This window comes from Dactylosporangium sp. CS-047395 (assembly GCF_050942185.1).
Classification (GTDB): domain Bacteria; phylum Actinomycetota; class Actinomycetes; order Mycobacteriales; family Micromonosporaceae; genus Dactylosporangium.
Genome location: NZ_CP192015.1, coordinates 3842325 through 3897132, shown reverse-complemented (window position 1 = coordinate 3897132; position 54808 = coordinate 3842325). Strand labels below are relative to the sequence as shown.

Below are 54808 nucleotides of genomic sequence, written 5' to 3'. Positions count from 1 at the left end.
GTCCGGTCGGCCGCTGGCGGTCCTGGCCGCGCTCGCCGCGCTGCTGGTCCCCGGGGCGGCGGCGGCCGCGCCGGCGGCCCGCGCCCCTGGCGACTGCCGCAATCCCCCGGCGCCCGGCCAGCCGCTGCCGTCCAACGCGCCCCGCGACCCGACCATCGCCCGGCTGGGCCTCGAACGGGCCTGGGACCTGTCCACCGGGGCCGGGGTCACGGTGGCCGTGGTCGACTCGGGCGTCGACGGCGGCCAGGCCAAGCTGCAGGCGGCGATGGCGCCCGGCTTCGACTTCGTCCCGTCCGCGACCCCGCCGGGCTTCCAGCGGGTGGCGGGCGGGCTCGGCGACTGCGGCGACAACGGCGCCAGCCACGGCACCGCGATCGCCGGGCTCATCGCCGCCCGCCCCGGCGACGACGACCGGGTGATCGGGGTGGCCCCGGCGGCCCGGATCGCCCCGGTGCGCTTCCTGGACGGCATCGACAACTCCTCCCCCGAGATGATCGCCGCCGCCATCCGCACCGGCGCCGAGTCGGGCCAGGTGCTCAACCTGTCGTTCGCGGTGTCGGTGGACCGGGCGCCGATCCGCGACGCGATCCAGTACGCGCTGAGCCGCAACGTCGTGGTGGTCGCGGCGGCCGGCAACGAGGCGTCCAACGGCGACACGAAGTGGTACCCGGCGGCCTATCCGGGCGTGCTCGCGGTGGCCGCGCTCAAGCAGGACGGCACGCCCCTGGCCCAGTCCAACCGGGGCGACTGGGTCGGCATCGCCGCGCCCGGCGAAGGGCTCACCGCGCCCGCGTCCGGTGGCGGGTACGCCGGGGTGAGCGGCACGAGCTTCGCCACCGCGCTCGTCTCGGGGGTGGCCGCGCTGGTGCGCGCGCGCTTCCCGGGGATGTCGGCGGCGGAGGTGGTACACCGGCTGACCGCGACCGCCGTCCCGCTCGGCGCGGCCCGCGACGACCGGGTGGGCGCCGGGATGGTGGACCCGTTCGCGGCGCTGAGCGCGCAGGTCGGCGCCGGACCGGCGGCCTCGGCGAGCGCGTCCGGCCCGGTCCCCGCCGCCGGCTCGGTCCGGGTCCTGCCCCGGCCGGACGAGGGCGGCGGGATCGCCGAGCGCTGGGGCCGGCTGCTGGGGATCGTCGGGGTGCTCACCGTGGCCGCCGTCCTGGCCTACCTGGGCCGGCTGGCGCTGCGGGCGGCCCGGCAGCGGCGCAACCGGACGGGGCCGCGCACACCGGTGCAGGAGCCGGGCGCCGATCCCCCGGATGTCCGCCTGATCTGAGTGAGGCGCTTCCCCGGGGAGCCGCGGACCGTTAGGGCATGGCCTTCGCCGGGTTCAAGGCGTTCGACATCGCCACCACGGGCACGACGATCCACGGGTGCACGGCCGGCAGCGGGCCGCCGGTGCTGCTGCTGCACGGCATCCCGGAGACCCACCTCATGTGGCGGGACGTCGCCCCGCGCCTGGCCGAGCACCACACGGTCGTCGCCACGGACCTTCGCGGGTACGGCGACAGCGGCAAACCCCCCAGCACGCCCGACCACGAGCCGTACAGCATGCGCTCGATCGGCCGCGACCAGCTCGAGGTGATGCGGCACCTCGGCTACGACCGGTTCGCCGTGGTGGGCCACGATCGCGGTGCGCGCTGCGCGTACCGGCTGGCCCTGGATCACCCGGAGGCGGTGGAGCGCCTCGCGGTGCTGGACATCGTGCCGGTCGGCGCCGCCTACGCGCGGGCGGACCGGGCGTTCACCATGGCGTACTGGCAGTGGGCGTTCCTCGGCGCGCCCGAGCCGGTGCCGGAGCGCTATCTGGCCGCCGCGCCCGGGGTGCTGGTCGACTACATGACCACGGCCTGGACCGAGGTGAGCGACGCGATCCCGGCCGGCGTGCGGGCCGAGTACGCGGCGAAGCTCGCCGACCCGGCCACCGCCCACGCGATCTGCGAGGAGTTCCGGGCCGCGCAGACGATCGACGTCCGCCACGACGACGAGGACCGCGCGCGGGGCCGGACGATCCAGGCACCCGTGCTGTTCCTGTGGGGGGCGCGGGGGGCGGTGGCGCAGCTGTACCCCGACCCGCTCGCGATCTGGCGCGAGTTCGCCGGCGACGTGCGCGGCGAGCCGGTGCCGGTAGGCCATTTCATCCCCGAGGAAGCGCCCCAGGACACCGCCCACCGACTGCTGGAGTTCCTGCGATGAACCACATCCGGTACCGGACAAGGCAAGTCGACGGCCGCGAGCTCTTCTATCGCGAGGCCGGCCCGCCGGACGCCCCGGTGCTGCTGCTCCTGCACGGGTTCCCGTCGGCGAGCCACATGTTCCGCGACCTCATCCCGCTGCTGGCCGACCGGTTCCGGCTGGTCGCGCCGGACCTGCCGGGCTTCGGGCACTCCGACCAGCCGCGGGACAACACGTTCGAGAGCCTCACCGACGGCGTCGACGGGCTCATCGAGGCGCTCGGGCTGCAGCGGTACGCGCTGTACGTGTTCGACTACGGCGCGCCCGTCGGGTTCCGGCTCGCGGTGCGCCATCCCGAGCGGGTCACCGCGATCGTCACCCAGAACGGCAACGCCTACGAGGAGGGGCTCAGCGCCGACTGGGCGCCGATCCGGGAGTACTGGCGGGATCCGTCGGCGGCGAACCGGGACGCGGTGCGGGTGATGCTGGCGCCGGAGACGACGATCTGGCAGTACACGAAGGGCGCTGCTGATCCTTCGCTCGTCAGCCCGGACGGCTGGTCACTGGACAACTGCGCGCTCGCCCGGCCGGGCGCCGACGCGGTGCAGCTGGATCTGCTGCTGGACTACGCGAGCAACGTGGCCGCGTATCCGGTGTTCCACGAGTACTTCCGGACCGCGCGGCCGCCGCTGCTGGCGGTGTGGGGGCGCAACGACCCGTACTTCCTGCCGGCCGGGGCCGAGGCGTTCCGGCGCGACCTGCCCGACTCCGTGGTCCGGTTCGTCGATGCCGGGCACTTCGCGCTGGAGACGCACGCCTCAGCGATCGCCGACGCCGTCCGCGACTTTCTGACCCGCGTCGTTGCGCAGGAACGCGCCGGCGTCGGCCTCCGGTAGCGGCCTGGCGTAGAGGTAGCCCTGCCCGTACCGGCAGCCCAGGTCCCGCAGCAGCTCGTCGTCGGCCGGCGTCTCCACGCCCTCGGCGACCACGCTCATCTGCAGGGTCGCGGCGAGCTGGACGATCCCGCGGACCAGGGCGAGCTGCTTCTCCGAGACCGCGATGGTGTCGACGAAGGACTTGTCGAGCTTGAGCGTGTCGACCGGGACGCGGTGCAGGTAGGACAGCGAGGAGTAGCCGGTGCCGAAGTCGTCGATGGAGATGCGGATGCCGGCCGCGCGCAGCCGGGAGATGTCGGACGTGATCTCGTCGTGCTCGCCGAGCAGCAGGCTCTCGGTGATCTCCAGATAGAGCCGCTCCGGCGGCAGCCCGTGGCGGTGGAGGGTGGCCAGCACGACGTCGACGAAGCCGGTGGTGCGGAACTGCCGGACCGAGACGTTGACGCTGGCATACACCTCAGGCCAACCGGCCACCGTTTGTACCGCCTTGTCGAGCACCCACGCGCCCAGCCGTACGATCGCGCCGGTCTCCTCGGCCAGCTCGATGAACTGCACCGGCGGGATCATGCCGCGCTGCGGGTGGTGCCAGCGCACCAGGGCCTCGAACCCCGCGGTGCGGCCGGAGGCGAGCTCCACGATCGGCTGGAAGTGCAGCAGGAACTGGCCCGCCTCGATCGCACCCTCGAGCTGGCCGCGCAGCTGGCGGCGGGCGGCCACCTCGGCGTGCAGCTCGGCCTCGTAGCGCCGCCACCGGCCCTTGCCCTCCCGCTTGGCCGCGAGCATCGCGATCCGGGCCTCGTCGAGGTCGGCCCCGACGCCGATGCTGGCCGTCACGCGCAGGACGCTGCCGTCGATCACGAACGGGGCGGCGAGCGTGTCGAGCGTGCGGGCGGCGGTGGCGTCGTCGGGCACGGTCATCGCGAACTCGTCGGCGTTGAGCCGGGCCAGCGTCTCCTCGCCCGCCAGGGTGCGCAGCCGCTCGGCCACCGCCACCAGCAGCTGGTCGCCGACCTCCTCCCCCATGGCGTCGTTGAGCGGGCCGAAGTCGTCGAGGTTGAGCACCAGGACCGTCGCGGGCCGGCCGTGCAGCGCGTCGGTGAACCGCAGCCGGTTGCCAAGGCCGGTGAGCGGGTCGAGGTAGAGCCGCTCCAGGTGGTGGATCTCGCGGTTGAGCGCGATCCGGTCCAGCATGCTCGCGGCCTGCCCGGCCAGCACGGGAACCGCCTCCTGCAGGTCGAGCAGGACCGGTTCGGCGGCGGCGACGAAGAGCTCGCCGAGCTCCCGGTCGCCGACGCACAGCGGGCTGCACAGCGCCAGCTCGTGGTCGCGCAGGCCGGTGCGCAGCGGCGCGGGCAGGTCGCGCACGTAGACGAGGCTCTGCTGCCGCTCGACCCGGCCGAGGCTGAGCACGATCCGGTGCGGCGTGCCCTCCTCCAGCAGCCGCCCGACGGCCCGGTGCACCACCGCCCGCACCTGGCCCTCGTCGGCCGTGCCCAGCAGCTCCTCGCAGGCCCGGCGCAGCTCGGCCTCGCGGGCCATGCTGTGCCGCAGGCCGGTGACCACGGTCGACACCCGGCCCAGGGCGAGCAGGACCAGCGCCGCGGAGACCACCGCCACCACCGCCCCGTCGCGCACCGGCCCGGTCACGGCCTGGACGAACAGCACCGCCGGGGCGATGAGTGAGGCAAGACCCAGAACGCCGCGTCGGTACTGCACTGAGGCGCGCCGCGCCATCCGCGGCTCGGTCAGCCGGGTCATCGCGGGGTGCAGGGCGGCCGCCCCTCCGGCGAGGAAGAACACGACCCACAGCAGGTCGACGGTGGACCCGATGGTCCAGGTGGCGTCCAGGCGGCGCAGCGCGAAGATCACGTCCCCGGCGAGCAGCGCGCCGATCGAGACGAGCAGCATGGCCACGGACGGGCTGCGCGGCACCGTCAGCACCAGCCGGGCGAGCAGCGCGAGGGTGGCCAGGTCGGCGACGGGGTACGCGGTCGAGACGACCTTGGCCAGCACGCCGAGCTCGGCGTTGTGCAGGTTCGGGTCGACGAGGTACACCCAGAACAGGAACCCGGCCGCGATCGTGAGCATGGTGGCGTCCACGGCCCCGGCCCGGTCCCGGACCGCCGTGCCCTCGCGGCTGAGCCCCCACAGCGCCAGCACGAGCACCGGCATCGACACGGTGACGTTCCACCAGTCGCCGATCGACGCCAGGTCGCCGTAGAACAGCCCGAGGAACGAACCGGTCAGAAATGTGACGTAGTTGAGGGCGAGCAGCCGCCACGGCCAGCGGCGGCGCGGCCGGTGCCGGCGCACGCCCCGCAGGACGGCGGCGAAGGCGGTCACGGTGACGGCGACCCAGACCGCGCCGAGCGCGTCCTCGGGTACGGCGATGTAGAGGGCGAGCAGCACCAGTGACCACACGCCGTAACCGACCATCCGCGCCCCCCTCCGCCCCGGCTATTCGGTATCTGGACAGCGTTGTTTAGGGTGAACCGATGGATTCGTCTTCGGTCGAGCCGCTGTCGATCGGGCTGCAGATCGGGCTGCGCGTGCCCGTGATCCTCGTGGCGCTGGCGGGTGCGCTCATCGCGCTGCTCATGCTGCGGCGGCTGGGGGCGTTGTCGGGGATTCTCGCCGCGGGCGGGAGCCTGCTGATCGCGGCGGACCAGGCGGCGAACATCGCCTGGGTGCTGCACCTGCGGTCGATGACGTCGGGCGGGGATCTCGACATCGACTCGTACAACATGGTCGCGAACGCCTATCTGATCGCGGACGCCGTCCTGATCACCATCGGCGTGGTGCTGGTGGTGGCCTCGTTCGCGGTCCGGCGGCCGTCCTCCGGAGCTGCCTTCGGCGGCGCCGGGCCCGCGCCGGCTCCCGGCTTTGGTGGCGCCGGGCCTGCGCCTGCTCCTGGGCCTGGCTTTGGTGGGCCTCCGTTTCGGCCTTGATTTGCGGACAAATCGGGCATGAGTAGCCTCGGGGGCAGCTGGCAGCGGCCGATGCCGGACGCGCGGCGGCTGCGGATCGACGTCGCCATCGGGCTCGCGGTCGCCGTCGTGGCGCTGGGCAACCTCACCCTGACCCGCAGCGCCGGCGCCTTCATCGGCCACCCGCCCAGCCTGGCCGAGCAGATCACCTGGGCGCTGCTGTGCACCCTGCCGCTGTGCTTCCGCCGCCGCTGGCCCGACGCCGTCGCCGTGATCGTCTCGATCGCCTTCATCGCCGGGCAGACCCGCTACGCGCCCGAGCAGCAGCTCACCACCGGCTCCCTGTTCGCGGCCCTCTACACCCTCGGCGCCTGGGGCCGCGACCACCGCCGCTCCCGCTGGCTGCGGGCCGGCATCATCGTGGCGATGTTCGTCTGGCTGGGCATCTCGTACCTGATCGCCCTGCCCCACCTGTCCGCGGCCGAGTTCGTCAAGGCCGACGGCCCGGTGTCGCCGATCCTGGCCGCCCTCATCAACGGCGTCCTCGTCAACGTCCTGTACTTCGGCTTCGCCTACTACTTCGGCGAGCTCGCCTGGACCGCCGAGTGCCGCCGGCACCAGGTCGAGGCGCAGTCGGCCGAGCTGGTGGCCGCGCACGAGGAGGAGGCCGCCCGCACCGTCCTGCACGAGCGCCTCCGCATCGCCCGCGAGCTGCACGACGTCGTGGCCCACCACGTGTCGGTCATGGGCGTGCAGGCCTCGGCGGCGCGGCGGGTCTTCGACCGCAACCCGCCGAAGGCCAAGGAGGCCCTCGCCGCGGTGGAGCAGAGCGCCCGGACGGCCGTCGACGAGCTGCACCGGATGCTGGGGCTGCTCCGGCACACGGATGCGCCCGTCATCCCGGCCCAGGCCGCGCCCCCCTCCGCGGCCGTCGAGCCGCCCGGTGGGGCGCCGGACTCGTCGCCGGCCACGACGGCGGCCGCGATGGGGCTGCACCGGCTGCCGGAGCTGCTCGACTCGGTGCGGCACGCGGGGCTGGAGACCTCGCTGGGGGTGTTCGGCGACGAGGTCGAGCTGCCGGAGTCGCTGTCGCTGGCCGGGTACCGGATCGTGCAGGAGGCGGCCACGAACGCGCTGAAGCACGCGGAGGCGACGAAGCTGGACGTGCGCATCCGGTACCACGCGGACGAGCTCGAACTGGACGTGGCCGACAACGGCCGGGGCGGGCCGGTCCGCAAGGCCGCCGGTGGGCTGGGCCTGATCGGCATGCGCGAACGCGTCGCCGCGCATGCCGGGACCCTGGAGGCGGGGCCGCGTGTCGGCAGCCCCGGCTTCCGGGTGCGGGCCCGGTTCCCCCTGCACCGGCCCGCGCCGGCCGTCACACCCGCGTAACGGCCAATTCCGCGGATTCTTCCGCGGGCTTCTCGGCTTTTTCCGCAGGCTTCTCCGCGGTTTCGAGGGCTTTTGCCGGTTCTGGGGCTCGTGTCGGTTCCGCGGCTTCTGCGGCTTCGGGCGCGTTCGCGGGTTCGGGTCCGCTGACCCGCCCGACCGCGGGTGCCGCCGGGTAGAGCTCGCGCGCGAGGTGGATGGCCAGCACCAGCACGACGGCCAGCATGACCAGCGCCGGGATCTGCGGCGAGGCGGCCTTGGCCCCGAACAGGAACGGCGCATACGTGGTCGCCGAGGCGTACTGGGTCAGCAGCGGCACGAACCACAGCCGCCGCGGCGCCAGGAACGCGACCGCGACGCTCAGCACGTCACCGGCGTAGAAGTACCGCTCGTGCATGGCCGGCAGCAGGAACGGCACGGCGATCGCGAACAGCGCCGCCGCCATGACCAGCCGCTGCGGGGTGAGCCGCTGCCGGCTGGCCGCGATCGCGGTGACGAGCAGCAGGACGACCGCCCCGGCGAAGCAGATGCCGGCCGTGCGGATCTCGTCGACGGCGAGCTCGGCCGGCAGGAGCGCGTAGAGCGAGGGTGCGTTCAGGGCCAGCTGCTGGTACCCGCCGACCTGGCTCGTGTAGATGCTCAGCAGCTCCCCGAGCGGCCGCCCGATGATCAGCGCCGGCACGTCCAGCAGCAGGAACGCGGCCGGCGCGGCGATGAGCGTGCGCCACGGCAGTTCCCGGCGCAGCGCGAGCACGAGCAGGATCGGGAAGACGAACATCGCCTGCTGCTTGAACGCGTACGCGACGCCGAACAGCGCGCAGGCCAGCCACGGCCGCCGCTTGATCAGCGAATACAGCCCACCGAGCAGAAACGCCGTGTAGATCGCGTCGCACTGCGCCCACAGCGAACCATTCATGATCACCGTAGGCAGCAGCAGCACGGTCAACGCCGCCGCCCCCGCCAGCCGATATCCGGGCCGCCGGTATTTGACCAGCAGATACGTCATCGCGGCCAGCACCAGATCGAACCCAGCCGATACCACCTTGATCGCCGCAAGCGGATGGTGCGGCGCCACGGCGTGCAATCCCACCAGGATGTACAGGTAGGGCACGTTGTAGTCGGAGAACTTGTACTTCAGCGCGTGGTAGCCACCATGCTGGTCGATGAACGTCCACCAGGGCAGCAGAAACCCCCGGAAGTCGTACGTCTGATGGTGCACCAACTGCGCCCGCGCGACGACCGCCAGCAGCACGATCACGCCGGCCATGACCCCGACGAGCGAGATCGGCAACGGCCGCGGCGCCGGCCCTTCGTCATTTTCGGGCACACTTCGATCGGTGGCCATGTGCACTACTCCCCCGTACTGCGCCCGGCCCCGGGCACACGAGCACGGATATTAGGCCTTGGCCACCATTCCGGTCAGTGGCCCGTTCGACCCACGTGCATTACCGAAACGGCCGACCGCTTTCGAAACAGCCGCCACTTCACCTCCCGGTCCATCCACCGCCGCCACTCGGCCAACCGGAATGTGCCCGATAGATCGGTTGATGCGCTATTTGCATCCCCGCCTCAGCGCGTGGCGGCGGATCCTTCGAGATCACCCGCGGTCAGCACCGGCGCTTAAGAACTCACCCGCCCAATTGACGCTTGCGGCGGAGGAGGGCGGTGCGCCGTACCGACGCGCGCCACAGGTTGACGAGCGCCCCGGCCAGCAGCAGCCCGCCGACGGCGAACGCGAGCGGGGTCGCCGCGATCAGTGCCACCGGCACGGCCGTCGCCACCGTGGCCGCCAGTCCCAGCCAGGCCGCCACGACCCGATCGAGCGCGAACAGCGGCCGGCGGCGGGTAAGCACCCAGGTCGCGTACGCGACCCAGGCCAGCCCCATGGCCACGATCCCGGCGAAGGCCACCTGCGTGCGCACCGGCATGCCGGGTTCGGTGGCCCACAGCAGCCCGACCAGCAGCGACACGGCGCCGCCGGCCAGCAGTACCCCCACCACGGCGAGCCGGCGGGCCAGCGAGAGGCGGCCCGACAGGCGGGCCAGCATGTCATCGGGGGTCACTGGGGTATCCCTTCCGCACGAAAGCCTCCCGCAGGAGGCGGCGAGCACGATTCAGGCGCGACTTGACCGTCCCCACCGGCACGTCGCAGATCTCCGCGCACGTCTCCAGGGACAGGTCCTGCAGGTAGAAGAGGATCAGGATCTCCCGCTCCCGGACCGGCAGCGCGGCCAGCGCCGCCACGACCTCGGCCCGTTCGAGCACGGACGCGAAGCCGTCCTCCGCCGACGTGACGTCATCGCTCAGCGGTTCCGGCCGGGCGTACTCCTCCCGCAGCCGATTCGTCACGGTCCGTCGCGCGATCGTGAACAGCCAGGGCGTGAACCGGGCCGGATCGCGCAGGGTGGGCAGCCCGCGGATCACCGCCACCCAGACCTCCTGCGCGACGTCATCCGCGGCACCCAGGGGCAACATCCGCCGCACGTACGACCAGACGGGGTCGTGCCACGCCCGCACCAGTTCCGCGAACGCCTCGCGCTCGCCCAGTTGGCAGCGAACCACCAACAGCTCGTCCGTCATCACCACCTCCACACCCAGCACAGTCGCGAAACCACCGCGCCAGGTTCACGGGCCGTTATCGTCGGGGCTGGCGAGGCACCACGACAACGGCCGTGACGGTGCGCGACCGCGCCGCTGTAACGAAAGCGACTGCGATCGAGGAGTGCTCGGCGGGACAGTGAACGTCCGCATCGACCGTAGTCGATTGGAGTGTCCATGCTTCCACGTCCCCGCCAGGTCGTCGCTGTTGTCGTGGCCCTGCTGGCCGCGTTGCTGCTCGTCCCCGGTTCGCCGGCCGCGGCCGCCACCGCCGACCGGTTCGGGTTCGCCCTGGTCGACAATCCCACGGTGCCGCCATGGACCGCGCTGCCCGGCGCGTACCAGTTCGGCAGCTGGGCGCCCGGGCCGCTCGCCGCCGGTGGCAAGGTCGCGACCGGGCGGTTCCTCGTGCGCTTCCCCGGCATCGCGTTCGGCTCGCGCGGCAACGTGCACGTCACCGCCGTCGCGTCGGACGGGCGGTTCTGCGAGACCGTCCGCTGGTACGCCTCCGGCAGCGACGAGATCGTCGACGTCCAGTGCTTCAAGCCCGGCGGCTTCCCCGCCGACACCCCGTTCACGGTGCTGTGGACGGTCAGCTCGGGCACCCTCCCGCCCGGCGTCGGCGGCTACGCCTCGGTGCAGGTCACGAGCAACCTCATCGCGCAGTCGTACGACTCGGCCGGCGGCGCGGTGACCGTCACGCCGCTCGCCATCGGCGTGTACAGCGTCCGCTTCAACGCCGTCGGCGACCCCGCCGGCGCGCTGGCGGGCAACCTCCAGGTCACCGCCCTGCAGCCGAACGCCAACCCGCGCCGCTGCAAGATCCTCAAGTGGGGCGCCACGGGTGCGGACGTCGTGGCGTACGTCGCCTGCCACAACCCCGCCACCGGCGCGCCGATGAACAGCGACTTCACCGCGTCCTTCGCCCGGGAGCGCTCGGTCTACGCGTCGTTCGCCCCGCCGAAGTACTTCGGCTACCTGGCCACGCCCTTCGCCGGCCCGACGAACTGGTCGTACCCGCTGGGCGTGGGCGCGAACGGCTACGGCCCGTCGGGGCCCGGGACGTACACCGTGAAGTTCCCGCAGCTGCACCAGAGCGCGACGACCGCGCAGCTGACCGCGATCGGCGACGGGTCCGCGTACTGCACGATCCAGGCCAAGTGGCTGCAGTTCGGCCCGGACGCCGTGGTGCCGGTCGCGTGCTTCACCAACGCCGGCGCCCCGGAGAAGAGCGACTTCAGCGTGGCCTTCGCCTCCAGCGTGTGACGACGGCCCCGGCCCTCGCCGCACACCGCGGCGGGGGCCGGGCTATCGATGCTGGGAATCGTGTAGGACTCGAACGGAGTCGATGCTAGGACTGGTGCGGTGCAGGTACGACTCCTCGGGCCCGTCGACGTCGCGATCGACGGTGCGGCGCCGGCCCTTCCCGGACTGCGGCGCAAGGCCGTGCTCGCCGTGCTCGGGCTCCATCGCGGGGCCGTGGTCGGCGTCGACCGGATCGTCGGGCTGGCGTGGGAGGACGACGACGCCGCCGTGCAGCCGAACACGGTCCAGCGGCACGTGTCGGACCTGCGGACGGTACTGCGGGACCGGTCTTCCATCGAGGCCCGTCCGCCCGGCTATCTGCTGCACACCGGCACCGACCTCGCGGCCGTCGAGGACCTTGTGCGGGCCGGGCGCGCGGCCGAGCGGGCCGAGGTGGCGGTCGAGCATTTCCGGCGGGCGCTCGGGCTGTGGCGCGGGCCGGCGCTGGCCGATCTGCGCGAGCTCCCGTGGTTGCGGGCCCAGGGTGAGCGCCTCGATCAGCTGCGCCTCGACATCCAGCTCGATCTCGTCGACGCGCGACTGCGCCTCGCGGACCCGGGCGACCGCGAAGCGCTCCTGCGTGAACTGCACGAACGCGCAGCAGCGCGGCCGTTCGACGAGCGGGTGCACGGCCAGCTCATGCGCGCGCTGTCCGTGAACGGGCAGCAGCGGCAGGCCGAGGAGGTGTACCGGCGGCTGGAGGAGGCGCTCGACCGCGAGTTCGGGCTGCGCCCGGGTGCGGCCCTGCGCGCACAGCGGGAGGCCCTGCGCGCGCAGCGGGAGGCCCTGCGCGCGCAGCGGGAGGCCCTGCGCCCCGACCGGCCCGCGCAGCTGCCCGCCACCGTGCGCGGGTTCGCGGGCCGGGTGGCCGAGCTCGAGCGGCTGGACGCGCTCGCCGACGCGGGCGGCGGCGTCGTGGTCATCGAGGGCACGGCCGGCGTCGGCAAGACCGCGCTGACGCTGTTCTGGGCGCACCGCGCGGCCCACCGGTTCCCCGACGGCCAGCTGTACGTCAACCTGCGCGGCTTCGACCCCGGCAGCGCCGCGCTGCGGCCCGCGGACGCGCTCGCGGTGCTGCTGGACGGGCTCGGGCTGCCGGCGCCGACCGGGCCGGCCGAACGCGCGGCGCTGTTCACCACGACCATCCAGCGCCGCCGGCTGCTCGTGGTGCTCGACAACGCGCGCGACGGCGCGCAGGTGCGGGCGCTGCTGCCGAAGACCGGCACGTCCCTCGTCCTGGTCACCAGCCGGGCGCACATCGACACGCCGGCCACCATCGGGCTGGACGTGATGACCCCGGACGAGGCCCGGGAGCTGCTGCGGCACCGGCTCGGCGACGCGCGGCCGGCGGCCGAGCCCGCTGCCGTCGATGAGATCGTCGCGCGCTGCGCGCATCTGCCGCTGGCGATGGGGGTCGTGGCCGCACATGCGGCCGCTCGGCCCCATATCGCCCTCGCGCAACTGGCGGGCGAACTGCGCGACGCGGCCCGGCGCTGGCATGTGCTCGACGGTGGCGACGCGGTGTCCGATGTTCGCGCGGTGCTCTCCTGGTCGTACCTCGCGCTCCCGGCCGCCACCGCCCGGATGTTCCGGCTCCTCGGCGCGCATCCCGGGCCGGTGCTCGGCACCGCGGCGGCGGCCGGCCTGGCCGGGGTCGCGCCGGAGGTCGCCACGGAACTGCTCGCCGAACTCTGCCGCGCCAGCCTGCTCACCGAGCCCGAGCCGGGTCGCTTCACCCACCACGACCTGCTGCGCGGCTACGCGCTGGAGCTGGCCGCCGCGCAGGACGAACCCGAGGCCACCCGCCGCGTGCTCGACCATTACGTGAACACGGCGGTAATCGCGGCAGCGGTCATCAACCCGTCCTGGCCGCCGGTCAGCCCGCCCGAGCCGGCCCCCGGCGTGACCGTCGACGTGAAGGCCGAGCAGCGCTGGCTCACCGAGGAGCTGCCGACGCTGCTCGCCGCGGTCGAGGCCGCCGCCGTACGAAAGCTGGATGTGCACGCGTGGCAGCTCGCCTGGGCGCTCACCGACCTGCTGGAGCGGCAGGGGCGGTGGGACGACTGGGAGGCGGCGCACGGGACCGGGCTGCGTGCGGCCGAGCGGGCCGGCGACGCGCAGGCGGTCGCGCACCTGCACCGCGGGCTCGGGCGGCTGCGGATGTGGCAGTGGCGGTACCAGGAAGCGCTGGCGCATTTCGGGGAAGCGCTCGAACGCTTTCAGGCGCTCGGCGACCGGCACGGCGAGGCGCGCACCGAGCACAACCTCTGCCAGCTCGCCGACCGCGAGGGCCGCCTGCCCGACGCCGCCCGGCACGCCCAGCGCTCGCTCGACCTGTGCCGCGAACTCGGCGACCGCGCCGACGTGGCCAAGGAGCTCAACGCGCTCGCGTGGTGTCACCTGGAGGCCGGCGAGCTCGACCACGCCCGCGCCGCGTGCGAGGAGGCGGCCGCCATCTACCGCGAGGTCGACGACCCGGCCCAGGAGGGCGCGGCCCAGCACACCCTGGGCGGCATCCACCACCGGCGGGGCGACCTCGCGGCCGCGGCCGCCTGCTACGAGCGGGCCGTGGCCCTGTCCGGCGGCGTCGGCGACCGGTACGCGGAGGCCCTGGCCCTCGACGGCCTCGGCGACACCGGCACCGACCCGGACGAGGCCCGCCGGCGGTGGGAGCAGGCGCTGACGATCCTGACGGAACTGGGCCGTCCCGAAGCCGATGCCGTACGGGCGAAACTCAGTAGTCGGGCGGGCGGATGAGCTGCGCGTTGACCACCACGGCGGGGTCGACGCCGAGATTGGCCTGCGGCTGTGTGTCCTCCTGATGCCGGCGGGCCAGGATCGCCGCGCCGGGACCGTCGCCCTCCTCGATGGCGCGGATCAGCTCGGCGTGGCTCTCGATGCTGCGCCGGGTCGCCTCGGTGCCCGGCAGGTCGCCCTCCATCGCGGTGCGGGCGGCCCATTCCTCCTCGTGGGCGTACCACAACCCCTCGAGCATCCCGACGAGCAACTCGAACGTCTGGTTCCCGCAGTTGCGCACCAGCGCCTCGTGGAACTCCTTCATGCAGGCGACGAACTTGGCGAAGTCGCCCAGTGAGGCCTCGGTCCGGGCGTGGATCTCGCGCAGTGCCGGCACCACGGTGTCCATCCGGTCCTGGCGGGTCGCGCACATCTCCGCGCACATCGGGTCGAGGCGCCGCACGGCCAGGCCGAGGTCGTGCACGCTGACGGTGCGGGACTGCAGCACGAGCCCGAAGACGTACCCGGCCCGCTCGATCTGCGGCGGGTGCACCTCGGCGCCGCCCCGGTTGCCGCGGCGGATGGTGATGAGCCCCTCGGTCTCCAGGGTGCGCATGGCCTCGCGGACCGACGGCATGCTCACCTTGAACTGCTCGAACAGCTCGTCCTGTTTCAGCAGGCCGTGTTCGTTGGTGAGCTCGCCGCGCAGGATCTGGTCGCGCAGTTCGTCGGCGAGCCGCTCCCCGACGCGGCGGCGCGGCAGCAGCGGGCCCTTCGCGCGCTCCGCCATCGATTCCCCCTTGCTCACTTGGCCAGTACCGCCCGGAACGCGGCCACATTCGCGAGCTTGATGTTCTCATATCCACGGACGACATCCGGCGCCTGCGCCACGGTCAGGCACCGTCCATTGTCGCCGTCGCGCAACGCGGCGAGCACCGCGGCCGTGTACTCGGCGGGAAGTGCGCGCTCGACTTTGCGTACCGACGCGAAACCGAACGGATCGAAGCCCGTGCCGCGCACCGAACGCATCGCGCGCAGCACCGCGAACGCCGGGCGAATCCAACCGCCCAGCGCCAGTTTGCGGCGCAATCCGAGCGCCCGCAGAAAGGGCGGATGGATGTGGTACCGCACGCCGCCGCCATGTCCCGCCAGCAGATGCAACCGCGCGACCTCGTACTCGTCCTTGTACGCCATCAGCTTGTACAGGTACCGGGCGAATTCCACGGACACCGCGTCCGTCCCGAACCGCTCGGCCTCGGCCGCGGCGACCTGCCGGACCGTGTCCACATAGCGCTGCGCGAGGCGGGCATGCTGATAGTCCACGAGATCCCCGGCGCGCGGCAGCGCGACCGCGCGCACCGCGTCCGGCAGACCGGCGGCGTCGACCAGCCGCCCGGCCAGCTGCCGCGCGCGGGGCGACGGATCCAGCGCGACGGCGGCCTTCGCGGCGGCCACGTCGACCGGCGCGAGCACGTGGTTGCGACCGGCCCGGAACGCCGCGATGTTGTCCTCGACCGCGACCCCGTTGAGCCGGATCGCCTCCTCGATCGAGGCGGCCGTCAGCGGCACCGCCCCGGCCTGGTACGCCACCCCGAGCAGCAGTACGTTCGCGGTCGCCTCGTTGCCGAGCAGGGCCAGGCTGAGCCCGGCGGCATCGACCGCGGTGCTCCGCCGCACCGCGCCCCGAATCCGTTCCAGCAGCGTTTCCGCGGGCGGCAGGCTGGTCGCCGTGTTCGTCACCACCGCCGACGTCGGGGTGAGCGACGAGGCCACGACCGCGACGGTCCGCGCCGCGTCGGTGCGGGCCAGATGCTGCGGCGCCGCCCCGCTGAGCGCGTCGAAGACGAGGTACAGGTCGGCCTGCCCGTCGGAGACCGCGGCCGTGCGGGCGTCGACGGGCGCGGCCGCGATCTGCAGGTGCGACACCACCGCGCCGGCCTTCTGGCTCATGCCCGTCTGGTCCAGCCCGGCCGTGTGCAGCCCGTCGAGCAGCGCCGCGGTGGCCAGGAGCTGGTTCACCGTCACGACCCCGGTGCCGCCGATGCCGACGAGATAGATCCCGTACGTGCCGCCGCCCACCGACGCCTTGTGTTCCGGCTCCGCCGGCGCGCCCCCGGCGGGACGGCTCCGCCGCGAAGCCGATGCGGTCGTGCGGACCGTGACGAACGACGGGCAGTCGCCGTCGAGGCAGCTGAAGTCCGAGTTGCACGACGTCTGGTGGATGCGGGTCTTGCGGCCCAGTTCGGTGTCGACCGGCTGGACCGACAGGCAGTTGCTCTTGACGCCGCAGTCGCCGCAGCCCTCGCAGACCCGCTCGTTGATGACGACCCGCCGCTCGGGCTTGGGCAGCTTGCCGGTGCGGCGCAGGCGGCGGGCCTCGGCCGCGCACACCTGGTCGTAGACGAGCACCGTGACGCCCTCGATCGCGGCGAGTTCCTCCTGTACGGCCAGCACGTCGTCCCGGTGCCGCACGGTCACGCCGGGGGCCAGGTCGCGCACGCCGCGGTACCGCCCGGGGTCCTCGGCACACACCACGACCCGCTTGACGCCCTCCGCCTGCAGTTCGCGGGTCAGCGCCGGCACCGACAGCCCGCCCGCGATCTCCTGCCCGCCGGTCATCGCGACGTACCCGTTGAACAGGATCTTGAAGGTGATGTTCACCCCGGACGCGACGCAGGCGCGCACCGCGAGGAGCCCCGAGTGCGTGAACGTGCCGTCGCCGAGGTGCTGGAAGATGTGGCCGGTGCTCGCGAACGGGGACATGCCGATCCACGGCACGCCCTCCGAGCCCATCGGCACCACCGGCAGCTTCTCGTTGGAGGCGAGCCGCGGGTCGAAGTACGACATGCCGTGGCAGCCGACGCCGCCGCCGACGACCGCGCCGGTGGGCAGGACGGTCGAGCGGTTGTGGGGGCAGCCGCTGCAGTACGCCGACGTGCGGTTCAGCAGCGGCAGGGCGATCGGGCCGCGGCTCGGCGCCCGGGCCGGTGCGGGCAGGCCGAGCTCGCGGCGCAGGATGGGCTTGAGCCGGTCGACGCCGAGCTCGCCGTGGGCCGGCACGAGCAATCGGCCGTCCCGGTCCCGTTTGCCGACGATGGTGGGGCGGTGCGGGGTGGAGTACAGCGCCCCGCGCAGCGCCGACTCGATGAAGTCGCGCTTCTCCTCGACCACCACGACGTGCTCGAGCCCTGCCGCGAACCGCTCCACAATGGACGGATCGAGCGGGTAGATCATGCCGAGCTTCAGCAGCCGGATCCCGCGCTCGCGCAGGGCCGCGTCGTCCAGACCGGCGTCGGTCAGCACCTGGCGGACGTCGTAGTACGTCTTGCCGGCCGCCACGATCCCGATCCGCGCCCCGTCCGCGGCGCCCTCGATCCGGTTGAGCCCGTTGGCGGCGGCGAACGCGACGGCCGCGAGGTGCCGGCGCTCCAGCAGGTCCCGTTCCCGGTCGACGAGAATGGTGGGCACGAGCTCGATCCGCTGCCGGTGCTGCCACGGCTCGCCGTCGATCTCCAGCTCGGGATGGCGCAGCGAGAGCCTGGCCGGGTCCAGGTTCACCGACCCGACCGAGTCCGCGACGTTGGTGACGACTTTCAAACCGACCCAGCAGCCGCAGTACCGCGAGAGCTCAAGCCCCGTCACGCCGAAGTCCAGCAGCTCCTGGGTGGAGCCGGGCACCAGCACCGGCATCAGCGCGTCGTAGAACGCGGTCTCGCTCTGGTTCGGCAGCGACGAGGACTTCGCCGCCGGGTCGTCGCCGGCCACCGCCACGACGCCGCCGAACGGGCTGGTGCCGAACTGGTTGGCGTGCTTGAACGCGTCGCCGCAGCGGTCGACGCCGGGCGACTTGCCGTACCAGAGGCCGAAAACGCCCTGGAGACCGTCGCGAAAACCGCCGGGCGAGGGCTGCTGGGTGCCGAACACGACGGCCGCGGCGAGCTCCTCGTTGACGCCGGGGACGTGCCGGATGTCCTCCGCGGCGAGGGTCTCGGCCGCCCGATGCAGGGTGAGGTCCAGCCCGCCGAGCGGCGATCCCGGGTAGCCGGAGGCGAGGCCGCCGGTGCGCAGCCCGGCCGCCCGGTCCAGGCGGTGCCGGTCCAGCAGGATGCGCGTGATCGCCTGGGTGCCGGTCAGCACGACGGTGCCGTCGTCGGCGTCGTAGCGGTCCGCGAGCCGGTACGCCTTCGCGTTCACCACGTCGGTCATGGGGTGTGTGGCCCTTCGTCGCGGGGTTCGGGAGCTGAGTTTCGGCGTCCGGCGCCGGGGTCTCGCGGCCCTTCGTCGGGATCTCGCGGCCCTTCGTCGCGGGCTTCCGGGACGGGCACCCGGGCGGTGGCGGCCGGGTCGCGCGGGTTCTTGTACAGCAGGATCGTGCAGGCGCCGCCGTCCAGGCCGGACGGGCAGCGGTTGACCGGCCAGGGCGCGCCGAGCCGCTCCCGGGCCATCTCCACGTGCCAGATCGGGACGTGGGTGCGGTAGATCGTGGTGAGCCGCCCGCCCCAGGCGACCGGGTGCTCGTCGGCGACGACGGCGAGGCCGAGCCCGGCCCCGAACCGGCCGTCGAGGACCTGCCGGGAGCAGGTGCCGCACGGGTCCTGCACGATCGTGAACTTCTCGTCGTCCTCGTCGATCGCGAGGTCGGTGAAGTGCCCCTGCAGCAGGCGGACCAGGTTCACCAGCCGCTCGCCGGCGGGCCGGTCGATGTCGGCCATCAGCCCGCGCAGCGCGTCCTCGCCGCGCCGGCGGTGGAAGACCTCGAGCTCGTCGGGGCCCCAGGTGGAGTACACCGCGGACAGCAGCGTGGAGAGCCAGTCCCGCAGCACGTCGATGGCCGCGCGCCACTCGGCCTCCCGCCGGTCGAAGATCTCCAGCGCGCCGCCGGGGTCGCCCCACCCGGCCGCCGCGGCGATCTCGTCAGCCATCGGCGCCGGCAATTCCGCCCGCACGGGTTCGACGTCCGGGTAGGCGGCGAAGTAAACAAGCGTCCGATTGGTCATAACTCGCAGGCCAGCAGGCCCGTGGCGCTCGGCCGCGGTGGCGAGGATCGTCGAGACCCAGTCGAGGTACCGCTCGCGCTGCCCAAGGTGCTCCCGCTCGAGCGCCGCCAGCTCCTCGCGCAGGGCCGCCACTTCGGACCCGCCGAGCCGGCGGACCAGGCGGGCGCGCGGCGACATGGCCAGCTCCCGCAGCGCCTCATCGGTGAACTCCCGCAACTCGACCCCCTCCCTTGACGCTAAGGGTATAACCTTATAACCTTCGCGCTGTGATGCACAACACACCCGCAGCGAACGAAGACCCGGAGCTCGCGACGCTCCGGGTCACGGTCGACGGCGGGGTCGCGTGGGTCGAGCTGCACCGCCCCGAGGTGCTGAACTCCTTCAACGACACGATGCTGCGGGAGCTCGCGGGCGTCTGGGCGAGACTGCGCCTCGACGACGACGTACGCTGCGTCGTCCTCACCGGCGCGGGCGAGAAGGCCTTCTGCACCGGCTACGACCGCTCGGGCCTCGACGAGCGCACCCCCACCGCCCCCCGCGTTGACAACCGCGTTGACAGCCGCGTTGACAACGGCGCTGACAACGCCGACCGCCGCAGCGTTGACAACAGCGATGACAACGCCAAAGACCGCCACATTGACAACCGCGCTGACAACGCCGCTGACACCGCCGACGATCGCAGCGTTGACAACCGCGCTGACTACCGCGTTGACAACGACGCTGACACCGCCGACGACCGCAGCGTTGACAACGGCGCTGACTATCGCGCTGACACCGCCGACCGCCGCAGCGCCGACAACCGCGCTGACAACCGCGTTGACAACGCCGACCGCCGCAGCGTTGACAACGGCGTTGATCGGGACGCGGGCGCGCTGCTGAAGGCGGCCAGCCCGTTCCTGCGCGCGGACGTGGGCGACTTCCTCGGCCCCAAGTCGTGCGGCCTGTGGAAGCCGGTCGTCGCGGCGGTCAACGGCATCGCCTGCGGCGGCGCGTTCTACCTGCTCGGCGAGGCCGACATCATTATCGCCGCCGACACTGCCACGTTCTTCGACCCGCACACCACGTTCGGCATGCCGGCCGTCTTCGAGCCGCTGCATCTGCTGCGCCGGATGCCGCTCGGCGAGGTGCTGCGCCTGGCCCTGCTCGGCTCCGCGGAGCGGATGTCGGCCCGGCGCGCGCTGGAGATCGGCCTGGCCTCCGAGGTCGTGCCGGCCGGCGAGCTCCGGGCCGCGGCGGCGGCGGTGGCCGCGACCATCGCCGCCCTGCCGCCGCTCGCCGTGCAGGCCACCCTGCGCACCATCTGGCTCGGCGCGGACCTGGGCCCCGGCCCGGCCCTCGACGTGGCGCACGCCCTTGTCGCCGCGGGCACCGACCCGGCCGAGATCGCAGCCGGGCAGCAGACGTTCCGCGCCGGCAACCGGCCCCGCTGGCGGCTGCGATGATGGACTTCTCGCTCACCACCGACCAGCTCGACCTGCGAGCGGCCCTCACCGCGCTGCTCGCCGAGCACTCCCCCCGGCTCGGCGCGGACCTGGGCCCAGGCCCGGCCCTCGACGTGGCGCACGCCCTCGTCGCCGCGGGCACCGACCCGGCCGAGATCGCCGCCGCGGGCACCGACCCGGCCGAGATCGCCGCCGGGCAGCAGACGTTCCGCGCCGGCAACCGGCCCCGCTGGCGGCTGCGATGATGGACTTCTCGCTCACCACCGACCAGCTCGACCTGCGGGCGGCCCTCACCGCGCTGCTCGCCGAGCACTCCCCGCCGAGCCGGGTCCGGGCCGCCGAGCCGCTCGGCTTCGACCCCGCGCTGTGGGCCGTGCTGGGCGACTTCGGCTTTCCGCAGCTCGCGAGCGGCGGCGGCGAGGCCGGCCCGATCGAGCTCGCCGTCGCGGCCGGCCCGATCGAGCTCGCCGTCGCGGCCCGCGCCGCCGGGGTCGCCCTGGCCTCCGCCCCGCTGATCGAGTCCGTGGTCGCGACCCGCCTGCTCGACCGGCTCGGGCGGCCCGAGCTCGGCGGCCTGATCACGTTCGCACCTCGCCCGGCGGTGGCCGGGATCGCCCGTACGGTGCCGTGGGGCGCGGTCGCCGATCGGGTGCTCGCCTGGGACGGCAACGGGATCGTCGCCTCCCGGACCGGCGCCGCGGTGGACGCCCCGAAGCAGACCCTGTCCGGCCTCGCGCTCGGGCACGTGGACCTGGCCGGCGCGGCCGTGCTCGTGGTCGGGCCCGATGCGCGCCGGCACTTCGCCGAGGCTCTGGCCGACTGGCGGGTGCTGACCGCCGCCGCCCTGGCCGGGATCGGGGCGGAGGGGCTGCGGCTCGGCGTCGACTACGCGAAGAGCCGCCAGCAGTTCGGCCGCCCGATCGGCACGTTCCAGGCCCTCGCCCACCAGCTCGCCGACGCCGCCACCCTCGTCGACGGGGCCGAGCTCCTGGTGCTCGAAGCGGCCTGGGCGATCGACACCGGCAGCCCGCGCCGGCACGGGCTGGCCGCGATGGCCGCCGCGTTCGCCGGTCGGGCCGCCCGGCAGGCCACCGACCGCGGCCTACACGCGCACGGCGGCTACGGCTACACCCTCGAGTACGACATCCAGCTGTACTTCCGCCGGGCCAAGGCCCTCGACCTGCTCACCGGCGGCGAACGGGCCGCGGTCGACGCCACCGCCGAACTGGCCCTGGCCGACCACGACGAGGGCCGGCGAGCCAAGCCCTTCGACCTAATCACCAGCGGCGAGCAGGCCGCGGTCAACGCCACAGCCGAGCAGGCCGCGGCCGACGCCACCGCCGAGCAGGCCGCCGTCAACGCCACCACCGAACAGGCCGCGGCCGAACACGACGAGGGGCGGGCGGTCTGAAATGGACTTCGAGCTTTCCCCAGCGCAGCAGGAGTTCCGGGCCGAGGTACGCGAATTCCTCGCCGACCTCCCGCCCACGACCGACGCCGCCGTGCACGACTCCGGCACGCTGCACAGCTGGGACGTGCACCGGGCGATGACCGAGCGGGGCTGGCTCGCCGCCGCCTGGCCCGTCGAGCAGGGCGGGCAGGGGCGCGACCCGTTCGAGATGGCCACCCTGAACGAGGAGTTCGCCCGCGCCGGCATTCCGATCGAGGGCTGGCTCATCTCCGAGCTGGTCGCCAAGACCCTGCAGATCGTCGGTACCGCCCAGCAGCGCGCCGAGGTCATCCCGGCCATCCTCAGCGGCGCCGCCCTCATGAGTCTCGGCTACTCCGAACCGGACTCCGGCTCGGACGTGGCCGCCGCCCGCACCAGGGCGGTCCGCGACGGCGACGGCTGGGTCATCGACGGGCAGAAGATGTTCACCACGATGGCCCACGAGGCGAGCCACGTGTTCCTGCTCGCCCGGACCAACCCCGACGTGCCCAAGCACCGCGGCCTGACCATGTTCCTGGTGCCGCTGGACGCCGACGGCGTCGAGATCCGCCCGGTGCCGACCCTCGGCGGTGAGCGCACCAACGCCACCTTCTACGAGCGGGTCCGCGTCCCCGACAGCGCCCGCGTCGGGGAGGTCGACGGCGGCTGGGACGTCATGATGGTCGCCCTCGCCTTCGAGCGGCAGCCGGCCGCCGCCGGGCACCTGCTGCACCTCGTCGGCCGGGCGATCGAGTGGGCCCGCACGCCGGACGCCGACGGGCAGCGGCCCGTCGAGCGGCCCGAGGTGCGCGCCGCCCTGGCCCGGGCCGCCACCGATCTCGAGGTGAGCCGCCTCATGGGCCTGCGGATGACCTGGCTCACCGCCCGCGACGTCCTGCCGCACACGGAGGGCTCGCTCGCCAAACTGTTCAGCTCCGAGGCGCTCATGCGGGCCGCGGCCGAGTTCGCGGACGTGCTCGGGGCCGACGGGCTGCTCGCCGGGCACGGCACCGGGGCGCCCGCCGACGGGTGGATCGAGCACGAGTTCCGGCACTCGGTCGTGACCACGATCTACGCCGGCACCAGCGAGATCCAGCGCGGCATCATCGCCGAGCGCCACCTCGGCCTCCCCAGGAGTCGTTGATGACCGTCGAGGACGAAGTGACGTACACGGTCGAGGGCGGCGTGGCCCGGATCGTGTTCAACCGGCCCGAGAAGCTCAACGCGCTCGGCCCGCCGCAGCGGGAACGGGTCATCGCGCTGCTGGCCGAGGCCGGTGCCACCGTGGAGGTACGAGCAATCGTGCTCACCGCGACAGGCCGGGCCTTCTGTGCGGGTGGCGACCTGAGCGGGAAAACGGCCGTAAAAAAGGTCGTCGGCGGCACCGGACCCGGCGTCCGGAGCGCCCAGACGCTCATTGCCGCGGTCCTCGACTGCCCCAAGCCGGTCATCGCCGCCGTCAACGGGGTCGCCGCCGGGATGGGGGCCCAGCTCGCCCTCGCCGCCGACTTCATCGTGGCGTCCAGCAAGGCGCGCTTCGCCGAGCTGTTCGTCACCCGCGGGATCGTGCCGGACGCCGGGGCCGCCTACCTGCTCCCCCGGGTCCTCGGGCTGCACACGGCCAAGCGGCTGCTGCTGCTCGGCGGGGACCTGTCCGTCGCCGAGGCCGAGCGGCTCGGCATCGTGCACGAGGTGGTGGCCCCGGAGGAGCTCGACGCCGCCGCACAGAAGCTCGCGGCGCGGCTCGCGGCCGGCCCGACCGTCGCCCTCGGGCTGGCCAAACGCCTGCTGAACCAGTCGCTGGACTCGGACCGGGTCGCGGCGTTCGACCGGGAGGAGATGGCCGTGGCCATGAACGTGTGGACCGAGGACAGCGCCGAGGGGCTGCGCAGCTTCGCCGAGAAGCGCGACCCCGTCTTCCGGGGGTGGTGAGCGATGCCCCGACCGACCGGCATCGGCGTCGTCGACCTCATGATGGGCATCCCGAAGGGGCCCGGCGACGACAGCTGGCGGCGCTTCCTCGGCAGCCAGCTGCGCGACCCCGAAAGCAGGGAGACGTACCGCTTCCCGGCCGAGTACATGTACAAGAGCCTCCCGGGCGAGCGGTTCAGCGCCGACGGGGCCAAGGCCGTGCTGCTGGAGATGGACCGGTGGGGCGTCGAGCGCGGCATGATCACCGTGAGCTTCGACGACGAGCTCTCGGTCGCCGCGCTGCGGGATCATCCGGACCGTTTCCTGGGCGCGTTCCCGGTCGACCCCAACGCCGGGATGGAGGGCGTCTGCGCGCTGCGGCGGGCGGTCGAGGAGCTGGGCGTGGTGGCCGCCAGCGCCATGCCCAGCGGCTGCAACCCGCCGGTGCCGATCAACGACAAACGGTTCTACCCGCTCTACGCCGCCTGCATCGACCTGGACATCCCGATCTTCGTCTGCGCCGGGGTGCCCGGGCCGCGGGTGCCGTTCGCGGCCCAGGACGTGGCGCTCATCGACGAGGTCTGCTGGTTCTTCCCGGAGCTGCGCTTCGTCACCCGGCACGGCTGCGAGCCCTGGGTCGACCTGGCCGTCAAGCTGCTGCTGAAGTGGCCCAACCTGTACTACTCGACGAGCGCCTTCGCACCGCGCTACTACCCGAAGGCGATCGTCGACTTCGCGAACACCCGCGGCGCGGACAAGGTGCTCTACGCCGGGTACTTCCCGATGGGCCTGTCCCTGGAGCGCATCTTCACCGAGCTCGACGACCTGCCGCTGCACGAGCACGTGTGGGAGAAGTTCCTGCGCACCAACGCCCTGCGGGTCCTGGGGATCGGGGGCTGACATGGGCAGAAGAGCCATCGTCTGCGGTACCGGCTTCGGCCTGCGCGTCCACGTGCCGGCCCTGCGCGCCGCCGGGTTCGAGGTGGCCGCGCTGGTGGGCCGCGACGCCGACCGCACGGCCCGGCGGGCGGCCCGGCTCGGGATCCCCGCCGGGTTCGACTCGCTCGTCGCCGCCCTGAACGCCACCGCGGCCGACGTCGTCACCATCGCCACCCCGCCCGACACCCACGCCGAGCTCGCCGCCCTCGCCATCGCGGCCGGCCGGCACGTGATCTGCGAGAAGCCCCTGGCGCTCACCGTCGCGCAGGCCGAGGCGCTGACCGAGGCGGCCGCCGCGGCCGGGCTGGTGGCCCTGGTCGGCACCGAGTTCCGCTGGGACCCGGCCGTCGAGGCGGTCCGGGCCGCGATCGCGACCGGCCTGATCGGGCGGCCGCACACCGCCACGGTCCTCCGCTCGTACCCGATCCTGGCCGCCGCCGACGCACCCACCCCGGCCTGGTGGTTCGACCGGTCCCGGGGCGGCGGCTGGCTGCGCGCCAACGGCACCCACCTGATCGACCAGCTGCAGCTGTGGCTCGGCCCGATCGTGGACGTCGCGGCCGTCCTGGGCCAGTCGGTCCCGCGCCCGGCGGGCGACGCCGACGACGGCTACGCCGTGTTGCTGCGCACCGCGGGCGGCGCCATCGCCGTGCTGCAGGAGTCGGCGGCGACGTGGGGCGAGCCGGCCGAGGTGACCCGGATCGCGGGCACCGACGGCACCGTGTCCATCGTGGACGGTCACGCGTTCCTCGCCACCGCCGGCGGCACCCGGCGGCTGACCCCGGAGCCGTCCCCGCCGCCACCGACGGACGCCGCCGACGCCCGGCCCTGGACCGCGGCGGAGATCGCCGCCTACACGGGCCTCGCGCAGTGGCTGTACCGCCGCCTGGACGACCCGCACCTGACCGAGGTCCCGGCGCCGGCGACCTTCGCCGACGGCCTGTCGGTCCTGCGGGTGGTCGAGGCGATCGAGGCCGCCGCCGTCGCGTTCCCGGGAGGAGCCCGATGAGACTCGACCGGGACCTCGTCCGTCCCGTAAATACGGCCGTCGTCACGATGGAGCTGCAGCGCGGCATCGTCGGCCCGGAGAGCCTTGTGCCCGACCTCGGCGAGCAGCTGCGCGCGACCGGTGGCTTCGACGCCGTCGAGCGGCTCCTCAAAGGCGCCCGCGAGGCCGGGGTCGCGGTCGTGCACGCCACCGTCGCCCACCGGCCCGGCGGGCGCCCCGCCGGCGCCAACGCCCCGATTCTCAAGCGCGCCGAGGCGATGCCGGACAACCTGCTCATCGGCTCGACGTCCGCCCGGCCCGTCGCGGAGGCGCCCGGCGACGTGACGGTCGAGCGGCACCACGGCGTCACCCCGTTCACCGGCACCGAGCTCGACGCCACCCTGCGCGGCCTCGGCACAAGCACCATCGTGCTCGTCGGGGTGTCGCTGAACATGGGCATCCCGGGCGCCTGCGTCGAGGCGATCGGGCTCGGCTACCGCGTCGTCGTCCCCACCGACGCGGTGGCCGGCAGCCCGCCCGAGTACGCCGCGGACGTCGTGCGCTACAGCCTGCGCCACCTGGCCTGGCTGTCCACCGTGGACGAGGTGGTGGCCGCATGGACCTGAGTGGACGGTGCGCGGTCGTCGCCGGGGTCGGGCCGGGCCTGGGCCGCGAGCTCGCCCTGACCTTCGCCGCCGCCGGGGCCGACCTCGCGCTGCTGGCCCGCCGCACCGGCTCGCTGGACGAGCTGGCCGCCCTCGAACCGAAAGCGCTCTGCCTGCCGACCGACCTCACCGACCGCGACCAGTGTGCCACCGCGGCCCGCCGCATCGGCGAGCGCTTCAAGACCGTCGACGTGCTGGTGCACAACGCGTTCAGCCGCCCGCCGCTCGGGTCGCTGGGCGAGCGCACGGCCGCGGACTGGCACGCCGCGGTCGACGGCAATCTGGTGTCGGCGACGAACCTGCTGTACGAGCTGCGGCCGTTCATGCGACCCGGCGCGTCGGTGGTGCTGATCAGCTCCATCTCGGCCCGGATGCCGCACCCCGGCTCGGGCATCTACGCGGCGATGAAGGCCGCGCTGCTCACCCTGGTCCCGGTGCTGGCCCGCGAGCTCGGCCCGGACGGCATCCGGGTCAACGCCGTCGTGCCCGGCTACATCGAGTCCGACAACCTCGAGGCGTTCTTCGGCGGCCCGCGGGCCCGGCGCGACGCCGAGGCCGGCACCTGCCTGGGCCGGTTCGTGACGGCCAGCGAGGTGGCCCAGGTGGTCGCGTTCTTCGGCTCCCCGCTCTCCGCCGGAGTGACCGGCCAGACGCTCGACGTGAACGCCGGCCAGTGGTTCGCCTAGACACCCCGAAGGAGCACCCCTATGGACACAGCGGCGCCACCGAGAACCAAGCTGCGAGCGAGCGGCGTCGAGCGGCAGTTCATCGCCGGGAAGCGCAAGGTGCACGCCCTCGGCCCGCTCGACCTGACCGTCGCCGACGGCGAGTTCGTCTGCCTCGTCGGCCCGTCCGGCTGCGGCAAGTCGACGTTCCTGCGCGTCGTGAACGGGCTGCTGCCGCCGACCTCCGGGACCCTCGACCTCTGGATGGACGACGGCCGGGCGGCCACGTCGATGGTCTTCCAGGACTACGGCGTGCTGCCGTGGAAGACGGTGCTGGCGAACGTGCGGTTCGGGCTGGACATGGCCAAGGTGCCGCGCAAGGAGGCCACCGCGCAGGCGATGGAGTGGATCCGCCGGCTCGGGCTGAACGGCTTCGAGAAGGCGTACCCGGCCACCCTCTCCGGCGGCATGCGCCAGCGGGTGTCGATCGCGCGGGCCCTGGCCGTACAACCGCAGATCCTGCTCATGGATGAGCCGTTCGCGGCCGTGGACGCCCAGATGCGGGTGGTGCTGCAGGAGGTGCTGCTCAAGGTCTGGGAGGAGGACCGCCGCACCGTCATCTTCGTGACCCACAGCCTGGAGGAGGCGCTGGTGCTCGGCGACCGGGTGGTCGTCGTGTCGGCGCGGCCCGGGCGGGTGGTCAGCGACATCACCGTGCCGTTCGGCCGGCCCCGCCCGAGCGACCTGCGCGGCACGCCGGAGTTCGCGGCCCTGCACCAGAACGTCTGGGACGTGCTGCGCGACGAGGTCCAGGCCTCGCTGGCGGCGGGAAAGGAGGAGTCATGACCCAGGTGACCGAAGTGGCACCCACGTCCTCGGCGCGGCTCGTGCGGCGCGAGCCCTCGGCCTCGCCCGAGCGGGCCGCCGTCCACCGGCGCCGCCGCCGCGTGGCCGAGATCCTGCTGGGCTTCAGCGCCCCGATCGCGCTGTTCGTGGTGTGGCAGGTGGCCGCCACGAGCGGCGCGGTGAACCCGCTGTTCTTCCCGGCCCCGACCACGGTCTGGGACGCCGCGCTCGATCTCGTCGAGAGCGGCGAGCTGTTCAAGCACCTGTGGGTCAGCCTGACCCGGGTCCTCATCGGCGGCGGTATGGGCGTCGTGACGGGCGTGGCGGCCGGCGTCGCGCTCGGGGCGTCGCGGTGGGCCCGGGCCACGTTCGAGCCGCTGTTGTCGGCGCTGTACACGGTACCGAAGCTGGCCGTCTTTCCGTTGTTGCTCCTCATCTTCGGCCTGACCGACACCGCCCTGAACGTCGCCATCGGGATGACCGTCTTCTTCTTCATGTGGGTCAGCACGATGACCGCGTTCCTGGCCGTCAGCCCCGGGCACCGCGAGGTGGCGCAGAGCTTCGACGCCGGGCCGTGGCAGACCTTCCGGCACGTGATGTTCCCGGCCGCGCTGCCGCAGATGTTCATCGGGCTGCGCATGTCGGTCAGCGTCGCCGTGCTCATGATGGTCGGCGTCGAGTTCACCCAGGCGAACCAGGGCATCGGCTATCTCATCTGGTACTCCTGGACCCTCTTCCAGGCCCCGCGCATGTACGTCGGGATCGTCGCCGTCGCGCTCATGGGCCTGCTCCTGTCGAACATCGTCAAGTGGATCTCCCTGCTCGTGCTGCCCTGGGCCCGCGTCGAGATCGAGGGCGGCGACCGCAACCTCCTGTGAAATTGCCCTGCTGAAAGGACACCCCGCCATGCGCCGATTAGCTTTGGTCGTCGCCGCCGCCCTGCTCCTCGCCGCGTGCGGCGACGGTGCGGACACCCCGGCCGCCGCTCCGACCGCGAACCAGCCCACGACGGCCCTCAGCGCCGGCCCGACCGGGCCGAACACCCCCGCGCCCAAGCCGCTGCCGAGCGAGGTCACCGTCAACGCCTCGCTGCCGTTCCGCAACATCGAGGCGTACGCGCCGCTCCTGCTCGCCGAGTACTTCGGCGAGTTCAAGAAGGAGAACATCAACATCAAGATCCAGCTCGTCCAGACCAACAACCTGGTCGTGCTGATGCAGAAGGGCGACATCGACTTCGCCCCGGCCGCGCCGTCGGCCGGCCTGTTCAACGCGATCGCGGGCGGTGCCGACATCAAGGGCATCGGTGGCGGCGTCGGCTGGAGCCCGGCCAACCACCAGGGCTACTACGTGCGCAAGACGCTGCTGAAGGCCGACGGCTCGTTCAGCGCCTGCGACCTGAAGGGCAAGAAGGTCTCGACCGGCTCCGCCACCGGCCTGGGCTCCCCCGCGGTCGTGGAACTGGCCGCGTACCTCAAGACCTGCAACCTCACCGTCAAGGACGTCACCATCGTCCCGCTCGGCGGGGCCGATCTGCTGGCCGGGCTCGAGTCCGGCTCGGTCGACGCGGGCAACCTCAGCGACCCGGTGTGGACCACGGCCGAGAAGAACGGCCACAAGCTCATCATCCCGTTCACCGCGTCCATCACCAGCTACTGGATGGGCAAGATCCGCACCGAGAAGCCGGACGTGGCCGCGGCCGTCCTGCGCGCGCTGGTGCGCACCAGCCGCACGTACCTGCAGGGCGACTACCGGGCCAACCCGGAGGTCAAGGCGGCCCTCGTCAAGGCGATGGAGACCAAGGAGGAGACCCTGGCCGGCCCGTCCAGCCTCGTCTTCGACCCGGACTTCAAGTTCCCGGTCGGCAACATCGCGCCGATCGAGACCGCCTGGGCGCAGATCGGCGGGATCGTCAGCTTCGACAAGCCGCTGTCCGACGCGCAGCTCTTCGACGACAAGCCGCGGCAGACCGCCTTGGCCGCGTAGCGATGGGCAAGTTCCTGGCCATCGGCCACCACGGCCCGGTCGACCCCGAACTGGGCCTGCGCATCGCCGACGAGGCCGTCGGCTGGATCTCGGCCCGGCTGGCCGACGGCACGCTCGACTGCCTGTACTCGATGGCCGGCGGCGGCCGGATGCTGGTGGCCAATGTGGACAGTGCGGAGGCGCTGCGGGCCATGCTGCGCGACGCACCGGACGCGCCGCGCGAGTGGACGGTCACCGAGTTGTTCGACGGCATCGAGGTCATCCGCAACTACGTCGAATCCATGCGCGGATAAGGAGAGTGCGTGTCATGTGGGCGGCTCAGCTCGTGGCTCCGTCGACGTTCGCCCACGTGAGCGTGCCGGCGCCGCTCGCGGCGGCCCTCGCCCCCGGCGAGGTGCTGCTGCGGGTGCGCGCCGGCGCCATCTGCGGCAGCGACATGCCGCTGTTCAAGGGGGCGATCCAGCGCCAGGGCGGCCTCGGCAACCATCCCGACGGGGCCCCGCCCGGCGTCGGGTGCCCGATGCACGAGGTCGTGGGCGAGGTGGTCGCCTCCCGCCACCCAGGCTTCGCGCCCGGCGTCACCGCGGTGGGCTGGGCGCTGGGCCAGGACGCGATCGCCGAGCTGTGCGTCACCGAGGGCGATTCCCTGGTACCGGACGACGGCCGCCTCACCCCGCCCGAGGCCGTCGTCGTCCAGCCGCTCGCGTGCGTCATCTACGCCGTCGAGCGGATGGGCGACGTGGCCGGGCGGCGGGTCGCCGTGCTCGGCCAGGGCCCGATCGGCGTACTGTTCAGCCACGTCCTCGCCGCGCGGGGCGCCCGCGTCGTCGGCGTGGACCGGGTGGACCGCTCGGCCGCGGCGCCCGGCTTCGGCTTCGACTTCGTGCACGCGTCCTGCGACCGGTGGGTGGAGTCGCTCGCCCCGGCCGACCGGCCGGACGTGGTCGTCGAGTCGATCGGGCACCAGGTCGGCACCCTCGCCTGCGCGATCGAGGCGGCCGCGCCCGGCGGGCTGGTCTACTACTTCGGGGTGCCCGACGACATGGTCTACCCGGTGCCGATGCACACGTTGTTCCGCAAGGATCTGACGCTGCGGGCCGGCACCACGAAGGACCGGCCGCGGGTGCTGCGGGCGGCGCAGGACTATCTGCGCGAGCACCCGGCGATCCTGGACGCCTACGTCACCCACCGGGTGCCGATGAGCCGCGTCCAGGAGGCGTACGACCTCGCGGCGGCCCCCCGCGCGGGTCAGCTCAAGGTGGTCGTCGAGGCCGCGTGAGCGTCCCGGGCGTCGAGCAGCGGTCGCAGGAACTCCGGCAGCTCCTCGGCCGACCTGACGAAGGCCAGGGGGTGGACGATGACGCAGTCGGCGCCCGCCGCCCACAGGGCCCGCGCCTCCTCGAGCACCGGCATGGCGCCGACCTCCTCGGCCGTCTTCCCGTGCGCGACCAGCGTCGTGGCCACGGTGACGGGAATCGAGCCGGGGTCGCGGCCGGTCCGCTCGCACTCGGCGCGGATGGCGGCGATCGCCTCCCGCACGCCGTCGAGCGGCATCGGCTGGCCCCACCAGCCCAGCCCGTGCCGCACGATCCGCTCGACGGCCCGCGGGGTCGGGTTGAAGCCGAACGACAGCCGCAGATCGGCGCCCTGCACGGGGACCGGGACGCTGTGCAGGTCGGTGAAGTCGACCCGGCGCCCGGTGTGCGCGGCCGGCCCGCCGCCCCACAGCGCCCGGCACACGGCGACCTGCTCCTCCAGGATGCCGAAGCGGCCCTCGAAGGCGCGCTCGCTGACCCGGTACTCCTCCTCCTGCCACCCCACCCCCAGCCCCACGTCGAGCCGCCCGCCGCAGATGACGTCGAGGGTCGCCAGTTGCTTGGCCAGCAGCACAGCGGGCCGGATCGGCGCGATGAGCACGTTGGTGCCGAGCCGGGCCCGTTCGGTGACCCCGGCGACGGCCGCCAGCGCGATCAGCGGCTCGAACCAGTTGGTCTCCAGGGGATACGGGAAGCCGGTCGCGGTCCGCTCCCGGTGCGTGCGCTCGCTCATCGTCACGTGGTCGGGCAGCACGAGCAGGTCGACGCCCATCCGGTCGGCCAGCCCGGCCGCCTCGAGCAGCCCGCCGAACCGGCCGCCGTAGAGCTCTTCCACGGCCATGAGATTGAAGCCCAACCGCGCCATCGCACTCCCTAAACCAAGCAAGTGCTTGTTAGTTTATGTGCGCGGCCCGGATCGCACCAGGCCCGCCACGAGGAGGTCTCATGAGGAACGAGGACGCGATCCGCGAGCTGGTCTGCCGGTACTGCCGGGGCATCGACCGGCTCGACATGGACCTGGTCCGGTCCTGCTACCACCCCGACGGGGTCGATCACCACACCGGCTTCGACGGCCCGATCGAGGACTACATCGCCTGGGTGGAGCCGAAGGTCCGCGGCTTCGACGGCACCCAGCACCTGGTGGCCAACCACCTCGTCGAGGTCGTGGGCGACCGGGCGCTGTCGGAGACCTACGGCATGGCCGTGCACTGGGGCACCCCGGCCGACGACGCCCGGCTGAACTTCACCAGCGGCTTCCGCTTCGTCGACATGCTGGAGCGCCGCGAGGGCGAGTGGCGGATCCTGGAGCGGTTCGCGTCCCGCGAGTGGACCCGCTCGGAGGCGGGCGCGTTCGTGCCGAGCGAGGGCCCCGGCCCGCGCGGGCGCCGCGACCGCGAGGACCACATCTACCGGCTCCGCGACCGGCTCTCCGCGCCGTAGGCACACACCAGGTCGCCGACCTGCACGACCGCGATGCCGGCGGCCCGGGCGCTGCGGGCGGCGTCGGTGGGAGTACACACGATGGGCTCGTCGTGCAGGTTGAACGAGGTGTTGACGAGCCCGGGCCGGCCGGTGCGCCGGCGGTACTCCTCCAGCAGCAACGCCAGCCGCGGGTTCTCGCCCGGGTGGACCAGCTGCGGGCGCGCCGTGCCATCCAGGTGCACGGCCGCGGGCAGCGCGGCGAGCGCCTCCGGGCGGCAACGCACCGACGTGGTCATGAACCGGGTCGGCCCGGCGACCGGTTCGAGCCCGTCGAACAGCCGGTGCGCCTCGGCCGCGGGCACCACCGGCGCGAACGGCATGACGTGCGAGCGGCGCAGGCGGTCGTTCAGCGCGGCGGCCACCGACGGGTCCCCGGCGGGCGCGAGGACGCTGCGGTGGCCGAGGGCGCGCGGGCCGTACTCGCAGCCGCCGGCGAACCGGGCCACCACGTGCCCGTCGGCGAGCGCGGCGGCCAGCGCCCGCTCGGGTCCCTCGGCGGCCGCGACGACCTCGTAGCCCTGCTCCCGGAACGCGGCCGCCGCGGCGTCGTCGGCGAACGACGGCCCGAGGTCGATCCGGTTCAGCGGCCGCGGACGAGCGCCCGTGGTCCGGGCGTGGACGACCGCCGCGGCCCCAAGTGCGATCCCGGAGTCCGTCATTCCAGGATGGACATGCAGCTCTTGTACTCCCGGCAGCCCCGCCAGCCGCCGGTTCAGCGTCACGTTGGCGAAGACCCCACCGGAGACCACGAGCGCCGAGGAGCCCGACCGGCGCAGGTGGTGCTCGACGAACTCGACGACGACCTGTTCGAGGATCTGCTGCACGGTCGCGGCCACGTCGCACCGATCGAGCCCGGCGATCAGCCCGGCCATCCGCTCGTTGTGAAAACCCGGAATGCGATCCGGGTACGGCCCCTGCACGATCCCCGCACCCAGCGAGCCGCGCGGCACCCCGGCGGCCGGGTCGAAGCGCATGACGGCCGACAGCCGTTTCAGCAGCCGAGGATCCGCGGTGCCGGATGCGGCCATCGCCGTCAGCTTGCCCTCGTCGCGCTGCGGCCGCAGTCCACACGCGACGGTCGCGGCCGAGTACAGGTGGCCGAGCGACGCCTCGGTCGGCACCTCGGCGACGGGGCCGAGACGGTGCCCCTGTCCATCGTGGACACTGCCGCTCAGGTCGTCGCCCTTGCCGTCGAGCGTGACGACCAGCGCCGCGTCGACCGGGGCGAGCAGGAACGCGGCGGCATGGCAGGTGTGGTGCGGCACGAACATCGTGGGGATGCCGGCCGGGTCGAGGCCGGCCTCCGCCACGGTGCGCAGCGCCTTCGCCACCCGCGCGCGCTGGGTCAGCAGCGGCATCTGGAGCAGGTCGTGGGCGTCCAGGCCGAGCTGGTGGCGCCGGTCGAGGCGCTGCCGCTCGCCCGCGGCCACCAAGTCCAGGAACGTGTTGACCGCGCGCCGGTGCAGGGCCTCGGGCTCCTCCAGGCCGACCGCGATCGCCGTCACCTCCTCGGTGGCGGCGGCCAGGCACCAGGCGACGCTGCGGACCGGGCCGGGGGCGTCCGGTGGGCGCGCGTCGTGGTTCTTGACGCGCGAGAACCGCTCCTCCTCGACGGCGGCGAGGACGGTACCGTCGGCGGAAATGAGTGCGGCGCCGGCGTTGTGGCCCTCGTAGACCCCGAGGATCGCCATCAGCGGACGGCCCTTCCGCCGATCTTGATCCGGATGAGCTCGCGGCCGCTGTCCTGCTCCAGCAGCGGGCCGCGGTGCATGACCCGGTGGTTGTCGAACATGACGAGCCGGCCGGGGGCGGTCGCCGGCTCGTACCACGGCACCGCCCCGGCGAGCGCGGCTTCGAGTCGCAGCACGCCCCGGGCCAGCGCGGGCGACATCCGGTCCCGGAGCGGGTCGACGGCCGGGCGGACCCAGCGCGGCACGGCCGGGTCGAGGATGGCGCCCCACAGCTGCGGCAGGTGCGGGAAGTTGACCCGCCACGGCAGCGCCTCGCCGCGCAGGGCGGCCAGGGCCTCCGGGTCGTCGAGCAGCGCCGTGTGCAGCCGGCGGATCGGCAGCACCCCGGTGGCCTCGGGCTGCGGGCCGGGCGCGGAGAGCAGGCCGAGCACGGAGTACCGGTTGGGCAGCAGCCACGGCGTGCTGTCGGTGTGCCAGGCCTGGTCGTGCCGGTGCCCGACGCCCGACACGACGTGGCTGACGGTGCCGCCGACGTCGTCGTGCACGCCCTCGGCCGGCATCCCGAGCCAGGCCGCGAGCAGCGTCGCGGCGACGGTCGCCGGCACCTCCGCGGGATAGCCGACGACCGCGTGCCCGGCCTCCCCGTCGAGCGCCGCGAACAGCCCCGCTTCCAGGTCGCGGGCGGGCTCGCGGGAGGTGATCGCGCGCAGCCGGGGCGCGTCCTCCCGCAGCGCGGTGGCGCAGTCGGCGACGGTCGGAAGCTCGGGCAGCCGGCCCTCGAACCACGACTCCGGGAGCTGGATCATGCGAAGTGCCGGTTCAGCATCTCGCGCACGACCCCGCGCCGCTCGGGCGTGGCGAGGGCGGTGACGTACACGTCGAGGTCGGCGTCGTACTCCAGCTCGGCGAAGCGCCCGTCGAACAGCTTGCGCATCCCCTCCAGCACGCTCAGGCCGAACGACGGGTAGGCCGAGTCCAGCGAGTGCGCGAGGTAGAACGCGAGGCTGCGCTGCCGGGTGGTGTGCGCGTCGCGCTCCCGGTAGTTCTCCAGGCTGAACACCGGATGGCAGGCGTCGAGCAGCAGCTTGGGCGCGCGCCACACCGGCATGACGATCCGCTGCTCGCCGAGCGGCCGCAGCGGGTAGGCGAGCGGGGTCTGCCCGTTCATCACCATGAACAGCAGCTCGGCCAGCAGGTCCTCGCGGTTGTAACCGAACGCCAGGTCGCCGAAGCCGCGCCGCTGCCCCAGGACCCGGGCCGTCTTGAGGATCAGGAAGGTCCCGAAGAAGTGCACCGCCTCGTGCCCGAACGCTCCCGCGAAGTCCTCGTACAGCGCGTCCACCGACGTGCGCATGTCCAGCAGCCGGGCCAGCTCGTCCGGCTCGTACACCACGTGCTCGATGCCGAGGTCCTGGCACAGCACGGTGGCCCGGTCGGCGGCGGCCCGGGTCATGACGTCGCGGAACGTGAGGGTGAAGGCGAAGAGCCGGTCGGCCGGGACCGCCCGGCGGAGCCCGAACGCGAGCGCGTTGCTGTCGCCGCCGCCGGACACCCCGAACACGCAGCCGCGCGCGGCCGTCCCGTGCTCGCGGACGAACGCGCCGACCTGGTCGACGATGAGCTTCTGGGCCTCGACGTGGGTGACGACGGTACGGCGGGCGGTGGCCGCTCCCCCGTCGCCCGGCACGATCGCCTCGAACCCGGTCCCGTGCTGAAGCTCCGCTTGCTGGAAGAGCGGCAGGATGGTGTCGAACAGCGTGTTGCGCAGCGCCCGGATCACCACGCCGTCGGTGCTGCCGCGCAGCGCGTCGTACGCGGTCCAGGCCGGAATCGGCGTCAGCTCGCCCCCGTTGACGGCGTAGGCCTGGAACATCGTCTCGGGCATGCGCAGCCCGCCGAGGGTGTGCGCTATGGTCGGACCGATCGGGTCCACCGGCACGGACCCCGTGACGAGTTCCAGGGTCACCGGCCAGTTCGTCATGCGCTCTCCTCGGCTTCCAGGCAGGCCGACCGTCCCTCGGCGAGCACGGTGCGGGTGGTGGCGGCGGGCGCGGACGGCGGCAGCTGCCCCAGGGTGGCCCGCAGGTAGGCGCGGGACCAGGTCTCGGCCGGGCAGCGGCGCGGGCCGGCGCTGAACGGCAGGTACCACGGGCTGCGCCGGGTCTCGGGCCGGTCCGCGTCGAACCGTCCGGGATCCCGCCAGCCGCGCGGGTCGCGGTGCAGCAGCCACGGGCTCAGCACGACGAGGGTCTCCGGCAGCTCGCGGACGACCAGCCAGCCGGGTGCGGCGATGCGGAACAGCTCGGTGACGGCCGCGTCGGTGGCGGCGCGGCCGGTAATCCCCAGGCAGCGGCCGGACCTGATGGCCGCGGCCAGGCTCGCCCGGCCCGCGAACGCCAGCGTGACGATCTCGGCCGCGATCCGCGGCCGGTCCCAGCCCCGCTCGGTCAGCACGCGGACGAACGCCGAGCGCTCCGACAGCCTGGGGGCCAGCTGGGCGACCGCGGCCGCGCGGTGCTCGACGGTGTCCGGCTCGGCGCCGGCGTCCGCGATCCGTCGCAGCGCGCCGAAGGCGGCCGAGAGATCGGGAGCGGCGCCGGCCAGGTGGGCGACCAGGTCGGTCGGCCCGTCGGCGCTGCTCGCCTTCAGGGCGGCGATGACGTCGGCGCGGGCCGCGGTGAACCCGGCGCCGGTCAGGCCGATGTAGCCGCCCAGGTCGCGCAGGGACGCGGCCGGGCGGCCCTTGCGGGCGTCGGGCGAGGTCAGCACGGCGCGGGCCGCCTCGGGCGCGCGCACGAACCGGGCCGGCCGCCCGCCGAGGGTCACCGGGACCGCGTCGGCGGTGCAGCGGGCGTCGAGGTCACACAGGGCCGCGAACAGCGCCGCCCGATCGGCGAGCGCCAGGCCCGGAAGGTTCGGTACCAATCACATCTGGGCGGTCAGCGCGGACGCGCAGAGGACGAACTCGACGCCACCCTCGGTCATCGTCTCGAAGCCGGTCTCGGGCAGGGTCGCGAAGACGACGTCCTCGGCGGTGGTCTCGGCTGCTTCGACGGTCTGCTCGGGCATCCTGGCCTCGCTCTCTGCTTGATCGTTGTCCCCGGCCAAGTATTCAGAACGGCCGTCGGATGCGTCAATGGTCGGCGGCCACCCGCTGCAGCGCCCGGGCCAGCCGGCCGACGTCCACGCCCGCGAGGTGGCCGAGGAAGTGCCGCCGGACGCTGGCCAGGTTGCTCGGCCAGACCTGCTCCAGGCGGGCCGTCCCGGCGTCGGTGAGCACGGCGACCCAGCCGCGGGCGTCGTCGGCGCTGCGCACCCGCTCGATCAGCCCCTGGCCCTCCAGCCGGCCGACGATCCGCGACATGCCGCTCAGCGACAGCTCGCAGGCGGCCGCCAGCTCCCCCATCCGCAGCCGCCGGTCGGGCGCCTCGGACAGCCGCATGAGCGCGGTCCACTCGCTCAGCGACATGCGCTGCTCGCGCAGCAGGTCGGCGTCGATCGCGCGGGGCAGCGCGTACATCAGCCGCGGGAGCGCCCGTACCAGCGCATCCTCGTCCGGCGTCAGCGGCGGCGGTGTTGGCATGGCCACAGTCTACTTGCTTCGCGCAGCAAGGAAACCGTGGCTACGGTTCCAGTGCTTGCTTGACGAAGCAACCAAGCCTCGTGGCAGAACTGGAGAACGCACCATGACCAGCATCGGCATCATCCTCGGCAGCACCCGCCCGGGCCGGAACGGCGCCGCCGTGGCCCAGTGGGTGTACGAGGCGGCCGCCCGCCGCACCGACGCGCGGTTCGAGCTCGTGGACCTGCTCGACTACAACCTGCCGCACCTGGACGAGGCGATGCCGCCGTCCATCGGGCAGTACAGCCGGCCGCACACCCTGGAATGGGCGAGCAAGATCGCCTCGTTCGACGGGTTCGACGGGTTCGTCATCGTGACGCCCGAGTACAACCACTCCACGTCGGGCGCGCTGAAGAACGCGATCGACTTCCTGTACGCCGAGTGGAACAACAAGGCCGTCGGGTTCGTCAGCTACGGCGGCAACGGCGGCACCCGGGCCGTCGAGCACCTGCGCCTCATCGCGGCCGAGCTGCAGCTGGCCGACGTGCGGGCGCAGGTGGCGCTGTCGCTGCACACCGACTTCGAGAACTACTCGGTGTTCCGGCCGGGCGAGTTCCAGCTGCAGGCGCTCACCGCCACCCTCGACCAGGTCGTGGCCTGGAGCACCGCGCTCGCGCCGCTGCGGCCGGGGCGGTGACGGCGGTGGGCACGCTGGACGGCAAGGTCGTCCTCATCACCGGCACCGCGGGCGGCCAGGGACGCGTCGCCGCCCAGGTCTTCACCCGCGAGGGGGCCCGGGTCGTCGGCGCGGACATCCAGGCCGCGGCCAACGCGGAGACCGTCGAACTGGTCCGGCGCGCGGGCGGGGAGATGACCGGGATCGCGCCGGTCGACCTCACCGATCCGGGGCAGGCGCGGCGCCTCGTCGAGCGGGCCGCGGGCGTGTACGGGGGGCTCGACGTGGTGTACAACAACGCGGCCTTTCAGCGTTTCGGACCGGTGCCGGACTTCTCCGTCGAGGACTGGCGCACCACGGTCACGGCCGAGCTGGACATCCCGTTCTTCGTGTCGAAGTTCGCGTGGCCGCACCTGGTCGCCCGGGGCGGCGGCGTCATCATCAACGTCGCCTCGATGGCCGGGATGATCGGCGGGCACGTGCCGCCGATGGTCGGGCACAGCGCGGCCAACGCCGGCGTCATCGGCATGACCCGGCAGATGGCGCTCGAGGGCGCGCCGGTGGGCATCCGCGCGGTGGCGATCTCGCCGGGGCCGATCCTGACCCCGGCCAGCGACCGCGACCTCGGCGACGACCGGGCCGCCCGGGACGCCATCACGGCCAAGACCCTGCTGAAGCGGTTCGGCCGGCCGGAGGAGGTCGTCGAGCTGGCGGCCTTCCTCGCGTCCGATCGCGCCTCCTACATCACGGGCGCGAACTACCCCGTCGACGGCGGCGCGACGGCCTGGTAGAGCAGCTCGCGGGCTTCCGCGGCACCGTTCAACTGGCGGTTGGTGCGGTGGGTGACCTGCCAGCCACCGGGAGTACGGGTGAACTCCCAGCGGTTGACGCCGGTCCGCCAGACGCGGAAGCCGTCCGTCGCCTCGTCGCGCAGCACCAGCTGCGAATAGGCGGTGGCGACGGCCCGGTCCCCGTCCACCTGCAGGTGCGGCAGGCCCTGCAGGTGGGCGGCCCCGGCGCGGATCAGCCGCTGGTGCCCCTCGCCGGTGACCATGCCCGCGATCGCCGCGCGGCCGCGCAGCACCTCCGGATCGACGTCGTAGACGCCGTCGTCGGTCCACAGCCCCGCCGCCGGTTCCGCCGCACCGCTGTCCACCGCGGGCCCATAGGTCGCCAGCAGCTGCATGAGGGCCAGGCGATCCTCGAGCTCACCGACCCGCCGCTGCAACTGGGCGACCGTTTCTTCAAGCCGCATCTTGTACCGTCCAATCGGCGTCTTCCCGCAGTTGCCGGAGGGCATCGAGCTGTTCGACGCAGTGCCCGGCATCGCGATGGCGCAGCACGACGTTGAGCATCGTGGCGCCGGCCTCTTCAAGTGCTTGTATTTCCCGCCGGGTCCCGTCGGGGTCCCCGATCGGGTCCAGCGGCGGTGGGCTGAGGACGACCTCGAAGCCGTCCGGCCGGTCGACGGCGGCGAGCATGTCCGCGATCCGTTCCGGGGGCAGGCCGAACGGCACCCAGGCGTCGCCGAGCTCGACGGCCCGCCGCAGCGAGCGGGGCGTGTACCCGCCGATCCACACCGGCACGTGCTCGCGCGGCGCGTGCGGGTCGACCAGGAAGTCCCGGAACTTGTAGTGAGTGCCCTGGTACACGGGCAGCGGCCGGCCCCACGCGGCGCGGAGGGCCCGGATCGCGTCGTCGGCGGCGGCGCCCCGGCCCTCGAACTCGGCTCCCAGCAGGTCGAACTCCGCCTGCAGGCTGCCCACGCCGACCCCGAGGACGACCCGGCCGCCGCTGAGCAGGTCGAGGGTGCCGTACCGCTTGGCGATCGCGAGGGGGTGGTGGTAGCCGAGCACCAGCACGTGGGTGGCGAGCCGGATGGTCGTGGTGCGGGCGGCGAGGAAGCTCAGCGTCGCGAGGGGATCCCAGTAGGTCCCGCCGGCCCGCGCGGCGATCCGGGCCGGGACGGCGACGTGCTCGCTGCAGGTGAGGTGGTGGTAGCCGAGCCGGTCCGCGGCCTCGGCGATCCGGACCAGGTCGGCCGGGCCCGCCTCGGCCTCCCACGCGTTCCACAGACCGGCCGGCCGGAACACGACGGGGCTGACGATGCCGAACCGCATGCCCGGGAGCGTACCAAGCGCTTGCTTGGTACGGCTAGACCGCGGGCAGGGTGAGTGGGACGTCGTGCTGGTCGGTGACCTTCGTGTACAGCCCGCGGTACCGCATCCGCAGCTTGTAGTCGCCGGGCGCGTCGGCGGCGATGACGAAGGTGACGTAGAACGCGTGCTTCTCCTCGCCCGGGCTGAGGCTCTCGTTCTTGTGGTCGGTCGGCGCCACCTCGGTGCCGTCCGGCCGGACCAGGCGGAACGCCTCCATGGACGAGTCGATGCCGATCTCGGTGCCGTCGTAGCGGACGTCGTAGGTGCAGTGCACCGAGCGCTCCTGGTCCTTCACCTCACGGAACCGCTCCGGGATGGCCGCGCCGGCCTGGCAGGTGACGTTGGTGAACCGCAGCTTGAGCATCTCGGTCTGGGTGGGCGCGAGCACCTGCTTCGGCTCCAGCGTCACCAGGCCGTCGGTGCCGGTGAGCGGGACGGTCGCCCGGCGCAGCGAGTCCTCCCCCAGCACGAGCACGCCCTTGGCCGGGTCGGCGATCGCGTCGCGGACCCGGAACGTGAACACCGCGTCGGCGTACGAGCCGGCCGGGATCGTCGGCACGCTGCCCTTGAAACCGCCGGTGTACGGCTGGGTGCCGAACCGCACCGAGACCGGGACGGCGCCGGTGGGGGCCTGGTCCTGCGTGGTGAGGTTGGTGAGCCGGGCCCGGACGGTGAGTTCGCTGTCCTCCTGGGCCGGGTCGTAGACGGCGTCGGCGAAGTGCACCTTGAAACCGGCGTACCAGGCGTCCTTGTCCACCGTGAACGTCCGGCCGCCCTTGGCCGCGGCGGCCGTGGTACCGGTGCCGCTGCCTTTGCCTTCGCCCAAATTGCCGGCGTGATCGTCGCCGGTCGTCGGCCAGTTGGCGCGCCAGACCCCAAGGCCGATCACGATTGCCGCGACGAGGACCGCAGCCGCGACGAGCAGGCCCTTGCGTCTGGGTTCAGGCGCGTTCGTGCGTGGAGGTGGCGCCGTGAAGGTGGCCGCCGGCGGGACCTGCGTCGGCACGCCCGCCGCGGCCAGGCTTCCGGTGGCCACCACCGTCTGCGGCTCGTCGACCAGCACCGGGGCCAGCCCGAAGCGCTGGTGCAGCATGGTCGCGACCAGCGGGATCCGGCTGGAGCCGCCGACCAGGTACAGCGCGGACAGCCCCCGCGGATCGACGCCCGCCTGCCGCAGCACCGCGTCGACCAGGTTCACCGTGCGGGTCAGCGACGGCGCGGCGACCGCCTCGAACTCCTCGCGGGACAGGTACGCCTCGACCTCCAGCAGCGGCACCCGCACCGTCGTCGACGCGGTCCGCGACAGCTGCTCCTTCGCCCCGCGCACGTCGTCGCGGAAGCCGCGCAGCACCCGCCGCCCGGCCGCGTCGACCGGCTCGACCAACCGCCGCCAGCGCCGCGCGTCGGCGGCGCCGGTGGTCCGGCCGATGTGCTCGGCCAGGGCGGCGTCGAGATCGATGCCGCCCACGTCGTCGAGGCCGGCGGTGGCGAGGATGGCCCAGCCCTCCGCGGTACGGCGGACGACCGACACGTCGAAGGTGCCGCCGCCGAGGTCGTACACCGCGATGACCGAGCCGGCCGGCAGCGGACGGCCCGAGGCGCCGGCGTGGTACGCGGCCGCCGCGACGGGCTCCGGCACCAGCGTCACGCCGGGTAGCCCGGCCGCCTGGGCCGCGCGCAGCAGCACGTCACGGCGCTGGGCCGCCCACGACGCCGGATGGGTGAGCACGGTGCCGGTGATCGGCCCGCCGGCGTGCCGGACCGCCTCCTCGTAGACCCGCCGCAGCGGCGCCGCGATCAGGGCGTGCACCGGCAGCTCGGTGTCGTCCAGCAGCACGGTGCCGTCGTCGATGCGCAGCTTCGGGTTGGGCTCGCTGCGGCCCGGGTCGGACAGCGCCCCGCGGGCCGCGTCGTGCCCGGTCAGCAGCTGCCCGTCGGGCGCGAGGTGCACCCCGGACAGCAGCAGCGGCGACGCGTCGAACAGCAGGGGCACAGGGCCGCCGCCCCGGTCCTGAGCAGCGAGGACGGCGACGGTGTGCGTGGTACCGAAATCGATGCCGAGCAGCACGCGCCGATGCTAGCGCTCGGGCACAACCCCTGGGGCGAACGACTGCGAACCGCCGGCCAGGATCGTCGCGATCAGGGCGCGGACGGCCGGTCGCTCCTCGGCGCGCGGGTTGGCCAGCAGCACCAGGTCGATGTGGCCGAGCTCCGGCAGGCGGTGGGCCGGTCCGAGCGCGGTGAGCTGCGGCGGGACCAGGCTGGCGGCCAGCGCCGAGATGCCGATGCCGGCCGCCACCCCGGCGATCAGCCCGTTCACGCCGCGGCAGACGCAGGCGCTGCGGTACGGCAGCCGGGCCCGGTTGAGCGCCTTGCGCATCTCGTCGCGGGAGATGCTCGGCGCGGCGTACACGACCAGGGGCACCGGCTTGGTCAGGTCGAGCCGGGTCGCGGGCGTGCCGACCCACACCAGCCGGTCCCGCTTGACCAGCTGGCCCCGCTCGTCGCCGGGCGGGCGCTTGCCGACCAGCACGTCGAGCTTGTCATTGACCATCCACTCGTGCAGCACCCGGCTCTGCTCGACGGTGAGGTAGAAGTCGACCATCGGGTTGTCCCGGCGGAACTCGCGCAGGATCAGCGGCAGGCGGGTCAGCGCGAGGTCATCGGACATGCCGATGCGCAGCCGGCCGCGGGGGCGGGGGCCGCTGAAGTACGCGGCGGCCTGCTCGTGCGCGGCCAGGATCGTGCGCGCGAAGCCGAGCATCGCCTCGCCGTCCGGGGTGAGTGCCAGCGCGTGCGTCGTGCGGTGCACCAGGACCCGGCCGACCTGCTGCTCCAGGCGCCGGATGTGCAGGCTCACGGTCGGCTGGCGGATGCCCAGCCGGGCCGCGGCCTGGGTGAAGCTGCCGGTCTGCTCGACCGCGAGCAAGGTGGCCAGCAGCTGCGGATCGTATCCGGCGGTCATAACGGAACCCTATAACTGAAACCTAGATTATCGGCCTTCACTATGTCCGGGCGCTGCGGCAAGGTCGAGATCGTGACCCCGTTCGCCGCTCTCCGTCATCGCGGCTACCGCATCTATCTCATCGGACAGAGCCTCGCCAGCACGGGCACATGGATGGGCAGCATCGCCGTCGACTGGCTGGCGCTGGAGCTCACCCACAGCCCGGCGGCCGTCGGCATCACGATGGCGCTGCAGTTCCTGCCCATTCTCTTCCTCGGGGTGCACGGCGGCCTGCTCGCCGACCGGTATCCGAAACGTGCGCTGCTGCTGGCCACGCAGGGCGTCAACGCCACGCTGACCGGCGTGCTGGCGGTGCTCACCATCACCGGGGCGATCCGCGTCCAGCACGTGTTCGTGTTCGCCGTACTGACCGGGCTGGTGTTTGCCGTGGACGCCCCGACCCGCGCGGTGTTCGCGGCCGAGGTGGTCCCGGCGCACCATTTGCGCCAGGCGGTCTCGCTCAGCGCGACGGTCTTCCAGGCCACCCGCCTGATCGGCCCGGCGGTCGCGGCCGTCTGCATCGCTACCGCCGGGATCGGTTGGGCGTTCGCCGGCAACGCCCTGTGCTACGTGGGGCCGACCATCGCCCTGCTGCTCCTGCGTCCCCGCGATGTGACGCCCGCACCGCCGGCGACCCGCGAGCCGGGCGCGCTGCGGGCCGCGGGCCGCTACGTGCGGCAGCGGCCGCGGGTGCTGTGGACGATCCTGCTGGTCGGCGTCATCGGCACCTTCGGGCTGAACTTCCCGATCGTGCTCACCGCCATCGCCACGGAGTCCTTCCGGGGTACGGCCGGCCTGTACGGGCTGTTCAACATCGTCCTCGCCGCCGGCTCCGCCTCGGGTGCGCTGCTCGCCGGGTCGATCACGTCCACGCGGCTGCGCCGGATCCTCCTGCTCGGCGGGGTGTTCGGCCTGGTGCAGGCCCTCGCCGCGGCCGCACCGAACCTGGCCACGTTCCTGCCGCTCCTCGCGGTGCTGGGGTTCGTCAACCTGGCCTTCCAGGCGCTGGCCAACTCCTCGGTGCAGCTGTGGGTGGACCCGGAGATGCGCGGCCGGGTGATGGGCCTGTACCTGCTGGTCTTCACCGGCGGCACACCGCTGGGCGCGCCGATCATCGGGGCCATCACCAACCACTTCGGCGCGCGGTTCGGGATGGCGGTGTGCGGTGTCGTGCCCGCCCTCGCGGCGGTGGCGCTCACCCTGGTGGTGGGTGTCCGGCTGCGATCTTCACGGCGGGCCGGCATTAGGCTAGCCTAACTTCGTGGACGAGTTGTTCTCCGCGGCCGTGCGTCGCAGCACCGAGGGGCGCCACCGCGACGCGGAGCGCGCGACGTTCCTGAGCGAGCTGGTGCGCGGCGAGCTGCCGCTCGCCGGGTACGCGGGCATGGTCGCCCAGCACCACCACATCTACGCGGTGCTGGAGGAGGCGGCGGCCGCCCTGCGCACCGACCCGGTCGCCGGCGTGTTCGTCCACGATGGACTGACGCGACTGCCCGCGCTGGAGGCGGACCTCGTGGCGCTGCTCGGCCCCGGCTGGCGCGACCGGGCCCCGGCGAGCGCGGCGACCCTGCGGTACACGGACCGGCTGCGCGCCGTGTGCTTCGACTGGCCGGGCGGGTTCGTGGCCCACCACTACACGCGGTACCTGGGCGACCTGTCCGGCGGGCAGTACCTCGCGGCGGCCGTGCGCAAGGTCTACGGCACGACCGCCACGAGCTTCTACGACTTCGCCGGCGTCGGCAGCCCGGCCCGGTTCAAGACCCGGTACCGCGAGGCCCTCGACGCCGCACCCTGGTCCGCCGAGGAGCGGGGCCGGATCGTCGACGAGGTCCTGCTCGCCTACGACCTGAACATCGCGGTGCTCGAGGACCTCGGGCGCGAGTACAGCACCGGAAAGGCGGCGTGATGACCCAGCCGTTCACCGAGGACGTCATCGCCGCGGTCAGCCGGCACATGAACGACGACCACGAGGACGACAACGTGCTCATCGTCCGCGCGCTGGGCGGCCGGCCCGACGCCACCGGGGCCCGGATGACCGGCATGGACGGCGAGGGCATCGACTTCACCGCCACCGTCAACGGCCAGGCGGTCCCGGTGCGGGTGCCGTTCAGCCGGCCGCTGACCGAGCGGGCCGAGGTACGCCCCGAGGTCGTGCGCCTGTACCGCGAGGCGTGCGCGGCCCTCGGCCTCCCCGCCCGCACCTGAGCGTCAGGCGCGCAGGACGGCCTCGGCGGTGTCGACGATGGTCGTCTCGGCGGGCCGCGGCCGGAAGCCCAGCTCCTCGCGGGCCCGGTCGTTGTGGATGATCGGGCGGGGCCGGTCCTCCCCCGGCGCCTCCTCGGTCGGGGCCTTGTCCGCTGCCGCGCCGAGCTTGTCCCGCAGCACCCGCGCCACCTCGAGGTAGCTGATCGTCGGGCCGTCGGCGACGCAGAGGTACCGCTTCCCGGCCGCGTGCGGGGCGTCCATCGCGCGCATGTGCAGGTCGGCCACGTCCCGCACGTCGGCCAGCCCGAAGCGCTGGCGCGGCGCGACCGGCATCGAGCCGTCGAGCATCATCCGGATCAGCTGCGGCGACGAGCGGCCGTCGGCGGTGAGCCCCGGCCCGAGGATGAACGTCGGGTTGACCGTCACCAGCTCCATCCCGCCACCCTCGCGGGCGACGAAGTCCCACGCGGCCCGCTCGGCGATCGCCTTCGAGCGCGGGTACGGCGCCAGCCCCGGCGTGTCCGGGTCGGTCCAGTCGTCCTCGGTGAACTCCGCGCCCGCCTTCGGCGAGTAGCCGATCGCGGCGAACGACGAGGTGAGCACCACCCGGCGCGCGCCCGCGTCGCGGGCGGCGCGCAGGACCCGCAGCGTGCCGTCGCGGGCCGGGCCGATGAGCTCCTCGGGGTCGTCCGGCTGGACGAGCGGCATCGGCGAGGCCACGTGGTGTACCAGCGAAATCCCCTCGACCGCGGCCGCCCAGCCGGCATCGGCGGACAGATCGGCCGCGACGAGCTCCAGGCCGCTGTCGTCGGCCCCGGCGGCGCGCAGGGCCTCGCGCAGGGCCGGCTCCCGCTCCAGCGACCGCACCGTCGCGCGGACCGGCCGCCCGGCCCGCAGCAGCCCGGCGATCAGCCAGGATCCGACGTATCCGGTGCCGCCGGTGACCAGTGTCGTGCTCATCGGACCATCCCCAATCCGGTCAGGGCGTCGCGGACGCGCACCCATGCCTGTTCCTCGGCGGCCGTGTCGCCGCGATCCCGCGCGTCCCACACCGCCGCCTTCTCCCGCAGGTACGCCAGCCGCGCCTGCTGGGCCTCGATCTCGGCCTCGATGCGCCGGCCCGCGCGCAGCAGCAGGTCGCGCTGGTCACCGGCCGCGTCCCGGCCGCGGGCCCGGTTGGCCTGGTAGGTGCGCATGTCCTCGATGCCGACACCGACCGCGCGCAGGCACGCGAGGACCTCGAGATTCTCGACGTCGTCGCGGCTGTACCGCCGATGCCCGCTGCTCTCGTCCCGCTCGATCGGACCGACCAGCCCGACCTGCTCGTAGTAGCGCAGCGTGGGCTCGCTCAGGCCGCTGTGCCGCGCCACGTCCTGAATCGTCATGGCGTTCATATGAGCAGCGTGCCAAAGTTCAAGCGCTTGAGGTCAAGGGCCGCGCGAATCACACCGGGCTGGCGATGGCCGCCGCCGTGCGCGCGCCGATCGTGGGTGGCGTGACCACTGCTGCCATCCGCGACATCAGGGCCGAGAACGGGACGCTCGTGACGTCCGCCCGCGGGCCCGACCTGCTGGAGATTCCGCTGCTCAACAAGGGCACGGCGTTCACGCCCGAGGAGCGGCGGGCGCTGGGCCTGGAGGGGCTGCTGCCGGCCGTGGTGCAGACCCTGGACGAGCGGGCCGCGCGGGCCTACGAGCAGTACCACGAACAGCCCACCGACCTGGCCAAGAACGTGTTCCTGAGCATGCTGCAGGACAACGACGAGGTGCTGTTCTACCGCCTGCTGGGTGAGCACCTGCGCGAAATGCTCCCCGTCGTGTACGACCCGACGGTGGGCGAGGCGATCAAGCGGTACAGCCACGAGTACCGCCGCCCGCGCGGTGTGTATCTGTCCATCGACGAGCCGGACCGGGTCGAGACGGCGCTCGCCGACCTCGGACTGGGCCCGCACGACGTGGACCTCATCGTCGCCTCGGACGCCGAGGAGATCCTGGGCATCGGCGACTGGGGCGTCGGCGGGATCGACATCGCGGTCGGCAAGCTCGCCGTCTACACCGCGGCCGCCGGGATCGACCCGGCGCGGGTGATTCCGGTGTCCCTGGACGTCGGTACCGACAACGAGGCCCTGCTCAACGACCCGATGTACGTCGGCAACCGGCACGCCCGGGTCCGTGGCGAGCGCTACGACGAGTTCATCGACGCCTACGTGCGCGCGGCGAGCAAGCTGTTCCCGAAGGCGCTGCTGCACTGGGAGGACTTCGGGCCGGGCAACGGCCGGCGGATCCTCGAGCGGTACCGGGAGCAGGTCTGCACGTTCAACGACGACATGCAGGGCACCGGCGCGATCGTGCTCGCCGCCGCGCTCTCCGCCGCCCGGGTGTCCGGCACGCGCATGCGCGACCAGCGCATCGTGGTGTTCGGCAGCGGCACCGCCGGCATCGGCATCGCCGATCAGCTGCGCGACGCGATGGTGCGCGACGGGCTGGACCGCGACACCGCGATCTCGCGGATCTGGTGCATCGACCGGCAGGGCCTGCTCACCGCGGACATGCCGGACCTGCGCGACTTCCAGGTGCCCTACGCGCGCCGCGACCTGCGCACGATGGACCTGCGCGGCACGATCGCCCAGGTCCAGCCGACGATGCTGATCGGCACGTCGACCGTGCACCGGGCGTTCACCGAGGACGTCGTCCGGGAGATGGCGGCCCACGTCGACCGCCCGATCATCTTCCCGCTGTCCAACCCGACCGAGCGCATCGAGGCCATGCCCGAGCAGCTCCTGCACTGGACCGACGGCCGCGCGCTGATCGCGACGGGCATCCCCGTGGCGCCGGTGACGTACAACGGCGTCACCTATGCGATCGGGCAGGCGAACAACGCGCTGCTGTACCCCGGGCTGGGCCTCGGCACCATCGTGTCCCGCGCGCGGCACATCTCCGACGGCATGTTCGCCGCGGCCGCCGAGGCCGTCGCCGCGCTGGTCGACCCGTCGACCCGCGGCGCGTCGCTGCTGCCCCAGGTGGAGAACCTGCGGATGGTCTCGGCCACCGTCGCCGTCGCCGTGGCCGAGCGGGCCGCCGCCGAGAGCCTGGCCCGCACCGAGGTGATCGACGCGGTGCAGCAGGTGCAGGACGCGATGTGGCAGCCCGAGTACCGCCCGATCAAGGCCGGGTGAGCGATGCCGAACCGTCACGAGGACCCGCCGGTCATCCGCGAGGTCCCGATCGGGCTCAACGCCGGCGGCACGCGCGTCGAGACCGACTCGCTCGGCTCGATCGAGGTGCCGGCCGGGCACTACTGGGGCGCGCAGACGCAGCGCTCGCTCGTCCACTTCGACATCGGCGACGACCGGATGCCCAAGGCGGTCTACCACGCGTACGGCTACGTGAAGAAGGCCGCCGCGATCGTCAACGAGCGCGCCGGGCGGCTGCCGCAGTGGAAGGCCGAGCTCATCCAGCGGGTCGCCGACGAGGTGATCGCCGGCGAACTCGACGCGGAGTTCCCGCTGTACGTCTGGCAGACCGGCTCCGGAACCCAGTCGAACATGAACGTCAACGAGGTGATCGCCAACCGCGCGATCCAGCTCGCCGGCGGCCGGCTGGGCAGCAAGACGCCGGTGCACCCCAACGACGACGTCAACATGGGGCAGTCGTCCAACGACACGTTCCCGACCGCGATGCACATCGCCGCCATCACCGCGCTCGAGGACGAGCTGCGCCCGGCCCTCGTGCGGCTGCACGACGCCACGGCGGAGAAGAGCCGCGAGTGGGTCGACGTGGTCAAGATCGGCCGAACCCACCTGGAGGACGCCACCCCGATGACCGTCGGGCAGGAGTGGTCGGGGTACGCGACCCAGATCGCCGACGCCGGCACCCACCTGATGGACTCGATCGGGCCCGGGCTGTACCGGCTGGCCATGGGCGGCACGGCGGTCGGCACCGGGCTCAACGCCCCGCCCGGCTTCGACACCGACGCGGCCGCGGCCATCGCCGACCTGACCGGCCGGCCGTTCGTGACCGCGCCGAACAAGTTCGCCGCGCAGGGTTCGCTCGACACGCTCGTGCGCACCTCGGCCGGGCTGCGCGGGGTCGCCATCGCCCTGTTCAAGTTCGCCAACGACATGCGCTGGCTCGGCTCCGGACCGCGCACCGGCCTGCACGAGCTGTCGCTGCCGGCCAACGAGCCGGGCTCGTCCATCATGCCGGGCAAGGTGAACCCGACCCAGGCCGAGGCGATGCTCATGGTCTGCATCCAGGTGCAGGGCGCGGACACCGCCGTGGCCATCGCCGGCGCGGAGGGCAACTTCGAGCTCAACGCGTTCCGGCCGATCATCATCAGCAACGTGCTGCACTCGATCCGCATCCTCGCCGACGCCGCCGACCACTTCCGCCGGTTCCTCGTCGAGGGGGCGGAGCTCGATCGCGAGCGGTTGCGGTACAACGTCGAACACTCGGTGGAAACGGTCACCGCGCTGGCCCCGGTCATCGGCTACGACCGCGCGTCGCAGATCGCGCACCGCACCGTCGACCACGACCTCACCCTGCGCCAGGCCGCGCTCGACGACGGCGTCGACGCGGAGCTGTTCGACCGGGTCGTCGTCCCGGCCGCGCTGACCCGTCCCGGCACCGCCGACCTCTGATCGCGGCGATGCGCGTCTGGCGTTTCCTGGTCGGTCCGTCGCTGCGCGCACGCCAGACCGCCAAGCAGCGGCTCACCCCGCTGGAGGGGCTGCCGGCGCTCTCGCTGGACGCGCTCACCTCCGTCGCGTACGGCCCGGAAGCCATCCTGGCCGTGCTCGCGGCCGGCGGGGCGGTGGCGCTGCCGCTGGTCCTGCCGATCACGGTCGCGATCGTGGTGCTCCTGGCGATCCTGGTCTTCTCCTACCGCCAGGTGATCGCCGCCTACCCGGGCGGCGGCGGCACGTACGCGGTCTGCCGGGCCAACTTCCCGCCCGGCGCCGCCCTGCTCGCCGCGGCCGCGCTGGTGGCCGACTACACGCTCACCGTCGCCGTGTCGATCGCGGCCGGCGTGGCCGCCCTGACCTCGGCGTTCCCTGCGCTCACGGCGGCCACGGTGCCGCTGTGCCTGGCCATCCTCGCCGTGATCACCGTGCTCAACCTGCGCGGCCTCGGCGACACGGCACGCGCGTTCCTGCTGCCGACGCTGGTGTTCATCCTCGGCGTCCTGGCCGTCATCGCGATCGGCCTCATCCATCCCCTCGCACATCCCGAACCGTTCGCGGCCCGCGGCCCGCCGGCCGAGGCGGTCGGGACACTGCTCGTGCTCAAGGCCTTCTCGGCCGGCTGCAGCGCGCTCACCGGGGTCGAGGCGATCGCGAACGGGGTGCCGCTGTTCAAGGAGCCCAGGGTCGTCCGGGCCCGAAGGACCGAGCTGCTGCTGGGCGCGATCCTGGCCGTGATGCTGCTCGGCCTGGCCGTGCTCGCCCACCGCTGGCACCTCGGCCCGCGCGGCGACGAGACCGTGCTGAGCCAGATCATCGCGGCGTCGGCCGGGCGCGGCTGGGCGTACTACACCCTGTCCGTCGCCGTCACCATCGTGCTCATGCTCGCCGCGAACACCTCGTTCGGCGGCCTGCCGGTGCTCGCGAGCCTGCTCGCCCGGGACAACTACCTGCCGCACCTGTTCGCCCTGCGCGACGAGCGGCAGGTGTTCGCCGTGGGCATCTGGGCGCTCGCCCTGCTGGCCGGGACGCTGCTCGTGGCGGTGCGGGGCCAGACCCTGGCGCTGATCCCGCTGTACGCGATCGGCGTCTTCACCGCCTTCACCCTCGCCCAGGCCGGCCTGGTCAAACACTGGTTCACCACCCGCCCGCCACCCTGGCGCCGGCGCGCCCTCATCAACGGCATCGGCGCCCTGACCACCGCCGCCGCCACGGTCATCTTCCTGATCACGAAGTTCACCGCCGGCGCGTGGGTGGTGGTCCTCGCCATCCCGGCACTCATCTGGCTGTTCGTCCGCATCCACCGGTACTACCACCGCTCCGCCGCCCTGCTCGAACTCCACCAGATCCCGGCGAAGCCGCGGGCCCGCCCGACGATCGTGGTCGTACCGGTGGCGGAGCTGTCCCGGCTGACCCGGCACGCGCTGAACGAGGCCCTGTCGATCAGCTCGCAGGTGATCGCCGTGCACGTGCACGTCGATGCACCCGACGCGGCCGACGGCGACCTGGAGCGGCAGTGGGCGCGCTGGGACCCGGGGGTGCCGCTGCGGGTGCTGCACACCGACTACGCCTCGGTCGCCCACCCGATCGCGCGGTTCATCGACGAACTGCACGAGCACCACGACGAACAGGTCGTGGTGCTCGTACCGTTCGCGTTGCCGGACCGGCTGCGCTATCGCATCCTGCACAACCACTTGGACATCGTGCTGTCGGCGGCCCTCAAACACCGCCCGGACGTCATCGTGGCCACCGTCCCGCTGCGCCTGCATCCCCCCGGCCTGACTGCCTGACTCACATGCTGCGCAGCTCCCGATCCCGCCAGGCGGCCGACCAGGACGTGCGGGCGTTCGTACGCAGCAGCGACCCCTCATACAGCCGGGCGCCCACCAGCAGCGCCCCCGCCGCCGCAAGCGCGAGAATCACCAGCGACACGAACGGTTCCCAGCCGGCCGCGGAGCCGTCGAACAGGCGGACGGGCATCGCGGTGGGTGCGGAGAACGGGACGTACGACAGGATGCGCATCGCCAGTGGGTTGTCGTTGAGGAAGATGACCAGGAAGAACGGCAGCATCACGATGAGCTGCACCGGCATGCCCGCGTTGCCCACGTCCTCCAGGCGGTTCACGAGCGCGCCGACGGCGGCCCACAGCGCGGCCAGCATGATGAAGCCGAGCACGAAGAACGGGATGAACCAGCTCATCGCCGGGCCCAGCAGCGGCAGCAGGGTGTCGGCGTCGTCGGTGAACTGGGCGCCGGTCACGGTGACCAGCGCGATCAGGGCCACTTGCGCGAGGGCCAGGATGCCGCCGGCGGCGACCTTGCCGATGAGCAGCGCCCGCACCGGCACGGCGGCGACCAGGATCTCGACCATGCGCGTCTGCTTCTCTTCCACGACGCTCTGCGCGATCTGGATGCCGAAGGTGAGCGACGTGAAGAAGAAGACGAGCGCGAACATGAACGGCACCAGGAACGCGGCCACCGGGTTCACCGCATCAGGATCCAGCAGTTGTACCTCGGGCTGCACCGACAACGCCGACACGACATCGTTCGGCGCGTCCTTCATCGCGAGCACTTCGGGTTGCGCGTTCCTGTCCACCACGGCCGCGTCGGCGTCCCCGTCGCGCACCGTCTGCTCGGGATTGCCGACCACCTTGACGTCGAGCCCCGCGTCGCGCAGCTTGCCCTCGTACTGCGAGCCCTGCGCGACCGCCACCGACGACGGGCCGCCGGAGAACAGGGCCGGCAGGACGGACGAGCCGAACGCGAACAGCAGGAAGAACAGCGTGCTGATCAGAAAGGTCTTGTCGCGCAGCTTCACCTTGAGCTCGCGCGCGGCGACGAGGCGCACCGCTTCCAGCATGTTCATCGGGTCACCTCTCGGAAGATCTCGGCCAGCGACGGGACGACGGGTCCGAAGGAGCGGACCGGGCCGCGGCGGAGGGCCTCGTGCAGTACAACCTGGTCGTCTGTTCCTTCGGCGAGGTCGAAGACGGCTCGGTCCCCGTCCAGGTCGACGAGGCTGACCCCGGCCTGGTCGCGCAGCCAGCCGGCATCGCCGTCGACGTGCAGCTGGTAGCGCGGCTCGGAGTATTGCCGGCGCAGCTCGTCGCGGGTGCCCGTGGCCCGGATCTGCCCGGCCGCGATGATGACGAGGTCGTCGCAGAGGCGCTCGACGACGTCCAGCTGGTGGCTGGAGAAGAGCACCGGCACGCCCGCCGCGGTCCGCTCGCGCAGCACGCTCACAACGGTGTCCACCGCGAGCGGGTCGAGGCCGGAGAACGGCTCGTCGAGCACGAGCAGGACCGGATCGTGCACGAGCGCGGCGGCGATCTGCGCGCGCTGCTGGTTGCCCAGCGACAGGTGCTGCAACTGGTCGTTCGCGCGCTCCCCGAGCCCGAGCCGCTCGAGCAGCTCGTCGGCGTTGCGCTTGACCCGCTCCAGGGACATGCCGTGCAGCCGGCCCAGGTAGACGAGCTGTTCGTGGACGCTCATCTTCGGGTACAGGCCGCGCTCCTCGGGCATGTAGCCGACCTGCCGGCGGACCTCCTTGCCCAGCGCCGCGCCCTGCCAGGTGACCGTGCCGGAGTCCGCGGCGAGCACGCCGAGGATGATGCGCATCGTCGTGGTCTTCCCGGCGCCGTTCGCCCCGACGAAGCCGGTCATCCGCCCGGTCCCGACGTCGAACGTGATCTCCGAGAGGACCTGCCGGTCGCCGAAGCGCCGGTTGACCCCCTCCACCCGCAGTGCGTCGCTCATGCGTTCCACGCTAGGCGTCCAATGGCCCCGGCGAATCCGGCTGGCGATTTACCCCCGGGGTCCCTCGCGCGACGGACCCGGCTTTACGACTCCGTGCTCATAGGCGAACACCACGGCGGCCGTACGATCGCGCAGCTGCAGTTTCGTGAGCACCCGGCTCACGTGGGTCTTCACCGTCGCCTCGCCGAGGTGCAGGCTGACCGCGATCTCGGCGTTGGTGGCCCCGCCGGCCAGCTCGACGAGCACCTCCCGCTCGCGCGGCGTGAGTTCGCCGAGCAGTGCCTCCCCGCCGCCGGACGGCCGCCCGCCCGGCCGCGCGAACGCCGCGATGACCCGCCGCGTCAGCTCCGGCGCGAGCAGGGCATCCCCGCGCGCGACGATCCGCA

The 54808-nt window shown here is 73.2% G+C and carries 53 protein-coding genes (2 of these 53 only partly in view); 30 read left to right on the top strand and 23 right to left on the bottom strand.

The annotated features are described in order from the left end of the window. The 3 genes in view from ACQP00_RS18325 to ACQP00_RS18315 are tightly spaced (at most 38 nt apart) and all read left to right on the top strand, a layout consistent with a single transcriptional unit that may run on beyond the window. On the top strand, positions 1–1276 hold the 3' portion of the coding sequence (locus ACQP00_RS18325; protein WP_433220617.1) for a S8 family serine peptidase. 5 nt of this gene lie to the left of the window's left edge; only the last 1276 of its 1281 coding nucleotides appear in the window; the start codon falls outside the window, past its left edge; the stop codon is at positions 1274–1276. A gap of 38 nt (positions 1277–1314) precedes the next feature. Continuing rightward, positions 1315–2196: an alpha/beta fold hydrolase gene (locus tag ACQP00_RS18320; protein WP_433220615.1), complete on the top strand. Its 882-nt coding sequence runs from the start codon at positions 1315–1317 to the stop codon at positions 2194–2196. Then, positions 2193–3071 (top strand): alpha/beta fold hydrolase, encoded by an 879-nt coding sequence (locus tag ACQP00_RS18315; RefSeq protein ID WP_433220613.1) that lies wholly within the window; start codon positions 2193–2195, stop codon positions 3069–3071. Before ACQP00_RS18320 ends, ACQP00_RS18315 begins: the two co-directional genes overlap by 4 nt. Here the strand turns inward: ACQP00_RS18315 and ACQP00_RS18310 are convergent. Then, positions 2994–5507 carry a putative bifunctional diguanylate cyclase/phosphodiesterase gene (locus tag ACQP00_RS18310; RefSeq protein WP_433220611.1) on the bottom strand — a complete coding sequence of 838 codons (2514 nt, stop codon included), beginning with the start codon at positions 5505–5507 and terminating at the stop codon, positions 2994–2996. The two genes, ACQP00_RS18315 and ACQP00_RS18310, sit on opposite strands and share 78 nt — an antisense overlap. 59 nt (positions 5508–5566) lie before the next feature. Here ACQP00_RS18310 and ACQP00_RS18305 point away from each other — a divergent pair, with 59 nt between their 5' ends. After that, on the top strand, positions 5567–6019 hold the full coding sequence (locus tag ACQP00_RS18305) for a hypothetical protein (RefSeq protein WP_433220609.1): 453 nt from the start codon (positions 5567–5569) through the stop codon (positions 6017–6019). An 18-nt stretch (positions 6020–6037) separates the two neighbouring features. Then, entirely contained in the window at positions 6038–7390 is a 1353-nt protein-coding gene (locus tag ACQP00_RS18300) for a sensor histidine kinase (protein WP_433220607.1), read from the top strand. On the opposite strand, the gene ACQP00_RS18295 is transcribed toward ACQP00_RS18300, so the two are convergent. The 3 genes from ACQP00_RS18295 to ACQP00_RS18285 all read right to left on the bottom strand — a co-directional run bounded on the left by ACQP00_RS18295 (position 7377) and on the right by ACQP00_RS18285 (position 9967). Then, positions 7377–8732: a glycosyltransferase 87 family protein gene (locus ACQP00_RS18295; protein ID WP_433220605.1), complete on the bottom strand. Its 1356-nt coding sequence runs from the start codon at positions 8730–8732 to the stop codon at positions 7377–7379. The two genes, ACQP00_RS18300 and ACQP00_RS18295, sit on opposite strands and share 14 nt — an antisense overlap. Positions 8733–9015: 283 nt before the next feature. Next, positions 9016–9450: a hypothetical protein gene (locus ACQP00_RS18290; protein WP_433220603.1), complete on the bottom strand. Its 435-nt coding sequence runs from the start codon at positions 9448–9450 to the stop codon at positions 9016–9018. Next, complete coding sequence (locus ACQP00_RS18285) at positions 9437–9967, bottom strand: RNA polymerase sigma factor (protein WP_433220601.1); 531 nt, start codon at positions 9965–9967, stop codon at positions 9437–9439. Before ACQP00_RS18285 ends, ACQP00_RS18290 begins: the two co-directional genes overlap by 14 nt. 195 nt (positions 9968–10162) lie before the next feature. On the opposite strand from ACQP00_RS18285, the gene ACQP00_RS18280 reads away from it, so the two are divergent. Both ACQP00_RS18280 and ACQP00_RS18275 read left to right on the top strand, forming a co-directional pair. Continuing rightward, the gene (locus tag ACQP00_RS18280; RefSeq protein WP_433220599.1) at positions 10163–11251 is read left to right on the top strand and encodes a hypothetical protein; all 1089 of its coding nucleotides are present in this window, start codon (positions 10163–10165) and stop codon (positions 11249–11251) included. Positions 11252–11350: 99 nt separating this feature from the next. Then, positions 11351–14047: a BTAD domain-containing putative transcriptional regulator gene (locus ACQP00_RS18275; RefSeq protein ID WP_433220597.1), complete on the top strand. Its 2697-nt coding sequence runs from the start codon at positions 11351–11353 to the stop codon at positions 14045–14047. On the opposite strand, the gene ACQP00_RS18270 is transcribed toward ACQP00_RS18275, so the two are convergent. The 3 genes from ACQP00_RS18270 to ACQP00_RS18260 are packed head-to-tail and all read right to left on the bottom strand — an operon-like array spanning position 14025 to position 19023. Further along, a complete protein-coding gene (locus ACQP00_RS18270; RefSeq protein ID WP_433220595.1) occupies positions 14025–14816 on the bottom strand; it encodes a FadR/GntR family transcriptional regulator in 792 nt (263 codons plus the stop codon). The two genes, ACQP00_RS18275 and ACQP00_RS18270, sit on opposite strands and share 23 nt — an antisense overlap. A gap of 14 nt (positions 14817–14830) precedes the next feature. Beyond that, positions 14831–18232, bottom strand: a complete 3402-nt coding sequence (locus ACQP00_RS18265; protein ID WP_433220593.1) for an indolepyruvate ferredoxin oxidoreductase family protein — start codon at positions 18230–18232, stop codon at positions 14831–14833. Next, entirely contained in the window at positions 18229–19023 is a 795-nt protein-coding gene (locus ACQP00_RS18260; RefSeq protein WP_433220591.1) for a hypothetical protein, read from the bottom strand. The genes ACQP00_RS18265 and ACQP00_RS18260 overlap by 4 nt, the downstream gene beginning before the upstream one ends. Positions 19024–19292: 269 nt before the next feature. On the opposite strand from ACQP00_RS18260, the gene ACQP00_RS18255 reads away from it, so the two are divergent. The 14 genes from ACQP00_RS18255 to ACQP00_RS18190 are packed head-to-tail and all read left to right on the top strand — an operon-like array spanning position 19293 to position 31170. Next, positions 19293–20465, top strand: coding sequence for an enoyl-CoA hydratase-related protein (locus tag ACQP00_RS18255; protein WP_433223886.1), 1173 nt, complete (start codon positions 19293–19295; stop codon positions 20463–20465). Next, complete coding sequence (locus ACQP00_RS18250) at positions 20462–20710, top strand: hypothetical protein (RefSeq protein ID WP_433220589.1); 249 nt, start codon at positions 20462–20464, stop codon at positions 20708–20710. The genes ACQP00_RS18255 and ACQP00_RS18250 overlap by 4 nt, the downstream gene beginning before the upstream one ends. Further along, entirely contained in the window at positions 20707–21876 is a 1170-nt protein-coding gene (locus ACQP00_RS18245) for an acyl-CoA dehydrogenase family protein (protein WP_433220587.1), read from the top strand. Before ACQP00_RS18250 ends, ACQP00_RS18245 begins: the two co-directional genes overlap by 4 nt. A gap of 1 nt (position 21877) precedes the next feature. Further along, entirely contained in the window at positions 21878–23038 is a 1161-nt protein-coding gene (locus tag ACQP00_RS18240) for an acyl-CoA dehydrogenase family protein (protein ID WP_433220585.1), read from the top strand. Continuing rightward, complete coding sequence (locus ACQP00_RS18235) at positions 23038–23826, top strand: enoyl-CoA hydratase/isomerase family protein (RefSeq protein ID WP_433220583.1); 789 nt, start codon at positions 23038–23040, stop codon at positions 23824–23826. Before ACQP00_RS18240 ends, ACQP00_RS18235 begins: the two co-directional genes overlap by 1 nt. Positions 23827–23829: 3 nt before the next feature. After that, entirely contained in the window at positions 23830–24705 is an 876-nt protein-coding gene (locus ACQP00_RS18230; RefSeq protein WP_433220580.1) for an amidohydrolase family protein, read from the top strand. A gap of 1 nt (position 24706) precedes the next feature. Then, positions 24707–25753, top strand: a complete 1047-nt coding sequence (locus ACQP00_RS18225; protein WP_433220578.1) for a Gfo/Idh/MocA family protein — start codon at positions 24707–24709, stop codon at positions 25751–25753. Further along, entirely contained in the window at positions 25750–26358 is a 609-nt protein-coding gene (locus tag ACQP00_RS18220) for a cysteine hydrolase family protein (RefSeq protein WP_433220575.1), read from the top strand. The genes ACQP00_RS18225 and ACQP00_RS18220 overlap by 4 nt, the downstream gene beginning before the upstream one ends. Continuing rightward, a complete protein-coding gene (locus ACQP00_RS18215) occupies positions 26349–27083 on the top strand; it encodes an SDR family oxidoreductase (RefSeq protein WP_433220572.1) in 735 nt (244 codons plus the stop codon). The genes ACQP00_RS18220 and ACQP00_RS18215 overlap by 10 nt, the downstream gene beginning before the upstream one ends. A 21-nt stretch (positions 27084–27104) precedes the next feature. After that, positions 27105–27908, top strand: coding sequence for an ABC transporter ATP-binding protein (locus tag ACQP00_RS18210; protein WP_433220569.1), 804 nt, complete (start codon positions 27105–27107; stop codon positions 27906–27908). Continuing rightward, on the top strand, positions 27905–28786 hold the full coding sequence (locus ACQP00_RS18205; RefSeq protein ID WP_433220567.1) for an ABC transporter permease: 882 nt from the start codon (positions 27905–27907) through the stop codon (positions 28784–28786). The genes ACQP00_RS18210 and ACQP00_RS18205 overlap by 4 nt, the downstream gene beginning before the upstream one ends. Before the next feature lie 28 nt (positions 28787–28814). Beyond that, positions 28815–29891: an ABC transporter substrate-binding protein gene (locus ACQP00_RS18200; protein ID WP_433220564.1), complete on the top strand. Its 1077-nt coding sequence runs from the start codon at positions 28815–28817 to the stop codon at positions 29889–29891. 2 nt (positions 29892–29893) lie between these two features. Next, positions 29894–30184, top strand: a complete 291-nt coding sequence (locus ACQP00_RS18195) for a hypothetical protein (protein WP_433220562.1) — start codon at positions 29894–29896, stop codon at positions 30182–30184. A 14-nt stretch (positions 30185–30198) separates the two neighbouring features. Next, positions 30199–31170, top strand: a complete 972-nt coding sequence (locus ACQP00_RS18190; protein WP_433220560.1) for a zinc-binding dehydrogenase — start codon at positions 30199–30201, stop codon at positions 31168–31170. On the opposite strand, the gene ACQP00_RS18185 is transcribed toward ACQP00_RS18190, so the two are convergent. Further along, positions 31140–32072 (bottom strand): TIGR03619 family F420-dependent LLM class oxidoreductase, encoded by a 933-nt coding sequence (locus tag ACQP00_RS18185; RefSeq protein ID WP_433220558.1) that lies wholly within the window; start codon positions 32070–32072, stop codon positions 31140–31142. The genes ACQP00_RS18190 and ACQP00_RS18185 overlap by 31 nt on opposite strands. An 80-nt stretch (positions 32073–32152) precedes the next feature. On the opposite strand from ACQP00_RS18185, the gene ACQP00_RS18180 reads away from it, so the two are divergent. Next, the gene (locus ACQP00_RS18180; RefSeq protein WP_433220554.1) at positions 32153–32647 is read left to right on the top strand and encodes a nuclear transport factor 2 family protein; all 495 of its coding nucleotides are present in this window, start codon (positions 32153–32155) and stop codon (positions 32645–32647) included. Here the strand turns inward: ACQP00_RS18180 and ACQP00_RS18175 are convergent. From ACQP00_RS18175 to ACQP00_RS18150, 6 genes are all read right to left on the bottom strand, one after another. Continuing rightward, a complete protein-coding gene (locus ACQP00_RS18175; protein ID WP_433220551.1) occupies positions 32614–34380 on the bottom strand; it encodes a carbamoyltransferase C-terminal domain-containing protein in 1767 nt (588 codons plus the stop codon). The two genes, ACQP00_RS18180 and ACQP00_RS18175, sit on opposite strands and share 34 nt — an antisense overlap. Next, entirely contained in the window at positions 34380–35186 is an 807-nt protein-coding gene (locus ACQP00_RS18170) for a hypothetical protein (protein ID WP_433220549.1), read from the bottom strand. The genes ACQP00_RS18175 and ACQP00_RS18170 overlap by 1 nt, the downstream gene beginning before the upstream one ends. Next, complete coding sequence (locus ACQP00_RS18165; protein WP_433220546.1) at positions 35183–36361, bottom strand: hypothetical protein; 1179 nt, start codon at positions 36359–36361, stop codon at positions 35183–35185. The genes ACQP00_RS18170 and ACQP00_RS18165 overlap by 4 nt, the downstream gene beginning before the upstream one ends. Next, positions 36358–37305, bottom strand: a complete 948-nt coding sequence (locus ACQP00_RS18160) for a cytochrome P450 (RefSeq protein ID WP_433220543.1) — start codon at positions 37303–37305, stop codon at positions 36358–36360. Before ACQP00_RS18160 ends, ACQP00_RS18165 begins: the two co-directional genes overlap by 4 nt. After that, positions 37306–37449 (bottom strand): hypothetical protein, encoded by a 144-nt coding sequence (locus ACQP00_RS18155; protein WP_433062370.1) that lies wholly within the window; start codon positions 37447–37449, stop codon positions 37306–37308. 64 nt (positions 37450–37513) lie between these two features. Continuing rightward, positions 37514–37963: a MarR family winged helix-turn-helix transcriptional regulator gene (locus tag ACQP00_RS18150; protein WP_433220540.1), complete on the bottom strand. Its 450-nt coding sequence runs from the start codon at positions 37961–37963 to the stop codon at positions 37514–37516. 103 nt (positions 37964–38066) lie between these two features. Between ACQP00_RS18150 and ACQP00_RS18145 the strand changes: the two genes are divergently transcribed. Together ACQP00_RS18145 and ACQP00_RS18140 are read left to right on the top strand one after the other, a co-directional pair. Beyond that, on the top strand, positions 38067–38639 hold the full coding sequence (locus ACQP00_RS18145) for an NADPH-dependent FMN reductase (protein WP_433220538.1): 573 nt from the start codon (positions 38067–38069) through the stop codon (positions 38637–38639). 5 nt (positions 38640–38644) lie between these two features. Beyond that, on the top strand, positions 38645–39409 hold the full coding sequence (locus ACQP00_RS18140; protein WP_433220535.1) for an SDR family NAD(P)-dependent oxidoreductase: 765 nt from the start codon (positions 38645–38647) through the stop codon (positions 39407–39409). On the opposite strand, the gene ACQP00_RS18135 is transcribed toward ACQP00_RS18140, so the two are convergent. The 4 genes from ACQP00_RS18135 to ACQP00_RS18120 are packed head-to-tail and all read right to left on the bottom strand — an operon-like array spanning position 39376 to position 43742. After that, positions 39376–39873, bottom strand: a complete 498-nt coding sequence (locus ACQP00_RS18135; RefSeq protein ID WP_433220532.1) for a nuclear transport factor 2 family protein — start codon at positions 39871–39873, stop codon at positions 39376–39378. The two genes, ACQP00_RS18140 and ACQP00_RS18135, sit on opposite strands and share 34 nt — an antisense overlap. Next, positions 39863–40738, bottom strand: coding sequence for a TIGR03619 family F420-dependent LLM class oxidoreductase (locus ACQP00_RS18130; protein WP_433220530.1), 876 nt, complete (start codon positions 40736–40738; stop codon positions 39863–39865). Before ACQP00_RS18130 ends, ACQP00_RS18135 begins: the two co-directional genes overlap by 11 nt. A 34-nt stretch (positions 40739–40772) precedes the next feature. Beyond that, positions 40773–42845 (bottom strand): Hsp70 family protein, encoded by a 2073-nt coding sequence (locus ACQP00_RS18125; RefSeq protein ID WP_433220527.1) that lies wholly within the window; start codon positions 42843–42845, stop codon positions 40773–40775. A gap of 9 nt (positions 42846–42854) precedes the next feature. Then, positions 42855–43742 carry a LysR family transcriptional regulator gene (locus ACQP00_RS18120; protein WP_433220524.1) on the bottom strand — a complete coding sequence of 296 codons (888 nt, stop codon included), beginning with the start codon at positions 43740–43742 and terminating at the stop codon, positions 42855–42857. A gap of 42 nt (positions 43743–43784) precedes the next feature. On the opposite strand from ACQP00_RS18120, the gene ACQP00_RS18115 reads away from it, so the two are divergent. Genes ACQP00_RS18115 through ACQP00_RS18105 form a run of 3 tightly spaced genes read left to right on the top strand, consistent with a single transcriptional unit; the run spans position 43785 to position 45986 of the window. Further along, positions 43785–45038 carry an MFS transporter gene (locus ACQP00_RS18115; protein WP_433220521.1) on the top strand — a complete coding sequence of 418 codons (1254 nt, stop codon included), beginning with the start codon at positions 43785–43787 and terminating at the stop codon, positions 45036–45038. 4 nt (positions 45039–45042) lie between these two features. Then, entirely contained in the window at positions 45043–45687 is a 645-nt protein-coding gene (locus tag ACQP00_RS18110) for a heme oxygenase (biliverdin-producing) (RefSeq protein ID WP_433220519.1), read from the top strand. Then, positions 45687–45986, top strand: coding sequence for a DUF2470 domain-containing protein (locus tag ACQP00_RS18105; protein WP_433220516.1), 300 nt, complete (start codon positions 45687–45689; stop codon positions 45984–45986). Before ACQP00_RS18110 ends, ACQP00_RS18105 begins: the two co-directional genes overlap by 1 nt. A 3-nt stretch (positions 45987–45989) precedes the next feature. On the opposite strand, the gene ACQP00_RS18100 is transcribed toward ACQP00_RS18105, so the two are convergent. Continuing rightward, positions 45990–46946, bottom strand: a complete 957-nt coding sequence (locus ACQP00_RS18100) for an NAD-dependent epimerase/dehydratase family protein (protein WP_433220514.1) — start codon at positions 46944–46946, stop codon at positions 45990–45992. Continuing rightward, the gene (locus tag ACQP00_RS18095; protein ID WP_433220511.1) at positions 46943–47380 is read right to left on the bottom strand and encodes a MerR family transcriptional regulator; all 438 of its coding nucleotides are present in this window, start codon (positions 47378–47380) and stop codon (positions 46943–46945) included. The genes ACQP00_RS18100 and ACQP00_RS18095 overlap by 4 nt, the downstream gene beginning before the upstream one ends. Positions 47381–47481: 101 nt before the next feature. Between ACQP00_RS18095 and ACQP00_RS18090 the strand changes: the two genes are divergently transcribed. Genes ACQP00_RS18090 through ACQP00_RS18080 form a run of 3 tightly spaced genes read left to right on the top strand, consistent with a single transcriptional unit; the run spans position 47482 to position 52457 of the window. Continuing rightward, positions 47482–49161, top strand: a complete 1680-nt coding sequence (locus ACQP00_RS18090) for an NAD-dependent malic enzyme (RefSeq protein ID WP_433220508.1) — start codon at positions 47482–47484, stop codon at positions 49159–49161. Positions 49162–49164: 3 nt separating this feature from the next. Next, on the top strand, positions 49165–50625 hold the full coding sequence (locus ACQP00_RS18085; RefSeq protein ID WP_433220505.1) for a class II fumarate hydratase: 1461 nt from the start codon (positions 49165–49167) through the stop codon (positions 50623–50625). 8 nt (positions 50626–50633) lie between these two features. Next, on the top strand, positions 50634–52457 hold the full coding sequence (locus ACQP00_RS18080) for an APC family permease (RefSeq protein WP_433220502.1): 1824 nt from the start codon (positions 50634–50636) through the stop codon (positions 52455–52457). 1 nt (position 52458) lies between these two features. Here ACQP00_RS18080 and ACQP00_RS18075 read toward each other — a convergent pair whose 3' ends face one another. The 3 genes in view from ACQP00_RS18075 to ACQP00_RS18065 are tightly spaced (at most 48 nt apart) and all read right to left on the bottom strand, a layout consistent with a single transcriptional unit that may run on beyond the window. After that, positions 52459–53532: an ABC transporter permease gene (locus tag ACQP00_RS18075; RefSeq protein ID WP_433220500.1), complete on the bottom strand. Its 1074-nt coding sequence runs from the start codon at positions 53530–53532 to the stop codon at positions 52459–52461. Beyond that, entirely contained in the window at positions 53529–54422 is an 894-nt protein-coding gene (locus ACQP00_RS18070; protein WP_433220498.1) for an ABC transporter ATP-binding protein, read from the bottom strand. Before ACQP00_RS18070 ends, ACQP00_RS18075 begins: the two co-directional genes overlap by 4 nt. Before the next feature lie 48 nt (positions 54423–54470). Next, positions 54471–54808: the 3' end of a response regulator gene (locus ACQP00_RS18065; protein WP_433220495.1), read on the bottom strand. Its footprint extends 343 nt past the window's final position; the window shows 338 of its 681 coding nt (coding positions 344–681); its start codon lies off the right edge, out of view; its stop codon occupies positions 54471–54473.

What these genes read in the sequence shown, in the direction of transcription:
- ACQP00_RS18320 (WP_433220615.1), top strand. Translation starts at nt 1,315, where the DNA reads ATGGCCTTCGCCGGGTTCAAGGCGTTCGACATCGCCACCACGGGCACG.
- ACQP00_RS18315 (WP_433220613.1), top strand. Translation starts at nt 2,193, where the DNA reads ATGAACCACATCCGGTACCGGACAAGGCAAGTCGACGGCCGCGAGCTC.
- ACQP00_RS18310 (WP_433220611.1), bottom strand. Translation starts at nt 5,507, where the DNA reads ATGGTCGGTTACGGCGTGTGGTCACTGGTGCTGCTCGCCCTCTACATC.
- ACQP00_RS18305 (WP_433220609.1), top strand. Translation starts at nt 5,567, where the DNA reads ATGGATTCGTCTTCGGTCGAGCCGCTGTCGATCGGGCTGCAGATCGGG.
- ACQP00_RS18300 (WP_433220607.1), top strand. Translation starts at nt 6,038, where the DNA reads ATGAGTAGCCTCGGGGGCAGCTGGCAGCGGCCGATGCCGGACGCGCGG.
- ACQP00_RS18295 (WP_433220605.1), bottom strand. Translation starts at nt 8,732, where the DNA reads ATGGCCACCGATCGAAGTGTGCCCGAAAATGACGAAGGGCCGGCGCCG.
- ACQP00_RS18285 (WP_433220601.1), bottom strand. Translation starts at nt 9,967, where the DNA reads ATGACGGACGAGCTGTTGGTGGTTCGCTGCCAACTGGGCGAGCGCGAG.
- ACQP00_RS18280 (WP_433220599.1), top strand. Translation starts at nt 10,163, where the DNA reads ATGCTTCCACGTCCCCGCCAGGTCGTCGCTGTTGTCGTGGCCCTGCTG.
- ACQP00_RS18270 (WP_433220595.1), bottom strand. Translation starts at nt 14,816, where the DNA reads ATGGCGGAGCGCGCGAAGGGCCCGCTGCTGCCGCGCCGCCGCGTCGGG.
- ACQP00_RS18265 (WP_433220593.1), bottom strand. Translation starts at nt 18,232, where the DNA reads ATGACCGACGTGGTGAACGCGAAGGCGTACCGGCTCGCGGACCGCTAC.
- ACQP00_RS18260 (WP_433220591.1), bottom strand. Translation starts at nt 19,023, where the DNA reads ATGACCAATCGGACGCTTGTTTACTTCGCCGCCTACCCGGACGTCGAA.
- ACQP00_RS18255 (WP_433223886.1), top strand. Translation starts at nt 19,293, where the DNA reads ATGCACAACACACCCGCAGCGAACGAAGACCCGGAGCTCGCGACGCTC.
- ACQP00_RS18250 (WP_433220589.1), top strand. Translation starts at nt 20,462, where the DNA reads ATGATGGACTTCTCGCTCACCACCGACCAGCTCGACCTGCGAGCGGCC.
- ACQP00_RS18245 (WP_433220587.1), top strand. Translation starts at nt 20,707, where the DNA reads ATGATGGACTTCTCGCTCACCACCGACCAGCTCGACCTGCGGGCGGCC.
- ACQP00_RS18240 (WP_433220585.1), top strand. Translation starts at nt 21,878, where the DNA reads ATGGACTTCGAGCTTTCCCCAGCGCAGCAGGAGTTCCGGGCCGAGGTA.
- ACQP00_RS18235 (WP_433220583.1), top strand. Translation starts at nt 23,038, where the DNA reads ATGACCGTCGAGGACGAAGTGACGTACACGGTCGAGGGCGGCGTGGCC.
- ACQP00_RS18230 (WP_433220580.1), top strand. Translation starts at nt 23,830, where the DNA reads ATGCCCCGACCGACCGGCATCGGCGTCGTCGACCTCATGATGGGCATC.
- ACQP00_RS18225 (WP_433220578.1), top strand. Translation starts at nt 24,707, where the DNA reads ATGGGCAGAAGAGCCATCGTCTGCGGTACCGGCTTCGGCCTGCGCGTC.
- ACQP00_RS18220 (WP_433220575.1), top strand. Translation starts at nt 25,750, where the DNA reads ATGAGACTCGACCGGGACCTCGTCCGTCCCGTAAATACGGCCGTCGTC.
- ACQP00_RS18215 (WP_433220572.1), top strand. Translation starts at nt 26,349, where the DNA reads ATGGACCTGAGTGGACGGTGCGCGGTCGTCGCCGGGGTCGGGCCGGGC.
- ACQP00_RS18210 (WP_433220569.1), top strand. Translation starts at nt 27,105, where the DNA reads ATGGACACAGCGGCGCCACCGAGAACCAAGCTGCGAGCGAGCGGCGTC.
- ACQP00_RS18205 (WP_433220567.1), top strand. Translation starts at nt 27,905, where the DNA reads ATGACCCAGGTGACCGAAGTGGCACCCACGTCCTCGGCGCGGCTCGTG.
- ACQP00_RS18200 (WP_433220564.1), top strand. Translation starts at nt 28,815, where the DNA reads ATGCGCCGATTAGCTTTGGTCGTCGCCGCCGCCCTGCTCCTCGCCGCG.
- ACQP00_RS18195 (WP_433220562.1), top strand. Translation starts at nt 29,894, where the DNA reads ATGGGCAAGTTCCTGGCCATCGGCCACCACGGCCCGGTCGACCCCGAA.
- ACQP00_RS18190 (WP_433220560.1), top strand. Translation starts at nt 30,199, where the DNA reads ATGTGGGCGGCTCAGCTCGTGGCTCCGTCGACGTTCGCCCACGTGAGC.
- ACQP00_RS18185 (WP_433220558.1), bottom strand. Translation starts at nt 32,072, where the DNA reads ATGGCGCGGTTGGGCTTCAATCTCATGGCCGTGGAAGAGCTCTACGGC.
- ACQP00_RS18180 (WP_433220554.1), top strand. Translation starts at nt 32,153, where the DNA reads ATGAGGAACGAGGACGCGATCCGCGAGCTGGTCTGCCGGTACTGCCGG.
- ACQP00_RS18175 (WP_433220551.1), bottom strand. Translation starts at nt 34,380, where the DNA reads ATGGCGATCCTCGGGGTCTACGAGGGCCACAACGCCGGCGCCGCACTC.
- ACQP00_RS18170 (WP_433220549.1), bottom strand. Translation starts at nt 35,186, where the DNA reads ATGATCCAGCTCCCGGAGTCGTGGTTCGAGGGCCGGCTGCCCGAGCTT.
- ACQP00_RS18165 (WP_433220546.1), bottom strand. Translation starts at nt 36,361, where the DNA reads ATGACGAACTGGCCGGTGACCCTGGAACTCGTCACGGGGTCCGTGCCG.
- ACQP00_RS18155 (WP_433062370.1), bottom strand. Translation starts at nt 37,449, where the DNA reads ATGCCCGAGCAGACCGTCGAAGCAGCCGAGACCACCGCCGAGGACGTC.
- ACQP00_RS18150 (WP_433220540.1), bottom strand. Translation starts at nt 37,963, where the DNA reads ATGCCAACACCGCCGCCGCTGACGCCGGACGAGGATGCGCTGGTACGG.
- ACQP00_RS18145 (WP_433220538.1), top strand. Translation starts at nt 38,067, where the DNA reads ATGACCAGCATCGGCATCATCCTCGGCAGCACCCGCCCGGGCCGGAAC.
- ACQP00_RS18135 (WP_433220532.1), bottom strand. Translation starts at nt 39,873, where the DNA reads ATGCGGCTTGAAGAAACGGTCGCCCAGTTGCAGCGGCGGGTCGGTGAG.
- ACQP00_RS18130 (WP_433220530.1), bottom strand. Translation starts at nt 40,738, where the DNA reads ATGCGGTTCGGCATCGTCAGCCCCGTCGTGTTCCGGCCGGCCGGTCTG.
- ACQP00_RS18120 (WP_433220524.1), bottom strand. Translation starts at nt 43,742, where the DNA reads ATGACCGCCGGATACGATCCGCAGCTGCTGGCCACCTTGCTCGCGGTC.
- ACQP00_RS18115 (WP_433220521.1), top strand. Translation starts at nt 43,785, where the DNA reads ATGTCCGGGCGCTGCGGCAAGGTCGAGATCGTGACCCCGTTCGCCGCT.
- ACQP00_RS18105 (WP_433220516.1), top strand. Translation starts at nt 45,687, where the DNA reads ATGACCCAGCCGTTCACCGAGGACGTCATCGCCGCGGTCAGCCGGCAC.
- ACQP00_RS18100 (WP_433220514.1), bottom strand. Translation starts at nt 46,946, where the DNA reads ATGAGCACGACACTGGTCACCGGCGGCACCGGATACGTCGGATCCTGG.
- ACQP00_RS18095 (WP_433220511.1), bottom strand. Translation starts at nt 47,380, where the DNA reads ATGAACGCCATGACGATTCAGGACGTGGCGCGGCACAGCGGCCTGAGC.
- ACQP00_RS18085 (WP_433220505.1), top strand. Translation starts at nt 49,165, where the DNA reads ATGCCGAACCGTCACGAGGACCCGCCGGTCATCCGCGAGGTCCCGATC.
- ACQP00_RS18080 (WP_433220502.1), top strand. Translation starts at nt 50,634, where the DNA reads ATGCGCGTCTGGCGTTTCCTGGTCGGTCCGTCGCTGCGCGCACGCCAG.
- ACQP00_RS18075 (WP_433220500.1), bottom strand. Translation starts at nt 53,532, where the DNA reads ATGAACATGCTGGAAGCGGTGCGCCTCGTCGCCGCGCGCGAGCTCAAG.
- ACQP00_RS18070 (WP_433220498.1), bottom strand. Translation starts at nt 54,422, where the DNA reads ATGAGCGACGCACTGCGGGTGGAGGGGGTCAACCGGCGCTTCGGCGAC.